Genomic DNA, 57,436 nt, shown 5'->3' with positions numbered 1-57,436 from the left:
AGCGGCTCGGCACCGGCGGTGGCCATCGGGCCGATCAGCACACGCAGCTCTTCGTGGGTGTAGCCGAAGGTCTGCTGGCGCAGCCGGACAGACTCCGAGGGGTGGCGCACATGGAGGCGCTCCGGGAGGTCGCCGAGCTTGACCAGGTTCTCCTGGACCCAGTCGGCCCAGGGTGCCGAGGAGGCGAGATCTGCCTTGATCTCCTCGTCCTCGATGATCCGGCCCTCGACGGTGTCCAGCAGCAGCATCATGCCCGGGGCGACGCGGCCCTTGCGCACGATCGAGGAGGGCTCCAGGTCCAGCACGCCGACCTCGGAGGACATCACGACCAGGCCGTCGTCGGTGACCCAGTAGCGGGCCGGGCGCAGTCCGTTGCGGTCCAGCATCGCTCCGACCTGCTGGCCGTCGGTGAACGCGATCGCGGCGGGGCCGTCCCAGGCCTCCATGAGCTGGGCGTGGTACTGGTAGAACGCCCGCAGATCGGGGTCCATGGTCTCGTGGTTCTCCCAGGCCTCAGGGATCATCATGCGCATCGACTGGGCCAGCGGACGGCCGGAGAGCATCAGCAGCTCGGCGGCCTCGTCGAAGCTGGTGGAGTCCGAGGCGCCGGGGGTGCAGATCGGGAACAGCGACTCCGGGTCCTCGCCGAACAGCTCGGAGGCCATGACCGACTGCCGGGCGCGCATCCAGTTGCGGTTGCCCTTGACCGTGTTGATCTCGCCGTTGTGCGCGATGTTGCGCAGCGGCTGGGCCAGCGGCCAGGAGGGGAAGGTGTTGGTGGAGAACCGCGAGTGCACGATGCCCAGGGTGGTCTTGTACCGCTCGTCCGAGAGGTCCGGGAAGAACGGCTCGAGCTGCGCGGTGGTGAGCATCCCCTTATAGGTGATGGTCTTCGAGGACAGCGAGGGGAAGTAGACGCCGAGCCGGTTCTGGCCGCGCTTGCGCAGGCGCCATCCGCGCTGGTCCAGCGTGCCCGAGGCGGACTCCTGGTAGGCGATGGAGTCCTCGGCCGCGAAGCCGAGGAAGACCTGCCGGAAGTACGGCATGGACTCCTTGGCGAGGCTGCCGATCATCGAGGCGTCCACCGGGACGTCGCGCCAGCCCAGCACGATCAGGCCCTGTTCCTCGGCGAGCTCGCCGAAGCTGGCGCACATCGTCTCGCGTTGGGCAGGTGACTGCGGCAGGAACGCGGTGCCGGCGAGGTACTGCCCCATCGGCGGGAGCTCGAACTCGGTGACCGCGCGGAAGAACTCGTCCGGGATCTGGGTGAGCAGTCCGGCGCCGTCGCCGGTGCCCACGTCGCCGCCCACGGCGCCGCGGTGTTCAAGGTTGCGCAGCGCCACCAGGGCGTGGTCCACGATGTCGTGGCCGGGGGTTCCGCGCAGCGTGGCCACGGCGGCCATGCCGCAGTTCTCGTGCTCATTGGCGGGGTCGTAGAGACCAGCCTTCTCAGGGAAAGCGGCAAAGCGCTGATAGGGACTCATGATCTGGGGCGAGTCTGCCGTGGCAGCTGCACCGGTTCCCGGTGATCCGAGACTAGACATGAAGCTCTTCCTTCCTCCGCATGCGGACGTTTCATGGGGAGGGGACATCATCGGCCCCTTCTATGGTGCACGTATCCCTTGTGCTCGGATCTCTGGTGCATGGAGACTGAGCTTATTCTCCCAGTTCTTCGAGACGGTGTGCGTCCCGGCCTGCGAGGAAGTCCTCAGGATCCGTCGGTCTTCAGTCCTGCATGACGCTGTCACCTGTGCGCTCTGCGGGGTGTGTCCCTGCGCTTGACCGTCACGGCGCGGGTTGGTCGGCGCGCCGCCGTCGTGGTCCTGGCTGACGCCAGTCGATGAGATTAATCTTGCAACCCTGACCTGCCGGTGGCAAGTCCGATCTCAGGATTTGGGACTGTCCGTCTCGGTCGGAGAGGCCGGTTCCTCGCCGGATTCGGGGTTCTCACCGGCGCTGGCAGGGCTCGGCTCACCGGTCTGCGCGGCGTCCTCGGAGGGGGTCTCCGACGCTCCGGCCGGGACCAGCGGGGCGTCTCCGGACTCGGACCGGGCCGCCATCGCGGCGTGGTCCTCGGATCCTCGGGGCCCCTGCCCGGGACGGTAGATCTCCAGCTCCTCGGCCAGCGCCGCTTCGGTGCGCGGGCGTCGGGTCCAGAGCCAGATCAGCATGCCCAGCGCGAGGAGGAACAGGAACACCGACATCCACATGTTCAGGCGCCATTCGAGGCCGAAGATGTTGATCCACTGGGTGGACTTGTTGATCTCATCGATGCGCAGCGACTCGATCCAGAACCGGCCCAGCGAGTAGTACGCCACGTAGGTCCAGGCGATCAGGCCCTGCTTCACGGCGAAGCGGCGGTAGAGCGCGATCAGCAGGAAGAACCCGATCAGGTTCCAGATGCTCTCGTAGAGGAAGGTCGGGTGGTACAGCGTGGACTCGCCGGCGCCCAGCGGCGGCGCCTGGTGGCGCTGGGTGGTGTCGATCGACAGGCCCCAGGGGAGGTTGGTGGGAGCCCCGTAGAGCTCCTGGTTGAAGTAGTTGCCCCAGCGTCCGATGGCCTGGGCCAGGATCACGCCGGGCACGATCACGTCGGCGAAGGCGCCGAACTTCATGCCGTAGCGCCGGCAGGCGAACCAGACGCCGACGGCGCCCAGCGCGACGGCACCGACGATGCCCAGACCGCCCAGCCACACCTGCGGGATCAGCGAGAGGTCGCCGTCCTCACCGAAGTAGGCGTCCGGGGAGGTGATCACGTGATAGAGCCGACCGCCCACGATGCCGAGCAGCACCGCCCAGATCAGCGCGTCGAAGACGTTTTCGGGGCTTCCGCCGCGGGACTTCCAGAGCCGGCTGGAGACGAAGTACGCCACCAGGATGCCCAGACCGATCGCCAGACCGTAGAACCCGATCCGCAGCGGGCCGACGAGATCGATCCCGTCCGTGGGCGGGGAGGGAAAGGCTGCGCTGATCTGCGCCGTCGCCGAGGCCGTGGCCTCAGCGGCGGCCTGCAGGGCGCCGACCGGAGTTGAAGTGTTGAACACGGGGTCCTCTCGCGGTGGGAGTCACCTCCCCCTGCTGAGCTGGGGGCGGGCTGAATTCGGGATCCGATGCAGTCTATGGCCTGAGCCTGCCTCCGTGCGACCAGCGCTCGGGCCGGCCTCGGCAACGAGGTCAGGAGCTGTCCGGGTGCCGCCTCAGGTGGGCGACGGCGGCCGCGAGGCCGCCCCATACCGTGGCCAGGGCCACGATCATCATGATCAGGGCATCGGTGTCCATCAGTCTCGGGCTCCCGTCCGGTGCTCGGAGCTCTCTGGCTCGGTCTCTTCCTCGAGCGCCTCAGCGTGCAGGGCAGATGCGTCGGGCCAGGGCAGCGTGGTCATCACGACGGCGGCCACCGCCACGAAGGCGAGGGCTCCCCAGCCGAAGGTCATCACGACCCAGGTGTCGAAGCCGCCGTAGCCCTCTGTGACCTTCGCGCGGATGTCCATCACCAGCAGCACGCCCAGCACGACCGGGATGACCACCCCGATCAGCGACTTCCAGATCCGTCCCAGCTGGATGGAACCGTAGGCGTTCATCCCGGCCGCGAGCACGTCGAGGCGCCGGAAGCCCCAGGTGACGGCGAGGACCGCGATGAAGGCAGCGGCGACGATGCCCACGTTGTTGGAGAACGCATCGATCACATCGAGCACCGTGAGTCCGGAGACCCCGCCGAGCAGCACCACGGAGATCAGTGCGCTGGACCCGCCGACGACACCGACGGTGACCGGGCGGGACCATCCCGTCTTGTCCTTGACCGAGGAGATCGCCACCTCGAGCACCGAGATCTGCGAGGTGATGCCGGCCAGTGTCAGCGAGCCGAAGAAGAGCACGCCGAGCAGCGCGGAGGCCGGCGCCTCGCTGATGATGGTGGGGAAGGCCACGAAGGCCAGGCCGAGCCCTGAGGAGGCCACCTCGTCCACGGCGGTGTTCGCCGCGACGGCGATGAAGCCCAGCGCGGAGAACACGCCGATTGCGGCCAGAAGCTCGAAGGAGGAGTTCGCGAACCCGACCACCAGCCCTGAGCCGGTGGCGTTGGACCGGCGCTTCAGATAGGAGGCGTAGGTGACCATGATTCCGAAGCCCACCGAGAGGCTGAAGAAGATCTGTCCGTAGGCCTGGATCCAGACGCCTCCGTCGGTCAGGGCGCTCCAGTCAGGGGTGAACAGGGCGTTGAGCCCGGTCAGCGCTCCGTCGAGGCTGAGCGAGTAGCCGACCAGGATCAGGAACATGACGAACAGCACCGGGATCCCGTAGATCGAGACCCGCGCGATCCCCCGCCGCACGCCGAGTCCCAGAGCGACGAGCAGCACCACCCAGACAGCGATCAGCGGCCATCCGACCTGTGCCACGAAGTCCATCGAGAGCCCCGTGCCCTCGGTGCCTGCCCCGTCGTACTGCAGATATTCGGTGAAGAAGAAGCTCTCGGCGTCCTCACCCCAGGCCTGGGTGAAGGAATACCAGGTGTACATGGCGGCCCAGGCGATGATGGCGGCGTAGTAGATGGAGATCAGGAAGCAGATTCCCACCTGGATCCAGCCGATCGGCTCCGCGTGCCGGTGCAGCCGTCTGAAGGCCAGGGGCGGGGATCCGCGGAACCGGTGCCCCAGGGCATAGTCGAAGAGCAGGATCGGCAGCCCGGCGGTGAGCAGCGCGACCAGATAGGGGATCAGGAAGGCCCCGCCGCCGTTCTCGTAGGTGACGTAGGGGAACCGCCAGATGTTCCCCAGGCCCACTGCGGACCCGACGGCCGCCAGGATGAACACGGTCCGGGAGTTGAAGCTCTCCCGGACCCGGGTTCGCGTCGGCGGCCGCGGAGTCATCGACCGGTCTCGGCTCCCGTGAGCTCGGCGGTCAGCGCCGCCACGGCGGAGGGCCCGCCGTCACGCAGCGCGGCGACCAGCGCGGTGCCCACGATGACCCCGTCGGCGTAGCGGCCGATCTCCTCCACGTGGGCTCGGGTGGAGACGCCGAGTCCCACGCAGACCCGTTCGGCGCCGGCGCTGCGGGCGGCGTTGACCACCCGTTCTGCGGCGTCGGAGACCTGGTCGCGGGCCCCGGTCACGCCCATCACCGAGACGCCGTAGACGAAGCCTCGGGAGGCCGAGACGATCTGCGCCACCCGTTCCGGTGAGGAGGTCGGGGCGGTGAGGAACACCCGGTCCAGTCCGTGGCGCTCGGTGGCGGCCATCCATGCCCCGGCCTCATCGGGGATCAGGTCCGGGGTGATCGCGCCGGCCCCGCCGGCCTCGGCGAGACGCCGGGCGAACTCCTCGGCGCCCATCCGGTCGATCAGGTTGTAGTAGGTCATCACCAGGACCGCGGCGTCGGTGGCCTCGACCACGGCCGCCACGATCTCGAAGACCTCGGGGAGCCGGAACCCGCGGGCCAGCACCTCGGTGGTGGCCTGCTGGATGACCGGGCCGTCCATCACCGGATCGGAGTAGGGCACGCCGATCTCGATCACGTCGGCCCCGTTGCGGGCCAGCTCGATGGCGGCCGCGATGGAGGTCTCCTTGTCCGGGTAGCCGGCCGGGAGGTAGCCGATGAAGGCGGCCCGGCCCTGGGCGCGGGCGGCCTCGATGGCCTCGGCGGTCTTGGAGCCGGTCTTCGGTGCCTGCGTGCTGGGCTCTGCCGGGGTGGCTTCGGTGCTCATGCCTGGACTCCCGTCTCGGGTGCCGGGGACGGGCTCTCGTCCCCGGTCTTGGCTGCGGTCTCGGTCTCGGCCACCGGGTCGTTCTCCTGGCCCGGAAGCATCCGGAACCATTCGGCGGCGGTCTCCACGTCCTTGTCGCCGCGGCCCGAGAGGTTGATGATGATGATCTTGCCCTCCCCCTCGGCGCCCCACTTGCGGGAGAGCCGCGCGGCACCGGCCAGGGCGTGGGCCGATTCGATGGCGGGGATGATGCCCTCGGTGCGGCAGAGCATCTCGAAGGAGGCCATGCACTCGGCGTCGGTCACCGGTTCGTAGGTCGCCCGACCGGTCTCGGCCAGGTAGGCGTGCTCCGGGCCGACCGAGGGGTAGTCCAGGCCGGCGGAGATCGAGTGGGAGTCCACGGTCTGGCCGTCCTCGTCCTGCATCAGGAAGGAGCGCGCGCCGTGCAGCACCCCGGAGCGGCCCAGCGTGATCGCCGAGGCATGCCGGCCGGTCTCGACGCCGTCGCCGCCGGCCTCGAAGCCGTAGAGCGCGACCTCGGGGTCATCCAGGAAGCCGTGGAAGAGGCCCATGGCGTTGGATCCGCCGCCCACGCATGCCGCCACGGCATCGGGGAGGCGTCCCTCCATGGCGAGGATCTGTTCCCGGGTCTCGTCGCCGATCACCTGGTGGAACCAGCGGACCATCTCGGGGAACGGGTGCGGTCCGGCCACGGTGCCCAGCAGGTAGTGGGTGTGCTCGACCGAGGCCACCCAGTCGCGCAGCGCCTCGTTGATCGCGTCCTTCAGCGTCTTCGCGCCGTGATCCACCGGGACCACCTCGGCCCCGAGCAGCCGCATCCGGGCGACGTTGAGCGCCTGTCGGCGGGTGTCCTCGGAGCCCATGTAGACCACGCAGTCCATGCCCATCAGGGCGGCCGCGGTGGCGGTGGCGACGCCGTGCTGGCCGGCGCCGGTCTCGGCGATCAGGCGGGTCTTGCCCATCCGCTTGGCGAGCAGCGCCTGACCCAGCACGTTGTTGATCTTGTGCGAGCCGGTGTGGTTGAGGTCCTCGCGCTTGAGGAAGATCCGGGCAGGCCCGGCCTCCGCGGCGAACCGCTTGACCTCGGTCAGCAGCGAGGGACGCCCGGTGTAGTCCCGGCCGAGACGGTGGACCTCGGCGAGGAACTCGGGGTCCTGCTTCGCCTCACGGAAGGTCTGCTCGACCTCATCGAGGGCGGCGACGAGCGATTCCGGCATCCAGCGTCCGCCGAAGCTCCCGAAGTAGGGCCCTTCGTGGTCGCGGTACTTCTGTGTCTCCTCAGCAGGAGCGCTCATGATCTCTCCTCGATGTTCTGCGCCGCTCTGGTCCTCCAGTGCGGCGCTTGTGGAATTCTGCGGCGCCCGAGGTGGGCGAAGGCTTCGGTGCAACGACGCTCGGGTCCCAGGACCGAGCTCCGGCGGTCTCAGACCAGGCTGGCGGAGCGGAAGCTGCGCAGCGCGGTCTCCGGCTCTCCGTCCTTGACCAGGGCCTCTCCGACCAGCACGGCGTCGGCTCCCTGGGCGGCGTAGTCGGCGACCACCTGTGCGGAGGTGACGCCGGATTCCGCGATCCGCACCACACCTGCGGGCAGGTGCTGGGCCATCGTGGAGTAGTGCGCGACGTCGACCTCCAGGGTCTTGAGGTTGCGCACGTTGACCCCGACGATCTTGGCTCCCAGGGCGACGGCGCGGGCGATCTCTTCCTCGGTGTGCGCCTCGACCAGGGCTTCCATACCCAGTTCGTGGGTCAGGGCCAGGAAGTCGCGCAGCTTCTCGTCCTCGAGCGCCGCCACGATCAGCAGCACCAGGTCAGCGCCGTGGGCGCGGGCCTCGTAGAACTGGTACTCCTCGACCATGAAGTCCTTGCGCAGCACCGGGATCTGTACTGCGGCGCGCACCGCGTCGAGGTCGGCCAGGCTCCCGTTGAACCGGCGGCCCTCGGTGAGCACGCTGATCACCGCGGCCCCGCCGTCCTGGTAGGACTTCGCGAGTCTGGCCGGATCGGGGATCTCGGCCAGGGCGCCCTTCGAGGGTGAGGATCGCTTGACCTCGGCGATGATCCGCACGCCGTGCGGGTCCTCGCGCCCAGCCAGCAGTGCGGCGTGGGCGTCGAGCGCCGGGGGCGCGGCGGCGGCTGCGGCCACCATCTGCTCATGCGGGATCAGCGCCTGGCGGGCCTGGAGGTCTTCGCGGACCCCGGTGATGATCGAGTCGAGGACGCTCACCATTCAGTGGGCGGCGGTCTCGGGCCGCCGCTTGTCCTTGCCGCCGCGGGTGTTGTCCGGGCTGGCCGGACCCTGGTGGGCGCGGGCGCTCTCACCGTTCTTGAGCACCGCGTTGGAGTCCATCTCCACTCCGTAGCCCTTGGCCTTGAGCACCAGGCCCAGGATGATCGCCAAGGGGAGGAACAGGATGGAGATCCAGACCAGCACCCAGACCTCGAGCACCATGCCGAGCCCGGCGATGATCGAGCCGACGATGATCGTGAGGCTCAGCGCCCAGGCTGCCGGCGTGGAGCCGTGGCCGATGTGATCGTGATGGATGTACTCGTCATCGATCTTCTCGCCGGGGGCTGGCTCGGTGTCGCGCAGAGCAGTGGTGTTGGCCATTCTGGTCCTCTCTGGAACGTGCGTCAGTGCTCATTCGATTCTGAGTCCCATTCTGCCACGTATGGCTGCGCCTCGTCTTCGGTGACGTCGCCGCGCGAAACCTGGCTCGGCGGGTCCGCCGCGGGTTTCGGCGGTGAGGTTTCAGCGCTGCGGTTCTGTGGGGTCCTGGCCCTCGGAGAGTCCGTCCCAGAGGTCGAACTCATCGGGACCGGTCTCTGGTCGGCCGGGCTGGTTCCCCGCTCCGGTTCGGTTCCCCGTGCCGGGGGCGCCGCCGGGCACCTGGGATCCGCCCGTCGCGGCGTCCTCGGCGGTGGCGACCTGGTATCTGCGCGACCTCCGGTCGGGCCAGCGGTGGGAGACCACCAGCAGCGCGATCGAGGCGATGAGCAGCAGCAGCGCCCCGGCGAAGCCGAGCCACACGGCCATGCTGAGCTCGTAGCGCGCGGCCTCGGCGGTGGTGCCGGTGATCTCCCCCAGCGCCGCGGAGGCGACGTTGGCCGGGTCTGCGATCACCGAGCGGATGGCGAGAAGCGCGATGCCGGCGGCGCCGAAGAGCACCGCGCCGATCACGATCCGGCCCAGCCGCTTCGCTATGGTGACCGCGATCCCGGCGGCCAGGCCGACCAGGCCCATGGCCGTGACGGTCTCGACCAGGTCGGCGCCGGTGATGGCCACTTCCTGGACTGCGGACGTCGAGCCCAGGCCGTAGGCCTGCACCCAGGTCATGGTGGAGGAGATCAGCAGCAGCGCGCCGCCGAGCAGGGACATCAGCACCACCCCGCGGCGGGCCAGGAGCCCGCGCAGGCGCGAGGGGCCTGAGCCGCGGCGCTGCTCGGGGCCGGGGTTCTCCGGGGCCGGGGTGGTCTCGCTCATGTGTGCTCCAGACGGTCGGCGGCCAGCACCGCGCGCAGTGGGGCGGCGGCCTTGTTCACGGTTTCCTCACGTTCGGCGTCGTCGTCGGAGTCCGCGACGATGCCTCCGCCGGCCTGGACGTAGGCCCGGCCGTCCTTGAGCAGCGCGGAGCGGATCGCGATGGCGGCGTCCATGCGCCCGGAGAGGTCGAAGTAGCCGACCACTCCCCCATAGATCCCGCGCCGGGTGGGCTCCCAGGCGTCGAGCAGTTGCAGCGCACGCGGCTTCGGCGCTCCGGAGAGCGTGCCGGCCGGGAAGGTCGCGGAGAGCACGTCGTAGGCGCTGTGCTCCGGGGCCAGTTCACCCTGGACGTGACTGGTCAGGTGCATCACGTGGCTGAACCGCTCCACCGCCATGAACCGGGTGACCTGGACCGAGCCGGGGACGCAGACCTTGGCCAGGTCGTTGCGCGCCAGATCCACCAGCATGATGTGCTCGGCGCGCTCCTTCTGATCCGCCAGCAGGTCCTCGGCGAGCTCGGCGTCCTGCTTCGGGGTCTCCCCGCGGGGTCGGGTGCCGGCGATCGGGTGGGTCACCACCGTGGTGTCCTCCACGGTGACCAGGGCCTCCGGGGAGGCTCCGACGAGCTGGTAGGGCTCCCCGGCGGGGGTCTCGAAGTGCATCAGGTACATGTACGGGCTCGGGTTCAGCAGCCGCAGCATCCGGTAGACGGCGAGGGCGTCGACCTCGGTCTCGACCTCGAATCGGCGGGAGACCACGATCTGGAAGACCTCGCCGTCGATGATCGCCTGCTTGGCCTTGCCCAGGGTGGCCAGGTACTCGTTCTGGTCCCAGGCGTGGATCACCCGGTCGGTGAGGTCCTGCTGGACCGCGGCGCCCCAGTTCGGCTGGGCGGTGGAGATCACCGGGGCCACCGGCTCGGCGAGCTTGGCGCTCATCTGGTGCAGCCGGGCGACGGCGTCGGCGTAGGCGCGTCCGGCGCCGGTGTCCTGGCCGTCGAAGTTGATCGCGTTGGCCACCAGGGTCACGGTGCCGTCGCGGTTGTCGTGTACCGCGAGGTCCGAGACCAGGTTCATCGCCATCTCGGGGATGTGCAGGTCATCGGTCGGCGGGTGGGGCAGCTTCTCCCAGTGCCGGATCACGTCCCAGCCGGCGTAGCCGACCAGTCCGGAGGTCAGGTGCGGCAGCTCCTCGATGAAGGGCCGGCCCGGCACGCTGCGGTCGGGCCGCGCTGCGTCAGCACCGAGGGCGCTAGAGCCGATGGTGGCGGGGCTGGCCAGGAACTCCAGGGTGTCGCGCAGCACCGCGGCGGTGGTGCCCTCACGCGGGGTCCCGACCGGGGGCTCGCCGATCCAGTGCGCCGCGCCGTCGCGTTCGCTGAGCGTGGCGGAGGTGCGCACACCGATGAAGGAGTGCCGGGACCAGGCCGCGCCGGGGGCGGCGGACTCCATCAGGTAGGTGCCGGGGCGGGCGGCGCCTGCGGCGTCGGTGGCCAGCGCCCGGTAGATGCTCAGCGGGGTGTGGGAGTCGGCGAGCAGCGTCATGGTCACCGGGATCACCCGGTGGTCGTGGGCCAGCTCGAGGAACTCCTCGGGTCCGGGAACCACGGTGCCGAGGTCATGCATCGGTGATCTCCCGTCCGGTGAAGCAGGTGGTGGTGCCGGTGTGGCAGGCGGGTCCGGACTGCTGCACCCGCATCAGCACGGTGTCGCCGTCGCAGTCCAGGGCCAGTGAGACCACCTGCTGCACGTTGCCGGAGGTGGCGCCCTTGCGCCAGAGCTCCTGGCGTGACCGGGAGAAGTACACCCCCTGGGCGGTGGCCAGGGTGATCCCCAGCGCCTCGGCGTTCATCCAGGCCAGCATCAGCACCTCGGAGGTCTCGGCGTCCTGGGTGATCACCGGCACCAGGCCATCGGCGTTGAAGCGCACGGCCTCGCGCACCGAGTCTGGAAGCACCGACGCTGGAAGCATCGACTCTGGAAGCATCGACTCTGGTGGCACCGGCGTCTCGGTGTCTTCGCTGCTGCTCATGCGGACCTCATCTCACCGGGTGTCCGGCGGATCGTATGGCGTCTTTGACCTGGGCGATCATGTCATCGGGACCGAAGTGGAACATCGAGGCGGCCAGGACCGCGTCGGCGCCGGCCGCGATGGCGGGCGGGAAGTGGGCGGGGACCCCGGCGCCGCCGGAGGCGATCAGCGGGACCCGGGTCACCGCGCGCACCGCGGAGATCATCTCGGTGTCGAAGCCGTCCCGAGTGCCGTCGGCGTCGATGGAGTTCAGCAGGATCTCCCCGACTCCGCGCTCGGCGGCCTCACGGCACCAGTTCAGCGCGTCGATCCCGGTGCCGGTGCGCCCGCCGTGGGTGGTGACCTCGAACCCGGAGTCGGTGGCGTCGCTGCGCCGGGCATCCAGGGAGAGCACCAGGACCTGGTTGCCGAAGCGGCCGACGATCTCGTTGATCACCTCGGGGCGGGAGACCGCGGCGGTGTTGATCGAGACCTTGTCGGCCCCGGTACGCAGCAGCCGGTCCACGTCCTGGGGTGAGCGGACGCCGCCGCCCACGGTGAGCGGGATGAAGACCTCTTCGGCGGTGCGGGTGACCACGTCGTAGGTGGTCTCCCGGTCGCCGGAGGAGGCGGTGACGTCGAGGAAGGTCAGCTCGTCGGCGCCGGCCCGGTTGTAGCGGTGGGCCAGCTCCACCGGGTCTCCGGCGTCGCGGAGGTTCTCGAAGTTGACCCCCTTGACCACCCGACCGGCGTCGACGTCGAGGCAGGGGATGACTCGGACTGCAAGTGTCATCGGCGGCCCCGCGATCAGATCCGGCAGGCGTGGATGGAGGAGACCAGGATCGCCCGGGCGCCGAGTTCGTAGAGCTCGTCCATCAGCTGGTTGGTCTTCTTCGCCGGCACCATGGAGCGCACCGCGACCCAGTTCTCATCGGCAAGCGGCGAGATGGTCGGTGACTCCAGGCCCGGGGTGATCGCGGAGGCCGCTGGGAGCAGGTCCCGGTGCACGTCGTAGTCCATCATCACGTACTGGGCGGCGACCAGAACGCCCTGCAGGCGGCGGATCAGCCGGTCCAGACCCTCGGGGTGCTGTCCGCGGCCGGAGATCAGAATCGCCTCGGATTCCATGATCGGCTCCCCGAAGGTCTCCATCCCGGCGGCCTTGAGCGTGTTGCCGGTCTCCACCACATCGGCGATGGCGTCGGCCACGCCGAGCCGCACGGAGGTCTCCACCGCGCCGTCGAGGTGCACCACCTCGACGTCGGGCACGCCCTGGTCCTGGAACCACTGGGCGAGCAGGCCGTCGTAGCTGGTGGCGACCCGGGTCCCGGCAAGGTCCGCGGCGCTGTGGAAGCGCCCGGCGGGCCCTGCCAGGCGGAAGGTGGACTTGCCGAATCCGAGGCCGAGCACCTCCTCGGCGCCGTGGTCGACCCGGGCGTCCTGGAAGAGGTCGCGTCCGGTGAGGCCGACGTCGAGCGTGCCGGCGCCGACGTAGACGGCGATGTCGCGGGGCCGCAGGTAGAAGAACTCCACCCCGTTCTGCTCATCGAGCATGACCAGTTCGCGCCGGTCGCGGCGCTGGACGTAGCCGGCCTCGGAGAGCATCTCCATGGCGGCCTCGGAGAGGGCGCCCTTGTTCGGAACAGCAATGCGCAGCATAGGGATCTCGTCTTTTCGTGTGCAGGTGATGGCGGTATCGGTGAACTCGACCGGGAGGTTCTAGAGGTACTTGTAGACGTCCTCGGGGGCAATGCCCTTGGCGATCATCATGACCTGCAGATGGTAGAGCAGCTGGGAGATCTCCTCGGCGGCCTCCGCATCCGACTGGTACTCGGCGGCCATCCAGACCTCGGCGGCCTCTTCGACGATCTTCTTGCCGATCTGATGGACGCCGGCATCGAGTGCGGCCACGGTGCCGGAGCCCTCCGGACGGGTCTCGGCCTTCTGGGCAAGTTCGGCGTAGAGCTGGTCGAAGGTTTTCACCGTTTCAGGGTATCTCACCGGCTCAGCGCGGCGATCTCCACGGCGGCGGCCACGGCGGCGTGGGCGGCCTCGAAACCCTTGTCCTCCTTGGAGCCCTGAAGGCCGGCGCGATCCAGCGCCTGCGCCTCGTCGTCGCAGGTCAGCAGTCCGAAGCCGACCGGGGTGCCGGTGCTCAGCGCCACCTGGCCGAGTCCCTCGGTGGCGGCGGTGCAGACGTAGTCGAAATGCGGTGTCCCGCCGCGGATCACCACGCCCAGGGCGACGACGACGTCGAAGTGCTTCGCGGCATGGGAGGCGATCACCGGGAGCTCGAAGGATCCCGGCGCCCGGACCACGGTGAGGTCCTCGAGTCCGATCTCCGCGCAGAACCGGCGCGAGCCGGCGATCAGCCCGTCCATGACCACCTGGTGCCAGCGTGAGGCGACGACGGCGACGCGCAGGTTCTGCTCGGCCGCGGCGGCGCGCAGCGCCTCGAGCTCGGCGGCCTCGATCTGGGGTGTTCCGGTGCCGCTCATGCGGTCTCCTCTGCTGTGCTGGTGGGTGTCATTCGGGGTGCTTCTGGGCGTGCTGGTGGGGATGCTGGTGGGGAGCCGATCAGGGAGTCACCGTGGGGCAGATCTCACTGCTCGTGGAGCTGCAGGTGGTCCAGGGTGTGGTTCATCCGGTCACGCTTGGTCTGAAGGTACCGGCGGTTGGTCTCGTGGACCACTCCGGTGGAGGGCACGAGCTCGACGTCGAGCCCGGCGCTGCGCAGGCTCTGCACCTTCAGCGGGTTGTTCGTCATCAGGCTCAGGCGGCGGATTCCGGCGGCGTAGAGGATCGCCGCGGCGCCGGAGAAGTCACGCAGCTCCGCTGCCAGGCCGAGCATCTCGTTGGCCTCCACCGTGTCCGCACCCTGCTCCTGGAGCTTATAGGCGCGCATCTTGTTCGCCAGCCCGATGCCGCGGCCTTCATGGCCGCGCAGGTACAGCAGGTGTCCGCCGTCGCGCTGGATGGACTCCAGCGCCGAGGCCAGCTGCGTGCCGCAGTCGCAGCGCCGGGAGCTCAGCACGTCTCCGGTGACGCATTCCGAGTGCATCCGGATCAGCGGCCGTTCGGTGGCGACCTTGCCCTCACCGGGGGCCTCCGAGCGTGCCGAGATGAGCATGTGCTCGTGTCCGGTGCGGTGCTCGGTCCAGACCTGGGCGGCGAAGACGCCGTGGTCGGTGGGCAGGGTGACCACGGGGCCCGGTGTCACCAGTTTGGAGATCTCGTCCCCGGGGGCCTCCCAGCTCGCGGCGACCGAATCCATCGCGGTGCCCGGCTTCGGGGTCCCGCCGCGGTAGACGATCAGATCGGCGATGGAGATCAGCGCGTACTGGTGCTGGTCGGCGAACTCGCGCAGCGCGGGCAGGCGCATCATCCGGCCGTCGTCGTGGGTCAGCTCGGCGATGACCCCGACCTCGGGGAGCCCGGCGAGCCGGCACAGGTCCACCGCGGCCTCGGTGTGCCCGTCACGGCCCAGGACGCCCTGCGGGTCGGCCACCAGCGGGAAGATGTGCCCGGGGCGGCTGAGATCTGCCGCGGTGCTCGCCGAGTCCGCCAGGACCTTCACGGTCAGGGCCCGGTCCGCGGCGCTGATCCCGGTGCTCACTCCGGTGGTCGCGTCACAGCTGATCGTGTACGCGGTGCCCTTGGGATCCTGGTTCTGCACCACCATCGGGGGCAGCCCCAGGTGCTCGGCGCGTTCGACCGTCATCGGGGTGCAGATCACCCCGGAGGTGTGACGGATGGTCAGCGCCATCAGCTCAGGCGTGGCCACCGCCGCGGGGAAGATGATGTCGCCTTCATTCTCCCGATCGGCGTCGTCGACGACGATCACCGGACGTCCGGCGGCGAGCTCGTTGAGCGCGACATCGATCCGGTCCAGCACCGGAGCCGGAGTCTCCGGCTGCAAGATGGCAGGCACCGACTCGGGCTGCTGCTCGGCCACGGCCGGCTGGGCGGCGGGCTCGGCGGCCGGGGCAGCGGCGGGGTCGGCGGCGAGGTGCCGGTCGAACTGGAGCATCCGACGGGCGTATTTCGCCAGCACGTCGACTTCGATGTTGACCTGCTCCCCGATTCCGGTGCTGCCCAGGGTGGTCTCGGCCAGCGTGGTGGGGATCAGTCCCACCTCGAACCAGGAGTCGGCGGAGCCGGGGGCGGAGACCGCGGTGATGGTGAGTGAGACCCCGTTGATCGCGATCGAGCCCTTCTCGGCGATGTAGGGCGCCAGCTCCGGGGTGATCAGGAAGCGGTGCCGACCGTCGGAGGGGTCCGCGTGGATCAGCTGCGCGAGCCCATCGACATGGCCCTGCACCACGTGCCCGTCCAGACGGGCACCGGAGGGCAGGCAGCGTTCAAGGTTCAGCGGGTCCCCCAGCTTCAGCGCACCCAGAGTGGTGCGCGAGAGGGTCTCCTGGATCAGCTCCACGCTGACCTGTTCACCTTCGATGGCGACGGCCGAGACGCAGACACCGTTGACCGCGATGGAGCCGCCCAGGGCGAGCCCCTCGGTGTGACCCGGGGCGGCGAAGCTCAGCCGCTCCGCGCCCTTGGCCGGATCGAACCGTCGCTGCAGGACCTCTCCCAAACCCGTCACGATTCCGGTGAACATGTGTCTCCTTTCGGCTGCAGGTGCACACAGACATCGGAGTCCATGATCTGCACCGGCCCGCTCTCCGCGGGGTCAAGAGCGAAGCGGGGCGCCTCGCTCAGCGTTCTCACACCTATGTCGCCGATGCTGTCGCGTCCGGTTCCCAGCAGCAGCGGCGCATGGTAAGCAAAGACCTCATCGACGAGGTCGGCGGCGAAGAAAGCCGAGAGCACGCTCTGACCGCCCTCGACCAGGACATGCTTGATCGGATAGCCGCCGTGGGTGGTCTGGGCGAGCTCCTGCAGGGCCTCGAGGGGATCCCGGGTGGGCAACTGAAGCCAGCCGTCGCCCTCGGGGCGGCCCTGGGTCAGCTTCATGCCCGGGCGCACCGGAGTCATCCCCATCACCACACGCAGCGGCTGACGCAGGGTGAGCTCACCGGTAGGGGTGCGTGCGGTGAGCCGGGGGTCATCGACCTCGACGGTGTTGGTCCCGACCAGGATCGCGTCGGCGCGGCTGCGCACCATATGAGTGTGGTCTCGTGCGGTCTTGGAGGTGATCCACTGGCTGGTGCCGTCTGCGGCGGCGATCCGGCCGTCCAGGCTCTGCGCCAGGTGCGCGGTGACGAAGGGGCGGGCCTGCCGAGCCGCGGCGACCCAGCGATGGTTCAGTGCCTCGCACTGCTGCGCCAGCACCCCTGAGATCACGTCGATGCCGGCACGGCGCATGACCTCGGCTCCCCCGCCGTTGCTCGAGGGGTCGGAGGCGCCATGGACCACACGGCCCACCCCGGCCTCAAGGATCAGCTGCGTGCAGGCAGGCTGGCGGCCCTGGTGCCGGCAGGGTTCCAGCGTGGAGTACAAGGTGGCGCCGCTGAGGTCAGCCGATGCGGGGTGCTTCCCGGCGAAGGCGTCCAGGGCGTCGCGCTCGGCGTGGAAGGTGCCGGCGCCGCGGTGGTGCCCGGTGCTGAGCACCTCGCCCTCGGCGGAGACCAGAATCGCTCCGACCAGCGGGTTGGCTCCCCGAACGCCGAGCAGAGCGGCCCTGAGGGCCTGCTGCATCACAGCTTCGTCTGGCACCGCATCGTCCTTCCCAGCGTGTCGACGCACTCCGGGGAGGCCGACGCCGCGGCGGCGTCGGTCGAGAACGAATGGCAGGCTCGCGGGGTCGCGGGGACAGCCACACGGACTCTCGTGCTTCTCCCATCCAGACTGTGACTGTCGGTGCCGGAATTCCACCGGTTCAACCAAGCCATGCACAGCGGGCTGCGCATGATTCGGGTCGCGGACTATGACCGCCGGTTCGGACTTTCACCGATCCCGGAGCACGAAATGTGTAGCACTAAGTGTGCCACATGCGCGCCACGCACGGGCTCGATGCCGCTGAGGGTGAAATGTCGGTTCATCTGAGCCGCGCCGACTTCCACGGCCGGCCCGGCGACGAAGGCGGGCACAGAAAGAAAGCGGGCCCGAGACCTGGTGGTCTCGAGCCCGCTTCTGCTGCCGCCTGCCGGGCGACCCATCTGAGCGGATGACGAGATTCGAACTCGCGACCCCCACCATGGCAAGGTGGTGCTCTAGCCAGCTGAGCTACATCCGCATGAGTCCAGAAGCCTTGGCCCTCCGTGAAGGACGACCGCTTCTGCTGGACTCAGTGCGCGATACTGGGATCGAACCAGTGACCTCTTCCGTGTCAGGGAAGCGCGCTACCGCTGCGCTAATCGCGCCGATGAAGGTGATGTCTCCACCACCCTGGCGTGTCCTGCTTATTCTGCTGTACTCGACGTTCTGTTGCTTCGCTGCTGCCTCAGTGCCACTCTGTCACAGCTGACCCTGAATCGCTGCTTCCGGCGAACCGGATGCACCTGCGAGGTGGGGACGGGAATCGAACCCGCGTTAACGGCTTTGCAGGCCGCTGCCTCGCCACTCGGCCACCCCACCGCAGTCGATCTCCGGCCTGTTCTGGCTTTCGGTCGACATTCAGTGGTAAGGCCTGATCAGGCCCTCACATCTTGAAAGGAGTTCGTCATGAATCCTCTCATACACACGTACTTGGTCCTACGAGCGGATGACGAGATTCGAACTCGCGACCCTCACCATGGCAAGGTGATGCTCTAGCCAGCTGAGCTACATCCGCAGTGCCGTCCCGACCGCGGTTTTCTGCGGCGTTTCAACGACTTGAAACGATAGCGCAGGTCTCGCCCGCTCGTCCAATCGGGCTCCGGAACCCCGTCCTCAGCCCGCTGGCCGGGCCTGCTCCCGGGAGTCCGCCGCGACCCCGCCGCGACCTCATCGAGGGCCCCGCCGCGACCTCATCGAGGGCTTCGCCCTCGGGCCGCGCCGCGAGCCGTGTCCGTGGGCAGTGGCAGACTGGAGCCGATGACACAGCCCAGCCTCGCGCACGCCACAGATCACGGCCGCATGTATTCACGTTCCATCGGCGGCTCCCCCGAGGTGCCCTCCATCACCACGGTGATCGGCCAGGAGCACAAGGACCTGACCGGCTGGGCCGGGCATATGGCCAGCGCGGAGCTCGCCGGAGATGTCCGGCTGGCCAGCGCCGTGGGCTCCCCCGCCGAGCTCAAGCGGCTGGCACGGCAGGCCTCCTCGGCCGCCGAGCGCTTCCGGGACGCCGCCGCCGCCCGGGGGGATCGAGTCCACCACTACGCCGAGCAGGTCGCGCTGGAGTCCCTGGGTCTGCGCCACGACGTCGGCGAGGCCCGCGCGGCGCTGGCCGAGCACCGTGAGATCGGCTTCGCCGATCGCTTCGACGAATGGTGGCGGCTCTACGGCGTGACCCCGCTCGCGGCGGAGGTGACCGTCTGGAACCACACGCTGGGCTATGCCGGCACGCTGGATCTCGTCGCGGACATCGGCGGACGCACCTGCATCATCGACTTCAAGACCAAGGGACTGACCCGTGACGGGCGGTCCAAGCCGCTGAGCGACTCGGTGGTGATGCAGCTGGTGGCCGGCATGCAGGCCGAGGAGATGCTGCTCGACGCCCGGTCCGGGGAGTGGAAGCCCTGGCCCTACGGCACCGACCCGGTCCTGCTGGCGGTGGCGGTCTCCGAGGCGGAGGTGGTGCCGAATCAGGCCAGTCCGGCAGTGTTGAAGGCTCACTGGCACAAGTTCTGGGCGCTGCGCCAGGTCTGGGAGCACAGCCGAGCCACCGAGTCTGCGGGGACCGCGCTGCGTCCGATCGCCCCGCCGCCGCTGCCCGCACCCGCCGGGGCTCAGGCTGAACAATGACAGAATGTCTCCCATGACTGTCCTGAGCATCCGCATGATCGGCGATCCCGTGCTGCGCACCCCGGCGGCACCCGTGACGGACCTGGACCTCCGCACGCAGGAGCTGATCGCCGACATGTTCGAGACCATGGACGCGGTCTCCGGCATCGGTCTGGCGGCTCCGCAGATCGGGGTGAGCCGCAGGATCTTCACCTTTGATGTGGCGGGAGACCGGGGTGCGGTGATCAACCCCGAGCTGACCCTGCTCGGTGAGCGCAGGCTCACCGCGCGCGAGCCGGAAAGCGGTGCGGCAGAGGGTGAGAACCTGCTCCGCGAGGGATGCCTCTCGGTGGCCGAGATCTACGCCCCGGTGCTGCGCCACCAAGAGGTGCTGCTCACCGGCACCGGAGCCGATGGCGCGCCGCTCCGACTCGAGGCCACCGGACTGCTCGCGGCGTGTTTCCAGCATGAGGTGGACCATCTCGACGGCCGGCTCTTCGTGGACCGGCTCACCGGCGAGGACAAGGCCGCCGCGGCACGCGCGCTGCGCTCCCGAGACTATGCCCAGGCCATCGATCAGACCCTCGGCTCCCGCAGAACCAGCCACAGCAGCTTCTTCGCCTCCTGAAAGGCCGATCCAGACTATGCAGCAGTTCACCGAAGACACGCTGGCCGCGGCGCGAGCCGAGACGCGCGGCACCGGTCCCGGCCCGGGACGGATCATCTTCGCCGGCACCCCGGAGATCGCCGCCACCGCGCTGCGGACGCTGCTGGGCTCCGGCGCCGAGGTGGCCGCAGTGCTCACCCGGCCCGATGCGCCGGTGGGACGACGGCGCAAGCTGACCCCCTCCCCGGTGGCGCAGGTCGCCGAGGAGGCCGGCATTCCAGTCATCAAGGCCGACCGGGTCGACGCCGAGGTCACCGCCGAGCTCACCGGCCTCGAGGCCACACTCGGCGTCGTCGTCGCCTACGGTGCGCTTCTGCCGACGCCCGCACTTGAAGCCCCCGCCCGCGGCTGGGTGAACCTGCACTACTCCCAGCTGCCGCTGCACCGCGGCGCCGCGCCGGTGCCACACACGATGCTCGCCGGAGCGACCGAGACCGCCGCCACGGTGTTCCAGCTCGAACGCGGGATGGACACCGGGCCGATCCATGGCACCTGCAGCTACCAGATCGCCGAGGCCAGCTCCGCCGGCACGGTCCTGGAGGAGCTCACGGCGCTGGGGGCCTCCCTGCTCGTGGTGCTGCTCCCGGACCTGCTCGCCGGTCGCTCCACCGCTCAGGAGCAGGTGGGGGACCCCAGCTACGCGCCGAAGCTCACCTCCGAGGACGCCTTCATCGATCCCCGCCATCCGGCCGCGGAGCTGGTCCACCGGATCAACGCGACCATCCCGGAGCCCGGCGCCTGGACGCTGAGCGGGGACCAGCGGATCAAGCTCGGCGTCGCACGGCTCTACCGCCCCGAGCCGCCGGCCGACTCGACCTCGGACCAGCTCCGGGCCAGCGATCCGGCCCTCCCCGAGACGCGCGTCGAGGTCGGAGCGGTGCGCCAGCTCGACCCCGAGCACCCCGGTGCCGGACCATTGATCGGGTTCCGCGCCGGCGACGGCGCCGATGTGGTGCTCACCAGCGTGCAGCCCTCCGGCAAGCAGATGCTCAACGCCGCCGACTGGTACCGCGGCCTGCAGGAGACCGTGCTCCTGGGCGGCCCGGAGCATCAACGACCTGAGCAGGTCCCTCACGAATCGACCCGGGCCCATCCCGCACCGACCGAGGCCGCCGCCCCCGCCGCCGCACCCGGCACCCCCAGCACTCCCCCGACCCCGATGGAAGACCGCACCCGATGAGCCCCAGCGCCCGAGACGCCAGCCAGCCGCCCAGCCGCCGCAACGAGAAGGGCCGGGAACGCAACCGGGGCGGAAAGAGCACCGCAGGTCCGGGCCAGCAGGGTCAGGGCCAGCCAGGTCAGGGGAAGTCGGGCAGCAATGCCTCGACACGCAGCTTCAGCGCCGCCGCTCCGGCGCAGCGCAAACGTCGTGCGGACCCGGCACGGCTCACCGCGTTCACCGTGCTGCGCGCGGTCAGCCGCGACGACGCCTACGCCAACCTGACCCTGCCGGCCGAGATCAGCCGGAAACGCCTGGACAAGCGCGACGCCGGCTTCGCCACCGAGCTCACCTACGGCACCCTGCGCGGCACCGGCACCTATGACGCGATCCTCGCCGCCTGCGTGGATCGTCCGCTGGGCGAGCTCGACGCCCCGGTCCTCGACGCGCTGCGCCTGGGAGCTCACCAGCTGTTGAACATGCGGGTGGAGACCCACGCCGCAGTGGACGAGACCGTGGCCCTGGTGCGCGCCGAGATCGGGGCCGGCCCCAGCGGACTGGTCAATGCCGTGCTGCGCAAGGTCAGCGCCAAGACCCTGACCGAGTGGACCGAGCAGCTCGCCCGCGATCGGAAGCTCAGCGCGGACGACGCGCTCGCGCTGACCCATGCCCATCCCGCCTGGGTGGTGCGCGCGCTGCGCCAGTCACTGCGCCTGCATGGCCGCGGCGACGAGCTGGAGGCGCTGCTGCGCGCCGACAACGCCGCCCCCGAGGTCCACCTGGTGGAGCTTCCCGGGACCAGCCCGGTCGAGGGCGCCCGGCTGCGCAGCGCCCAGGAGGCCGGTGCCGTGGCCTCCAGCGCGCTGACCGGAGCCGCGATCTTCCGCGGCGGCGACATCGCCCGTCTGCCCGGCACCCGCGAGGGTCAGCTGCGGGTCCAGGACATCGGCTCCCAGTGGGTCACCCGGGCGCTGGCCGCTGCGGAGCTCCCCGATCAGGGCGAGGCCGCAGAGCGCTGGCTCGACCTGTGCGCCGGACCGGGCGGCAAGGCCGCGCTGCTGGCCGCCCTGGCCGCCCAGCGCGGTGCCACGGTGCTCGCCAACGAGCCTGCGGCACACCGTGCCAAGCTGGTGACCCAGGCTCTGGAGCCCGTGGAGCACCAGGCCTGGACCGTGCGCACCGGCGATGGCCGCACCATCGCCGCGGAACCGGCCGGCACCGGCTTCCAGCGAATCCTGGTCGATGCCCCATGCACCGGCCTCGGCGCGCTGCGGCGCCGACCCGAGGCCCGCTGGCGGCGCACCCCCGGAGACCTCTCCGGTCTGACCGCGCTTCAGCAGGAGCTGCTCGACGCCGCCGTCGAGGCCCTGGCCCCGGGAGGGCTGCTGGCCTACGTCACCTGCTCCCCACATATGGCCGAGACCGTGATCCAGGTCGATGACCTGCTGCGCCGCCACCCGGAGCTGGAGCTGCGTGATGCCTACGAACCGATGCGCGCGGCCGCCCAGGACGCGGGCGCGCAGCTGCTGGGCGATGCGCCGAGAAGTGCTGTCAGCGAGACCGCCGCGCGCTGCGTGCAGCTCTGGCCGCATGTCCACGGCACCGACGCGATGTTCTTCGCCCTGCTCCAGCGCCCGGTGGGGGCGAAGCATGAATCGGTCTCGGCCGAGTCCGACGCCGTCGCGGAACCTCCCGCGGGTAGGATCGGCCTGTGATCAGCCCGCGCATCCACCCCAGCATCCTCAACGCCGACTTCGCGAACCTTGCCAGCGAACTGTCCCGGATCGATTCCGCCGATGCGGTGCATGTGGACGTCATGGACAACCATTTCGTGCCGAACCTGACCATCGGTCTGCCGGTGGTGAAATCGCTGCGCGCAGCCACCGGGCTGCCCATGGACATCCATCTGATGATCGAGGACCCAGACACCTGGGCGCCGCAGTACGCCGAGCTCGGCTGCGAGTCGGTGACCTTCCACGCGGAGGCGGCGCAGGCACCGATCCGGCTCGCCCGCGAGCTGCGCTCCCAAGGCTCCCGTTCGGCGATGGCGCTGAAGCCGGCCACCGGGATCGAACCGTATCTGGACATGCTCGGGGAGCTCGACATGCTGCTGCTGATGACGGTGGAACCAGGCTTCGGCGGCCAGAGCTTCCTGGACCTGATCCTGCCGAAGATCCGGCGCGCCCGCCAGGCCGTGGACGACCTGGGTGGGACCGTGGCGCTGCAGGTCGACGGCGGCATCAGCACCGAGACGATCCAGCGCGCCGCGGAGGCGGGCGCGGACACCTTCGTCGCCGGTTCAGCGGTCTACTCGGCCGAGGATGCCGCCGCCGCGATCGCGCAGCTGCGCCGACTCGCCAGCTGACCCGGCGGGTGACGGCCCGCGAGCTCAGCTGCCGATGATTCCTCGGAGCTCGCGACGCGAGTGGATCTCCAGCTTCGTCATCGCATTGGCGACGTGGTATTCGACCGTGCGCACCGAGAGCACCAGCTGCCCCGCGATCTCGCGGTTCGTCAGGCCCTCCGAGGCCAGCAGCGAGACCTGCCGCTCGCGTCGGGAGAGACCGTGCAGCGCCTGTTCGGCGCGCAGGCTCAGCGCCGGCTCCGAGGGCGCCACCGGACCTGCGGCGGCCCGCGCGACTCGCCGGGCCTCGGCGCCCCGCGGCCCGACCGGGGGCACGGCGCCGGACGCTCCCCCACCCGAGGCCGTCGTGGCAGGCCAGGCCGAGGCCGCCGCTGACCCTGCGAGGCCGGACCTGCCGGCAGGATCCGGTGTCGGTGGCCCCTGCGACCTGGTGTGCCCGGATCCCGCCGCAGCGGGTCCTGGGCCGCCGGCTGCGGCGGCTCCGGAGCTGCGCGGCGGCTCGGCGAGGAGCCGCGGACGCAGCGTCTCCATCAGCTGATTGGCACGCTCCAGCTGCGCCTCCGCGCCGCAGGACTGCAGCACCGAGGCCGCCCACACGGCCAGTTCCAGGGCCGTGGCCCGATGCCGGGTCAGCTCCTGCGGGTAGGCCGTGGTCAGGGTCGCGATGTCGATGCTGAGCATGGCCCGGAAGATCCTGAAACCGCCACCCTCCCCGGGAGGCTGGGTGGGTCGGATGGCCTCCGCCGCGTCGTAGCCGCGCAGGACCTCCAGGAAGCTGTTCATCGCCTCCACCGGGGCGCCCGCGCCCCACCGTTCAAAGGCCCGCAGGAACGGGGTGGTCAGATGGTGTTGGAAGTCCACGATGCCCGACTCACCCTCGGCGCTGCGCAGCAGGGCGGGCAGCATCGCGGACCACCCGCTCACGTGCAGCGCCCGGGCCAGCATGCTCACCGCCTGCGGCTCCATCGCCCACCATGCGGTGCCGTCGTTGCGCATGCTCAACAGGTTCCGTGCGACTCCGCGGAAATCGCCCTGAGAGGCCGCCAGGGAGGCCTCCACCCAGTCGATGGTGCCGGTGGCCAGCGGCCCCTTCGCAAACTGGCTCTCATGGAGCACGTTCAGCCGCTGCCGGACCTTCTCGATCTCCCCGCGTGCGGCGGGGACCACGGCCGAGACGGCGCAGGCCACATGGGAGACGGCGTTCTCGCCGCGCGCCAGGCCCTCCCCGGCCGCGCGATCGGCCATCTGCTGCGCCTCCTCCCAGTACGCCGAGCTGAACAGCAGCAGCGCCAGCTGGGACCGGGCATACATCACGTAGCTGCTGGTGCCGTCCTGCGCGGCGGCGACGCTGAGGTCCCGATACGCGCGGTCCATCCGGCCGACCTGCCGGTGCAGCCCGCCGCGCACCGCGTGCATCGCCCCTTCGAAACGCTCGACGCCGGCCCGGCCGCGCAGCTGCCCCAGCGCCGCCGAGACGTGGTCGATCATCGCGGCGGCGTCCGCGGGATCCTCCGCCGAGAGCCCCATCCAGAGCTGGTTCAGCGCCTCCATGCCCTGCAGCTGGCCCAGGTCCCAGATGTCCCCGACCAGGTCCAGGCCATCGGTTCGACTCAGGATCTCGCCGAGCGCCGTGGAGACCCGTGTTGCCAGCGCGGCGACCCGTTGGCGGCGCGCGGCAGCGTAGAGCCGGGCATTGACCTCGATGACGGCCTCGGCGTAGACCGGCAGTCCCCGGTCCGGAGACGCGGTGACCGATTCGAGCTCCTGAAGTGCGGCGTCGACATCGGAATGTTCCAACATGATCAGCGCCAGGATCCCGGAGCGGCAGGTCGACTCGGGCATCGCGCGCATCACGGGTTCCAGCGCCAGCAGGGCCGAGACCCGGTTGGTCCGCACGGCCAGCCCGGCGAGCAGGTCCAGGGACTCCACGTCCTCGAGGGCCATCGAGACGGCGGCCATGACGTGATCGAAGGCCTCATGGAAGTCCTGGCGCCTGGCGGCCTGCCGGGCGTAGCCGTGCAGCGCATCGATGACCTCTTCCCGGCCCCCCAGCGACGGGTCCCGTCGCAGGGCCTCGGCGCGATGACGCACCGACTCCTCCCCCTCCAGCACTCCGGCCAGAGCCAGCAGCAGCTGGGCCTGCTCGACCTCTGTGGTGCCGCTGAGCACGGCTCGGCTCAGCGAACGGCGCGGCACCGCGTAGCGGCCCGTGAGCTCCTCCCAGCTGAGCAGCGCGGTGCCCAACAGTGCGGCCGGGTCCACGGCTGCCCCCAGCGCGGATTCAAGCTGCGGACGACTCAACGAGGTGTCGGCGGCGGCCAGCAGTGCGACGGCGCGACGGTCGACCTCGCTGAGCCCGCTCATCTGGGTCACCACGTCGCGGTGCATCCCGCTGTAGTCCGAGGACCGCACCGTGGCGGCCAGCGCCTGGTCGATGCTGCGGGTGCCGGCGGGGACCCGCCGGAGCCAGCGCCCCACCTGCTCCACCAGGCCCGGGTAGCCGTCGGTCTCACGCAGCACCTGGGCCGCCACCGAGGTGGCGATCGGCAGCTCGGCGTAGGCCTCGAGCAGCTCACCGACCTCTCGCAGCGGCAGCGGCTGCAGGCTGATGTAGGTCCCGCGCGGACTGGCCTGAGCGAGCCTGATGAGCCGCTGCACCTCAGGTCGCACCGAACCCTGGGTGCTGAGCACCACCAGCACCGGTCCGTTCTGGAAGATGCTCAGTCCGCGCCAGAGCGCCTCGGCGGAGACCTCGTCGATGAGATGAAGGTTCTTCACGCTCACCAGGTAGGGCCGCTGCAGGTTCTGCGCGGCGTCGAAGCCGCTGGACAGGAGGTCCTCCAACTCGGTGGGCCCGGTGAAGCCGGTGCCCAGGAGATGCCGGATCCCCGATTTCGCGCGGTGGCTGAAGGATTCATCCAGCAGGATCGTGCGCTCGTTCCACTCCGAATAGGGCTCCATCGCCTGGTGCACCAGACGGGTCTTCCCGGAGCCGGTGAAGCCCTCGATGACCACGAACTGCGCCTTGCCCATCTGCGCGCGATCAGCCGCCCGGCGGATCAGTTCGATCTCCTCGCGTCTGCCCACGAAAGGGTCACTGGGGTGCACCGTGAGCTCCTTAGCTGCTGGACCAGATTCTCGGAACTCTACCGGCCCGTATCTTCTACTGGGTTTCCCAGGTCAGACTACGTGGTTTTATGACATCTGCGCGGTGCGGTCTCGCAGGGAGCGTGTAATGGAAGGGCCTCCTCGGAGGCACAGGTGGTCCGGAGAGAAAGTTCAGGGGGTTCTCTCCGGACCATCAGTGCGTCCGGGGCCGTTGCCTGAGCTCTCCCGCGAGGGGAGCCCCTCCGTGAGGGCCGTGCGTCTTGCACCGCACGGCCCTCACGGACCGGCGCGGGCTGAACCAGCCCTGCAGACGAGAAGACCGGTGGCGCTCTCAACCTTCCCCAGAAGAGAGCACCACCGGTACAGCCCTCAGTCTAGCGGAATCCGAATCTGGGCTGCACCACGGTTGCACCTGAACTTGAAGGTCCGTGGAGCTCCTCCCGGCGCAGCTCCGCGATCGCGTTCTCGAAGTCCTGCAGCGAGTCGAAGCCGCGATACACCGAGGCGAAGCGCATATAGGCGACCACGTCCAGGCGACGCAGCGGTCCGAGGATGGCAAGCCCGACGTCGTTGGCGTCAACCTCGGCGTTGCCGGCTGCGCGGATGTTCTCCTCGACCTCCTGGGCCAGCACGGCGAGGTCGTCGTTGGAGACCGGCCTTCCCTGACAGGCCTTGCGGACCCCGTTGATCACCTTGGACCGGTCGAAGGGCTCGGCGGCGCCGGAGCGTTTGATCACGTTCAGGCTTGTGGTCTCCATCGTGGTGAACCGCTTGGAGCACTGCGGACACTGCCGACGTCGGCGGATCCCGGAGCCGTCGTCGAGCATGCGGGAGTCGACGACCCGCGAGGAGTCATGGCGGCAGTAGGGGCAGTACATGCTTCAAGTCTACCCACCACATATAGTGCGCTTCAAATCTTGAACCACAAGATGTTGTGACTCCCGGGCTTTCGGCGTGGAGCGTGGACCAGGTATGGCCCCGAACTCAGAGCTCCAGGCAGCCGGGGCCGAGCAGCACCTTGAGATCTCCGAAGAGCGCCGGCGAGGGGCTGACCTGGTACTCGTGGCCCAGCCGAAGCAGTTCGATCTTGTCTCCGGAGAGCAGCCGCACATGCACGTCGGAGTTTCCCCGGTGCGCCCGCAGGGCCCGTCCCAGCTCCAGCACCAGGTGTTCCGAGGCTCGCTGGGCGGAGACCGAGACGACCACGGGGCCGGCGTTGCCGTCCTCGTTGATCTCCGGGACGGTCACGTCCATGGCCTTGAGCGTGACGCTGCCGTCCTCGCGCCGATCGATCTGGCCCTTCACCGAGACCACCAGGTCCTCGGCCAGGATCATCGAGACCGCCTGATAGGTCTTGCCGAAGAACATCACCTCGATGGTCCCGGCCATGTCTTCGATCTCGGCCCGCGCGTAGGGGTTCCCGGAGGACTTCGCCACTCGGCGCTGCAGCGAGGTGATCATGCCGGCGATGGTGATCCCGGCGCCGTCGGCCGGGCCGTCCTCGCCCATCACCGAGGAGATCGAGCGATCCGCGTGGTGCGCCAGGATCCGCTCCAGGCCTTGGAGCGGGTGGTCGGAGACGTAGAGGCCGAGCATCTCGCGCTCGAAGGAGAGCTTGTCCATCTTCTCCCACTCGGGCAGGTCCGGGACGCTGACCGAGAGCGAGTCGCCGAGCTCCATGTCGGCGCTGCCGAAGAGGTCGGTCTCATAGGCCTGGGAGCCCTTCTTCTCCGAGATCGCCTGGTCGATGGCCTGTTCGTGGATGGTCACCAGCGCCCGCCGGGTGTGCCCGAGCTCGTCGAACCCGCCCGCCTTGATCAGCGATTCGATGGTGCGTTTATTGCAGACCTGCATCGGGACCTTCTTGAGGAAGTCCGCGAAGGTCTCATAGCGGCCCTTCTCCTCGCGTGCCGAGACCATGCCGGCGACCACGTTGGAGCCGACGTTGCGCACCGCGCCCATGCCGAAGCGGATGGTGTCGTCGCCGACCGGGGTGAAGGTCAGCGCGGACTCGTTGATGCTCGGGGAGGTCACGGTGACCCCCATCCGGCGGCACTCGGAGAGGTAGAGCGCGAGCTTGTCGCGGTTCTCCCCCACCGAGGTGAGCAGGGCGGCAAGGTATTCGGCCTGGTAGTTCGCCTTGAGGTAGGCGGTCCAATACGCGATCAGCCCGTAGGCGGCGGTGTGGGCCTTGTTGAAGGCGTAGTCGGAGAACGGCAGCAGGACATCCCACAGGGCCTTGATCGCAGCGGCGGAGTATCCGTGAGCCTCCATGCCGCCGGAGAAGTTCACGTACTGCTTGTCCAGCTCGGACTTCTTCTTCTTGCCCATGGCGCGGCGCAGGATGTCGGCCTGGCCCAGGGAGTAGCCGGCGACCTTCTGCGCGATGGCCATGACCTGCTCCTGATACACGATCAGCCCGTGGGTGGTGCCCAGGATCTCGCTCAGCGGCTCCTCCAGCTCCGGGTGGATCGGGCTGACCTCCTGGTGCCCGTTCTTGCGCAGCGCGTAGTTGGTGTGCGAGTTCGCGCCCATGGGCCCCGGACGGTAGAGCGCCAGGGCGGCGGAGATGTCTTCGAAGTTGTCCGGGCGCATCAGGCGCAGCAGGGAGCGCATGCCGCCGCCGTCGAGCTGGAAGACCCCGAGCGTGTCGCCGCGGGCCAGCAGGTCGTAGGCGGCCCGGTCGGTGAGCTCGAGGTTCTCGAGGTCGATCGTGATCCCCTTGTTGAGCGCGATGTTCTCCAGGCAGTCGGAGATGATCGTGAGGTTGCGCAGACCCAGGAAGTCCATCTTGATCAGACCCAGGTTTTCGCAGATCGGGTAGTCGAACTGCGTGATGATCGCGCCATCCTGCTCGCGCTTCATGATCGGGATGATGTCGATCAGCGGGTCGCTGGACATGATCACGCCCGCCGCGTGCACGCCCCACTGCCGCTTGAGCCCCTCCAGGCCCGAGGCCAGGTTGAAGATCTCGGTCATCCGCGGGTCCGCATCGACGTACTCGCGCATCTCAGCGGCCTCGGAGTACCGCGAGGACTTGGGGTCGTAGATGTCACCCAGCGGCATCGGCTTGCCCATGGCGTCGGGCGGCATCTTCTTGCTCAGCTGGTCGCCGATGGCGAAGGGCTCACCCATGACCCGGGCGGAGTCCTTCAGCGCCTGCTTGGACTTGATCGTGCCGTAGGTGACGATCATGGCCACGCGCTCGTCGCCATACTTGTTGACCACGTACTGGATGACCTCGGAGCGGCGCCGATCATCGAAGTCGACGTCGAAGTCGGGCATGGAGACGCGGTCCGGGTTCAGGAAGCGCTCGAAGATCAGCCCGTGCTGCAGCGGGTTGAGGTCGGTGATGCGCATCGCGAAGGCGACCATCGAGCCGGGACCGGAGCCGCGGCCGGGTCCCACTCGGATGCCCTGCTCCTTGGCCCAGGTGATGAAGTCGGCCACGACCAGGAAGTAGCCGGGGAAGCCCATCTGGGTGATGACGCCGATCTCGTACTCGGCCTGCTTGCGGACCTCGTCCGGGATGCCGTTTGGGAACCGGTAGTGCAGCCCCTTCTCCACCTCCTGGATGAACCAGGATTCCTCGGACTCGCCGTCGGGCACCGGGAATCGGGGCATATAGGAGGCGGACTCGTTGAACTCGACCTGGCAGCGCTCGGCGATGGCCAGCGTGTTGTCGCAGGCGTCGGGGAAGTCGCGGAAGAGGTCGCGCATCTCTGCGGCGGACTTCAGGTAGAACTCCTCGGAGCCGAACTTGAACCGGTTCGGATCATCGAGGGTGGAGTTCGACTGCACGCACAGCAGCGCCCCGTGGGCCTTGTGGTCATGCTGGTGGGTGTAGTGCAGGTCGTTCGTGGCGACCATCGGCATGTTCAGCTCGCGGGCGAGCTTGATCAGGTCCGCCTTGACCTTGCGCTCGATGTCGAGGCCGTGGTCCATCAGCTCGCAGTAGAAGTTCTCCCTCCCGAAGAGGTCCTGGTACTCCCCTGCGGCCTTCTTCGCCTCCTCGTACTGGCCCAGGTGCAGCCGGGTCTGGATCTCTCCGGAGGGGCAGCCGGTGGTGGCGATGATGCCCTTGCCGTAGGTCTGCAGCAGCTCCCGGTCCATGCGCGGCTTGTAGAAGTAGCCCTCCAGCGAGGCCAGCGAGCCCATCCGGAACAGGTTGTGCATCCCGGTGGTGTTCTCCGCCCACATGGTCATATGCGTGTAGGCGCCGCCGCCGGAGACGTCCTTCTCCCCGATGACGCCGTCGCCCCACTTCACTCGGGTGCGGTCGGAGCGGTGCGTGCCGGGAGACAGGTAGGCCTCGAGCCCGATGATCGGCTTCACGTCGTAGTTCTGGGCGGTCTTCCAGAACTCGTAGGCGCCGAAGAGGAAGCCGTGGTCGGTGGTGGCCACGGCGGGCATGCCGAGCTTCTGGGTCTGCTCGAAGAGCTCGCCGATCTTCGCGGCGCCGTCGAGCATCGAGTACTCGGTGTGGTTGTGCAGGTGGACGAAATCGCCGGTGGTCGCCATGCTCAGCCGTTCTCCAGGATCTCGAGGGCCTGGGCCAGGTCCGCGGGGTAGTCGGTGCGGTAGCTCACCCAGTCGCCGCTGCCGGGATGGTGGAAGCCCAGCTCCACCGCGTGCAGCCACTGCCGGGTGAGGCCGAGGTCGGCGGCCAGCTGCGGATCGGCTCCATAGGTGAGGTCCCCCGCGCAGGGGTGACCCAGTGCGGAGAAGTGGACTCGGATCTGGTGGGTTCGTCCGGTCTCCAGGGTGACGTCCATCAGGCTGGCCCGGCCATAGGCCTGCTTCAGCCGATAGTGGGTGCGCGAGTCGCGGCCGCCGTCGAGCACCGCGAAGCGCCAGTCGTGTCCGGGGTGCCGGCCGATCGGGGCGTCGATGGTGCCGTCCACCGGATCGGGCAGCCCCTGGATCAGGGCGTGATAGCTCTTATGCGTGGTGCGCTCCCGGAACGCGTCCTTGAGCACCGAATAGGCATTCTCGGTCTTGGCCACCACCATCACTCCGGAGGTGCCCACGTCGAGGCGGTGCACGATCCCGCGGCGCTCCTGTGCCCCGGAGGTGGAGATCTCCACCCCGGCGGCAAGCAGTCCCCCGATCACGGTGGGTCCGGTCCAGCCGGGCGAGGGATGCGCGGCGACGCCCACCGGCTTGTCCACCACGACGATCTCGGTGTCCTGGTGCAGCAGGGTCATGTCTTCCACGGCTTCGATCCTCACCTCAAGGGGGTCCAGCTTCTCGGGCACGACGACGGCGAGCTCGGTCCCGGCGGCAAGCCGGTCTGACTTCTTCACCTTCTGCCCGGCGGAGCGGCCCTGGGTGCGGTCCTGCGCCCAGGTGACCAGCCCCTCCTGGAGCCACTGGACACTCTCCCCTCGGGAGATCTCAAAGAGGGTGGCCAGCACGGCGTCGGCCCGCCCGCCGTCGAGCTCGCTGGGCACCGCGATCTGGTGAGGGGTCATACGTCGGTCTCCGCAGCGTCGGGGGTGGAGGTGGCAGGTCGCTTCGACGCGGGCTTCGCCGTGTCGGGCTTCGCTGTGTCGTGCTCCGCGGCGTCGGGCTTCGCGGTGTCGTGCTCCCGGGTGCCGTCGAGGTTGAGTCCGAAGATCATCATGGTGCAGATGGCGATGATCGAGCACACGATGAAGGAGTCTGCGATGTTGAAGATCGCGAAGTTCGGCACCGCGATGAAGTCCACCACGTGGCCCTGTCCGAAGCTGTTGAAGCCCTCCTCGGTCAGCGACGGGGCACGGAAGATCCGGTCGGTGAGGTTCCCTGCGACACCGCCGGCGAGGCCGCCCAGGCCCAGGGTCCAGAGCCAGGAGCCCCCGAGGTCGCGGCTCTTGAACGCCACATAGCCGAGCACCCCGATCATGATCAGGGTGAAGACCCAGGTGTAGTCGGTGCCCATCGAGAACGCGGCCCCGGGGTTCAGGTGGTAGCGCCAGTAGAGCACCGGCGGCAGCACCTCGGTCTGCTCCCCCAGGGTCATGGTGGATTCGACCCAGATCTTCGTCAACTGATCAGCGGCCCAGGCGAACACCGCCAGGGCCGCTGCCACGATGAGCGCAGTTCGGCGGGACGGGGTTCGCATGGACCGCTGAGGGTCTGCTGAGAGCTGTTTCGACACCGTTGGATTCTACAGGCCAGGCGTCCTCCCGACGCCTCGGCGTCGGCCAGCGGGATCAGCTGACGGTGGCTTCCTTCTCGATCGAGCCGCGGCTGTTGAGCTCGCCGAGCTGACCTTCGATGTAGTCCCGGAGTCGGGCCCGGTAGTCCCGCTCGAAGCTGGTCAGCTCGCCGACCTTGGACTCCAGGTCCGCCTTCTTGCGCTCCAGAGCGTTCAGCGTGCGGGTGGAGGTCAGCTCCGCCTCTTCGATCGTGTTCTCGGCGCGGGTCTCGGCCTCGGTGACGATCTCGTTGCGGCGACGCTCGGCCTCGGCCAGGAGCTGGGCATGGGTGGCCTCCGCGGTGCTGACCAGCTCGTCGCGGCGGGTCTCGCCCTCCAGGACATAGGCGTCCCGAGTCTGCTCACCCTCGGCGATGTAGGCATCGCGGGTCTGCTCACCCTCGGTGATGTACTCGGTGCGCTTGGCCTCGCCCTCGGCGATGTAGGCCGCGCGGGTCTGCTCACCCTCGGAGACGTACTGGTCATGCAGCTTCTGCGCCATCGCGAGCACACCGGTGGCCGAGGTGGCCTGGTCGCTTGCGGCCGCGCCTTCGGCGGCGGGACGCTCCTGCGCGGGACGGGTGCCCAGCGCAAATTCGGGATGGGCGGTGGCCGAGGCATCGGAGCCGAGCTCGTGATCCTCGGAGGTCGACTCCAGCGAGCCGGCCATCGTCGAGGTGGTCCCGGCGTAGCCGGAGAGACCCGCGTCCTTGAGCTCATCGGGCTCCAGGTTCGCCGGGTTCTCCTCGATCTGCTCCTCAAGGGCCGCGATCTTGGCGGTGAGGTCCTGGTTCTCCTGAGCCAGGCGCCGCCATTCGACGACCACCTCGTCAAGGAAGTCATCGACCTCGTCCTTGTCGTAACCGGGACGGAACTTGGTCTCGGGGAATTCCTTGTTCAGGAGGTCATCGGGGGTCAGGGCCATGCGGTGTCACCTCATCGAGTGGCTGGGAAAGCTGAGAAGCTGGTCTTCGGATCAACGTCCAGGATACCCGTGGCGATTCGGTGCCCTCGACGTCAACCTTCAAGTGCGGGTTTCACGCAGCCCCAGGGCGGCCGACGGTCCCGGCGCGGCGCGGTGCCGGTGCCCTCAAGCGCCGTGGGTCAGGCGCCGTGGGTCAGGCGAATCCGCGCAGGACCATCTTGGCGATCACCACGACCAGGAACACCAGCAGGAAGCCCATGTCCAGGGATACGCCGCCCAGGTTCAGCGGCGGGACCTTGCGCTGGATCCACCGGATCGGCGGGTCGGTGATGGTGTAGACCCCGACGGCGATCATCAGCGGCAGGCCCTTGGGACGCCAGCTTCGGGCGTACTGCTGGGTGAGGTCGAAGACGATGCGGACCACCAGCGCGAACTGGTAGATGGTCAGCAGCAGGTACAGGGGTGCGGTTAAGAGGTCCACAGCTGCAAAGCGTACTTGGTTCAGCTCTGGTTGAAGAACTGGGCCGAGGACGGGGTCTCCGCCGCGGCGCGCTCTTCAGCCAGCACCTCGATGTTCTTCGGGGTCAACAGGAAGACCTTGTTGGTGACCCGCTCGATGGAGCCGCCCATGCCGAAGACCAGCCCGGCGGAGAAGTCCACCAGTCGCTTGGCCTCAGCCTCGCCCATGTCGGTGACGTTCATGATCACCGGGATGTTGTCTCGGAAGGACTCGCCGATGACCTTCGCGTCGTTGTAGGAGCGCGGGTGCACGGTGGTGATTTTTCGCATCGGTGAACTTTCATCCCGGGATGAGGGAGCTCGCTTGATCGGGGTGACCGGAGCACGATAGTCCGGGGCCACTGCCAAGTTGGAGCTGTTGTACTGGCCTGTGTGTGAGGGGTCCTCGGCGTGATCGATCCCGAGGGAGACGACCTCGCTACTGCGAGCGGAGGAGGTGGCGCTGGTCGGCGCCGGAGTCTCGCGGATCGAACCGGTCGTCGAGGAGCTGCGGCTCACCGAGCTGGGCTCGGAGACTGAGCCCTGGGTGTTGCGGGTCGTGGAGGAGGGCTCCTTGGAGAAGCTGTCCTCGCTGTAGTCGTCTCCGTCGGCGAGGCCGAGGTAGATCATGGTCTTCTTGAAGGCACCGGCCATGAGGGTTCTCCTGGGGAAGTTTGAATTGTCACTGCGCGGTCTCGAGACTATCGCTGAAGCGGACGCTCACCCAGGACATCTCGACCGACTCGCAGGTGTGTCGCACCGTGGGCCACGGCTTCCTCCAGGTCACCGCTCATTCCGGCGGAGATCATCCGGGCCTCGGGGTGGGCCAGACGCAGCTGCGCGGAGAGTTCCGCAAGTCGGCGGAAGGCCGGGGCGGGGTCCTGATGAAGCGGGGCCACCGCCATGAGACCGCCGAGCTGAAGCCCGGGGGCCTCGGCGATGCGCTCCGCCAGCTCGGGGATCTGCGCGGGGTCGGCCCCTCCCCTGCCGTCGGTGGGCACCGGGTCACGCAGATCCACCTGGATGAGACAGGTCAGCGGCAGCCCGTCCCGCGCCGGCGCGGCCTTGACCAGCGCCTTGAGCAGGGAGGCCCGGTCCACGGAGTGCAGATGATCGGCATAGTCGATGACAGAGCGGGCCTTATTGGACTGCAGCTGGCCGATGAAGTGCCAGTGCAACCCGTCCTGGGCAGGGGCCGAACCGCGGCCTGTGGCCGCGACAGAGTCCCCCGCAGCAGAGTCAACGGCAGTGGATGCGCCGGCGTCTCCGAGAAGCAGCTGCGCGACCTCCGCAGCCTTGGCGGCGGCCTCCTGGTCCCGGTTCTCCCCCACGTCGCGCACGCCGAGCCGATACAGCCGGAGCACGTCGGCGGCAGGAAAGAACTTGGTGACCACGATCAGCTCCGGCCGGTCCTGGCGCCCGACCGCGGCCATGGCCCGGTCGATCCGGGCGTGGACCGCGTCGAGGTTCGCGGCGAGCTCCTGGCTGCGCGCGTCCCGGGCGGCAGGCCCTGGGCTCCCGGACTCGGGGCTCGAAGACTCGGGGCTCGAAGGCTCGGGGCCAGCGGGCCCGGGGCCGGCTGGTTCTGGACTGGTCTGCACAGGGACAGCCTATCGAGCCGCAGGCTCGGTCGGGAGCGCCGCTGCGGAGGCGGTCTGCGGCCTCCAGATCACCCCGGCGAAGCGTCCGCGATCGGGGTCGCGGCGGTGGGAGAACAGCGAGTCGTCCTCGATGGTGCAGCCGACGAGCTCCTCGACGGTGACGCCACGCTGGGCGAGCACGGCCTGGGCCTCGGCGCGCAGGTTCAGCGCGCTGGTGCCCCAGCTCGTGGTCGAGGCGATGGCGGGCCGGCCCGGCGAGATCTCGGCGACCATCTGGTCCGGAATCTCGTAACACGCCCCGCAGGCGCCGGGACCGATCCAGGCGGTGATCCGTACGGCTCCGCGGTCCTGCATCGCGGCCACCGTGTTCTCCAGAATCCCTGCCAGCAGCCCTGGGCGCCCGGCGTGGGCGGCCGCGGTCACCGGGACCCGATGCTGAGGGTCCTCGGCGGCGCGCTGCCCGTAGAAGAGCACCGGCAGGCAGTCGGCGACCATGATGGTCAGCGGCACCGACCCATCGGCGCAGACCCAGGCGTCCCCGGTGGGCACCGCGCTCGGGTCGAGTTCGGTCTGCCCGGCGGGCTGCTCAAGGGCGGAACTCGCGGCGTCGAGCACCTCGGCCGAGTGGACCTGGTTCAGGAAGCGCAGGGATCCCTTCGGCACGCCCATGGCGGCCTCGAGCCTTCGACGATCCTGGGGCACCTGGGACTGGGGGCCCGCGTGGACCGCCAGATTTCCGGCCTCCACGGAGGTGAAGCCCAGCTCCACGGAGTCCCCGGCCCGGCCCCGCCACCAGAACGGTGACGGGGATCCGGCCGTGCCGGCCCCCATGCTGGTGGGGGCCGGGATCACTTCAGGAAGTCAGGCACATCGAGGTCGTCGTTGCGGCCTCCGGTGTAGTCCGACTCGACGATGTCCGGGATGTCCTGCTGCTCGTCGTTCTCGTGACGACGCCGCGACTGCTCGAACCGCTGCTGCGGGGCCGTGTCCTGGGACCCGGCGTTGCGTGCCGCGCCTGCGCCCATCGGAATCGTGCCGGGCACGGTCCCTGGCACAGGAGGAGCGGTGCGTGCGGCCGGTGATGCGGAGCCGACGCTGCGTGCCGGCGCCTGGTTCTGCAGCGGCTGCGCGGGCCGGGAGGTGGCGTCGACCTGGTCGAAGCCGGCGGCGATCACGGTGACCCGTGCCTCATCACCGAGGGCGTCGTCGATGACGGCGCCGAAGATGATGTTGGCCTCCGGGTGGGCGACCTCCTGGACCAGGCGAGCGGCCTCGTTGATCTCGAAGAGTCCGAGATCCGAGCCGCCCTGGATGGAGAGCAGCACGCCGTGGGCGCCGTCGATGGAGGCTTCCAGCAGCGGCGAGGCGATGGCCAGCTCGGCGGCCTTGACCGCCCGGTCCTCGCCGTTGGCCGAACCGATGCCCATCAGGGCCGAACCGGCACCCTGCATGACGGACTTCACGTCGGCGAAGTCGAGGTTGATCAGGCCCGGTGTGGTGATCAGGTCGGTGATGCCCTGCACGCCGGAGAGCAGCACCTGGTCCGCGGAGCGGAAGGCGTCCAGGACCGAGACGTTCTTGTCCGAGATCGAGAGCAGCCGATCGTTGGGGATCACGATGAGCGTGTCGACCTCGTCGCGGAGCTGTTCGATGCCCTCTTCGGCCGAGCCGGCGCGCCGGCGGCCCTCGAAGGTGAACGGGCGGGTGACCACGCCGATGGTCAGCGCGCCGAGCGACCGGGCGATCCGGGCGACCACGGGGGCGCCACCGGTTCCGGTGCCGCCGCCTTCGCCTGCGGTCACGAACACCATGTCCGCGCCGCGGATGACCTCTTCGATCTCCTCGGAGTGGTCCTCGGCAGCCTGTCGGCCGACCTCGGGGTTCGCACCGGCGCCCAGTCCACGGGTCAGCTCACGGCCGACGTCGAGCTTGACGTCGGCGTCGCTCATCAGCAGCGCCTGTGCGTCGGTGTTGATGGCGATGAATTCCACGCCACGGAGACCGACGTCGATCATGCGGTTGACGGCGTTGACGCCGCCGCCACCGATGCCGACGACCTTGATCACGGCCAGGTAGTTGTTCGGTGATGCCACGTTGTGTGTCCCTTGCTCGTCTCTGGTCTCAAATGCACGGAGACCCCCGTCGCTTCCGAAGCCGCAACGCGACTCCTCACTGTCTTCACCCGTCTCGGGCCACCTGATCGTGCCGATGTCATTCGCGGGTACATCGGTTCGATCATGGGCGGCAGCCCGTGACGTCGCAGCGGCTCTTCAGCGGACGGGAGCCTCCATACCTGAGACATTCTTCTGTTGCCTGCGAACCAACAGCAAGGTTCAAGCTTTACTTGAACCTGAGAGGATCCTCAAGAGGCGTCCCCTATCTGATGTTCTTTTCGGTCATAAGCCTACGCGCCACAGAGGCTCACCGCGTCACCGGCGCGCTCGGAGTCGAGATGTCGAGCACCTCGACGCCGTCGAACTCCTCCGACGGGGAGCCCAGGATCGCCTCCAGGACCGCGGCCTTCTCGTCTCCGCGCTCGTCGTTGCCCCAGACCACGGTGCGCCCGTCCTGCAGCTCGAGCTGCACCGAGTCTCGGGACTCCGCCGTGGCGGAGTCCAGGGACTCACGGGCGCCCTCGGGCAGCTGGCCCAGCACCGAGACGATGGTCTTGAAGACCGATTCATTCTCCAGCGCGGCCTCCGCGGAGATCACCGGAGTGGCGTAGCCCTGCGCATCCTCGCGCTGGTCCTCGTCGAAGGTCCTGATCAGCTCGCCTTCCTGGCTGTAGAAGAGGATCTCCTGCTCCACGTGGACCTCGGCCACCGGGGGATGCTCGATCACCACGATGTCCAGACCCTCGGGCAGCCGGGCGGCGACGATGACCTCATCCACCGCGCGCTCCCCCTCGAGCAGCCCCTCCACGTCGCCCTGGCTGATCTGGGCCAGGGGTGTGCCGTGCAGCGGAGCGAGCAGCTCCTGGGCGCGCTGATCGGTGAGCAGGTCGTTGTCCTGCATCGCGATGGCGCGCACCACCAGCAGCGGGGAGAAATAGAGCGTGGCCACCACGCCGAGCAGCACCGCCAGCGCGATCAGAGCGGTGAGGATCCGACGACGACGGCGGCGTCTGTCCGTGACCGCGGCAGGCTCAGGAAAGTCCAGCAGCGACTCCTGGGCAGACCGGTCGGTCTCCGCCTCCGAGAGCGTGGCGCCGCCTGTTGCACTGTCGCCGGCGCGGTCGCCAGCGCGGTCCCTGGCGCGGCGAGGATGCCGCAGCCTCATCGCCGCGCCGTGAGCGCGTCGAGGATGTCTGCGCCCAGGGCGGTGACGTCACCGGCCCCGAGGGTCATGATCAGGTCCCCGGGGCGGGCGGCCGAGGCCACCTCTGCCACGGCCTCTGCGGCGCCGCGCACCGGGTGTCCCAGCAGGGCGGCGGTGACGCCCTCGATGGGCTCCTCCCGGGCCGGGTAGATCTCCAGGACGGCCACGGTGTCGGCGGCGGTCAGCGCCGTGCCGAAGTCCTCGGCGAAGGCTGCGGTGCGGCTGAACAGATGCGGCTGGAAGATCACGTGGACCTGCCCCTGATCGGCGCTCAGCGAGGCGCGGGCCGCCTGCAGCACCGCCGCGACCTCGGTGGGGTGGTGGGCGTAGTCGTCATAGACGCGCACCCCAGAGACCTCGCCACGCAGCTCGAAGCGGCGGGAGGTGCCCTGGAAGTGCGAGATCGCCTCGACGCTGGTGGCCAGCGAGAGGCCGGCCTGACGGCCCACGGCGATCGCCGCCAGCGCGTTGAGCTGGTTGTGCACCCCGGGCACGGCGAGCCGCAGCTGAGCCTCCTCGACGCCTTCACGCACCGTGCCGCCCTCGCGGGTGACGCTGCTCAGACGCAGGTCCGCGTCCTGCCCGGTGCCGTAGCTGGTGATGCTGACCCCGCGGGAGGCCAGCGGCTCGGCGACCTTCGCCAGCAGCGCACGGGCTCCGGCGTCGTCGGTGCAGATGATCAGCGACCCGCCGTCGGTGATGCGCTCGATGAAGTCCACGAAGACCTGTTCCACCGCCTCGGCGGTGCCGTAGTGGTCCAGATGGTCGGCTTCGACGTTGGTGACCACCCCGACCTCGGGGGCGTAGTTGAGCAGCGAGCCGTCAGACTCATCGGCTTCGGCGATGAACCACTCCCCCGTGCCAGTGGCCGCGTTGACGCCGAGTCCGGCGACGTTGGCGCCCACGGCGAAGGTCGGGGAGAGTCCGGCCTGCTCCAGCAGCACCGTCGCCATGGACGAGGTGGTGGTCTTGCCGTGGGTGCCCGCGACCGCCACCGCCCGGCGGGTGCGCATCAGCGCGGCCAGGCCCTGCGAGCGGTGCAGCACCGGCAGTCCGCGGCGCACGGCTTCGTCGTACTCGGGGTTTCCTTCGGCGGCGATGGAGGAGGCGATCACCGCGGTGATCGGGTGGCCCAGCTGCGCCTCGGCGGCGGCCAGGTTCTGCGCCCGGTAACCCACGTGCACGGCGGCTCCGCCGCGGCGGAACTCCTCGAGCACCGGAAGCTCCTTGGCGTCGGTTCCCGAGATCGGCACCCCGTCGGCGGCCATCAGGCGGGCCACCGCGGAGACGCCGACGCCGGCGAGCCCCAGGAAGTGGACATGCCCGAGCCCGGCGTCGGTGTCCTGCGCTCCGGTGTCCTGCGCGCCGGTGTCCTGCGCGCCGGTGTTCTGCGCGCCGGTGTCAGGCGCCGCGCTGGCATCAGGGGTCCCGGTGGTGGCGTGGTTCATGGCGGGAACCCTCACTTCTCGGTCTCGGAGGTGCTGATCGGATGACCGGCGGCGGCGAGGGTGGCGCGGGCCATCCGGTCGTCGGCGTCGGTGATCCCGCGGGCGGCGGACTGCTGCTCCATGTTGGCCAGCAGCCGCGGGTCCTCGAGCAGCGGCACCATGTTGCGCCGGATCCAGGACCTGTTGAAGTGCTCGTCCTTGACCAGCAGCGCGCCGCCGGCGGCGACCAGCTCCCGGGCGTTGAGCTCCTGCTCGCCGTTGCCCACCGGCAGCGGGACGAAGATGGCGGGCAGTCCCACGGCGGCGATCTCGCTGACCGTGGCCGCGCCGGCGCGGGCGATGATCAGGTCCGCCGCGGCATAGGCGAGCTCCATGCCGTCGAGGTATTCCCGCTGGTGGTAGCCGGGGTGTTCCAGCAGTGCGCCGTGCTCACCGGTGAGCGCCTTGTCCCGGCCGGTCAGGTGCAGCACCTGGGCTCCGGTGCCGAGCAGCTCGGTCAGCGCCGCCTTGATCGAGAGGTTCAGCGAGAGCGCCCCGGAGGACCCGCCGGTGACGACCAGGGTGACCTTCTCCGGGTCCAGGCCCAGGGCTTCGCGGGCCGGTCCTCGCTGTTTCGCGCGGTCGAGCTGGGAGATCTCGCGGGACATCGGCATGCCCACCCATTCGGAGCCCTTCAGCGGGGTGTTCTCGAAGGCGACGCCGGTGAATGCGGCGAATCGGTGGCCCAGTTTGTTCGCCAGGCCCGGCCGCGCGTTGGCCTCATGGATCACCACCGGGATGCCCAGCCGGCGGGCCGCGACGAACACCGGGGTGCACACGTATCCGCCGACGCCCATCACGACGTCGGCCTGCTCGGCGCGCAGGATCCCGGCGGCGTCGCGCACGGCCTGCCCGAACCGGGAGGGAAAGCGCAGCATGTTGCGGGAGGGCCGGCGCGGCATGGGGACCTTCTCGATGGTCTCCAGGCGGTAGCCGGCCTCGGGCACCAGCCGGGTCTCGAGTCCGGCGGCGGTGCCGATCACGGTCTGGCGGACCTCGGGGGCGAGCCGGTCGAGGGCGCGGGCGACGGCCAGCATCGGGCTGACGTGGCCGGCGGTGCCGCCGCCGGCGAGAACAATGGAGAGCTCATTCATGGGTTTTCCTTCGGCCGCCATCAGGCGGATATCGGTGTGCGGTGTGCGGTCGCGGCGGCCTTCGAGGGCGCGGTTCGCCCGCGGCGGGGCGGACCCTGCTGCCGCTGGCGGCGGGCGAAGTTCAGCACCACCCCGACGGCGATCAGGGTCACGGTCATCGCCGAGCCGCCGGAGGAGATGAACGGCAGCGGCACGCCCACCACCGGGAGCACCCCGGTGACCATCCCGATGTTGATGAAGGCCTGGCCGTTGATCCAGGCGACGACCCCGAGGCAGACCAGCCGGGTGAACTGATCCTCGGTGTTGTAGGCCACGCGGAACATGCCCACGGCGAGCACGGCGAAGAGGCCCAGCACCGTGAAGGTGCCCAGCAGCCCCAGCTCCTCACCGATGATGGTGAAGATGAAGTCGTTGTGGACCTCGGGGATGTAGTCCCATTTCTGCCGCGACTGGCCCAGGCCGACGCCCCAGAAGCCGCCCGAGGCCAGGGCGTAATAGCCCTGCTGCATCTGGTGGCAGGGGTCGGTGGGGTGGTCGCAGTTGACCCCGAGCCAGGCCCAGACGCGCATCATGCGGTAGGGGGTCAGGAGCATCAGCAGTGCGACCATCACCGCGGCGAGGCTGGCCGCGATCACGAAGTAGCGCATGGCGACACCGGCGGCGAAGAGCAGCGTGCCGACGATCAGGAGGATGATCAGGCTGGTGCCCAGATCACCGCCGGCCAGCACCAGGACCAGCACGGCGAGCGCGCCGGGGGCCACGAACGGAGTGACCCAGTGCGCGAACTGAGAGAGCAGCGGACCCTTCCTGGCCAGCACGGCCGCGCCCCACATCACCAGTCCCAGCTTGGCGACCTCGGAGGGCTGCCCCTGGACCGGTCCGATCCGGAGCCAGTTCGTGGAGCCGCCGCTGGTGTGGCCCAGCGGGGTGAACGCCACCAGGGCGAGCATGACCATGGAGGCCAGCATCAGGAACCAGCCGATGGCTCGCAGCCAGCTGGTGGGCAGGATCATCATGACGAACATGCCGAGGAGCCCGATGACGGCCCAGGTGGCCTGCCGGGAGACCGTGGTGAAGGCACCCCCGGTGGGGTCCACCGAGGTCGAGGACAGCACGAAGGTCAACCCGATGACGGCGAGGGCGAGAGTGGAGCCGAGCACCAGCCAGAAGGTGGTGTAGGGGTTCCCGATCTCCAGGAAGCTCCAGAAGCGCTGCACCCGGTTCTGCCGGGAGCTGGTCCGCTCCGCCTTCCAGCGACGACCTGCGGCGCCGTCGGAGTCCTCAGCCTCCTGGGCCGGACGCTCCTGGGAGGCACGCTGCGCCGGTCGCGGCTGCGCCGGGGCGGTCGAATCCTCTACGGCACGCAGCTGAGACCTGCGCTGTTCGGGGGAGGCTGGGACTCGAGGTCTCCGCTTGTCCATCAAGTCCTCCTCCTGGTGGGCTCCCCTGCGGGGCCACCTCTATGATCAATCGGTCATCAGCTCGGTGACTGCTTCGATGAATGCTTCCCCGCGGGCTGCGTAGGAGGCGAACTGATCCATCGAGGCGGCGGCGGGAGCCATCAGCACCGTGTGGTGCGGGGCGAGCGCCTTGGCGGCTTCGGCCACGGCGGCCCGCATGGCGCGCGCCCCGTCCTCGTCCGCCAGCGAGGCGTCCACCGCACTGCGGCTCTCATCCTCCCGCAGGCGTCCACCGATCACCGGGACTCCCGGCGCGTGTCGCTCGAGGCTGGACCTCAGCTGGGAGGAGTCTGTGCCGATGAGGATCACCCGGCGCAGCCGGGGCGCCACCTCGGCGATGAGCTCGTCGTAGAGCACCCCCTTGGGCAGTCCCCCGGCGATCCAGATGACGTCGGTGAAGCTGCGCAGCGAGGCCGCCGCGGCATGCGGGTTGGTGGCCTTGGAGTCGTTGATCCAGAGCACGTCATCGGCCTTGGCCACCGGCTGGATCCGGTGGTCCCCGGCCTCATAGCCCTGCACCGCGGCACGGATCGCCTCCGGCGCGGCACCGGCGGCGCGGGCCAGGGCCGCGGCGGCCAGCGCGTTGGCGATCAGGTGCTGCGGGGCGAGCGGCCCGAAGTCCTCGAGCCCTGCGAGCTCCAGCGCCTGGTGCGCCCGGTCCTCGAGGAACGCGCGGTCCACCAGCAGGTCCTCGACCACCCCGAGCATCGAGAGCCCGGGCGACCCGGTGGTGAAGCCAATCGCGCGGCAGCCCTCCTGGACGTCGGCCTCGGCGACCATGTCCTCGGTGATCTGCTGGTCGGCGTTATAGACGCAGGCCAGTTCGGTGTTCTCGTAGATCTTCGCCTTGGCAGCACGGTAGCCCTCGAAGCTGCCGTGCCAGTCCACGTGGTCCTCGGCGATGTTGAGCACTGCCGAAGCCACCGGAGAGAGCAGCTCGGTGTACTCGAGCTGGAAGCTGGAGAGCTCCACGGCCAGCGCGTCATAGCCCTGCGGGTCACGGATCGCGTCGAGCACGGGCACGCCGATGTTGCCGCAGGCGATGGCACGCTGCCCATCGGCGATCAGCATGGACTCCAGCAGGGTCACGGTGGTGGTCTTGCCGTTGGTGCCGGTGACCACGAGCCACTTGGGCTCCCGGGCGCCCGGGCGGGCGCCGAGCCGCCAGGCCAGCTCCACCTCGGAGAGGACCGGGATCCGGGCGGCGCGGGCAGCTCGGATCAGCGCGGAGTCGGGCCGCCACCCCGGAGAGGTGACCAGGATCTCGGGCAGCTCGCCGTCGAGAAGCGGCAGCCCGGAGAGGTGCTCGGGACCCAGCAGGATCTGCTGCACACCGACCAGGCGCAGCGTCTCGGCGTCGCGCTGGGTCTTGGCCGTATCGGTGCCATCGACGACGACGACGCGCGCGCCGAGCTCCGCAAGGGTGTCGGCGGCGGCGAATCCGGAGACGCCCAGCCCGGTGACCAGCGCGCGCAGTCCCTTCCAGGGACCGTCCCAGCCGCGCAGCTCGGGACGGGTCTGCAGCTGCCGAGACATCTGCGGCTGGCCAGCATCCTGGGCGGTCACTGGGTGATCACCCATTCCCCGTAGAAGAGCGCCAGACCGATGCCGACGGCGAGGGCGCCGATGATCCAGAATCTCACCACCACGGTGACCTCGGCCCAGCCCTTGAGCTCGAAGTGGTGCTGCAGCGGGGCCATCAGGAAGATCCGCTTGCCGCCGGAGAGCTTGAAGTAGCCGACCTGGATGATCACGGAGAGGGTGATCAGCACGAAGAGGCCGCCGAGGATCACGAAGAGCAGCTGCGTGTGGGTCAGGATCGCGAAGCCGGCCAGAGCGCCGCCCAGCGCGAGGGAGCCGGTGTCGCCCATGAAGATCTTCGCCGGTGAGGTGTTCCACCAGAGGAAGCCGATCAGCGCGCCGGTGATGATCGCGGCGATCATGGCCATGTCCATCGGGTCACGCACCTGGTAGCAGACGCTCTCCACGGCACTGCCGCTGCCACAGGCCTGGTTGAACTGCCAGATGGAGATGATCGTGTAGGCGGCGGTGACCATGCCGGTGGCCGCGGTGGCGAGCCCATCCAGGCCGTCGGTGAGGTTGACCCCGTTGGTGGTCGCGGTCACGATCAGGTTCGCCCAGATCACGAACAGGATCATGCCGATCACCGGTCCGGCGAAGGCCAGGTCCAGCACGGTCTCGCGGACGAAGGAGATGTTCGTGGAGGCGGGGGTCAGTCCGTCGGCATCGGGGAAGTTCAGCGCCAGCACGGCGAAGAGCACCCCTACGATGACCAGCCCGGCGATCTTGCGCCAGGGAGTCAGGCCCAGCGACTGCTTCTTGCTGATCTTCGCGAAGTCGTCGGCGAAGCCGACCAGTCCCATACCGATCATCAGCAGCAGCAGCAGCAGTCCCGAGGCCGTGGGACCGGAGCCGTCACCGGTGAGCAGCATCAGCCCGTGGGTCAACAGATACGCGGCGACCACGGCGATCATGATGACCGCACCGCCCATCGTGGGGGTGCCGCGCTTCACGTGATGCGTAGTGGGGCCGTCGTCACGGATGAACTGGCCGTATCCGCGCTTCACCAGGAAGCGGATGAACAACGGTGTCCCGACGAGGGTGAGTCCCAGGCCGAAGACGGCACCGATGACTACAGCGATCACAGGGCCCCTTCCTTTGCGGCGATCTTGTCACCCAGGAGTCTAAGCCCTGCGCTGTTGGAGGATTTGAAGAGCACGATGTCCCCGGGAGCGAGCTCCTGATCCAGGTAGGCCTCGGCCTCCTCGACCGTGGCGACCCAGTGCACCTCGGACCCCCAGCTGCCCTCGGCGATGGCTCCGCGGTAGAGCGGGTAGGCCAGATCCCCGACGACCAGCGTCTTGTCGATGTTCAGTCTCACCACGGTCTCGCCCAGCTGGGTGTGCTTGGGGATGGAGACCTCGCCGAGCTCGAGCATCGCGCCGAGCACGGCCACCGAGCGGCGTGCCGGGCGGCCCTGGCCGGGCCGGGTGAGCATCGCCAGGGTGCGCAGCGCCTCCCGCATGGACTCGGGATTGGCGTTGTAGGCGTCGTTGATCAGGGTGACGCCGTCGGCGCGTTCGGTGCGCTCCATCCGCCAGCGGCTTGCCGGGCCGAGCCCGTTCAGGCGCTGGGCGATGGCCGCCGGAGCGACGCCGGCGCGCAGCGCGCAGGCCGCCGCGGCCAGCAGGTTGGAGACATGGTGGGCCCCGGTGAGTCCGGAGACCACCGGGAACTCCTCGCCAGACTCGGTGAATCGCAGCTGGAACCGCGGGTGACCCGCCTCGTCGAGGCTCAGGTCCAGCGCGCGCACCTGATCTGGGACGGCCTGGTCGAGGCCGGCGCCCGGGGCGGTCTCGTTCTCCGAGGCCTGACCGGTGGTTTCGCTGAACCAGGTGATCGGGGCCGTGGCGGAGGGTGCCATGGAGGCGACCTGGGGATCGTCGCGGTTGAGCACCACGGTGCCGGCGGCGCCGATCTCCTCGACCAGCTCGGCCTTGACGGCGGCGATCTTGTCCGCGCCGCCGAACTTGCCGGCATGGGCGGAGCCGACCATCAGCACCGCCCCGATGTCGGGGCGGACCATCTGCGCGAGATCACGGATGTTGCCGGGGGCGTCGGCGCCCATCTCCACGACGAGGAACCGGGTCTGAAGCTCGGCGGTGAAGATGGTCAGCGGCACGCCGACCTCACCGTTATAGGAGCCCTGCGGCGCGACGGTGGGGCCCTCGGGCTCCAGGATCGACTTCAGCAGGTCCTTGGTGGTGGTCTTGCCGGCGGATCCGGTGATGCCGATGACGGTGGTGACCGAGTGGGCGCGCACCCGGTCCAGGATCGCCGCGGCGATCTGGCCCATGGCGCTGACCACGTCGGGCACGACCACGCTGGGGTGCGCGGCACCATCCGGGGCCTGGGTCGCGCGCTGGGCCAGCACGAGTGTGGCCCCGGCGGCGAGGGCCGCGTCGATGAAGTGGTGACCGTCGGTGGTCTCCCCCGGCTTGGCGATGAACATCGAGTCCGCGGCCATGCTGCGGGAGTCGGTGTCTGCGTGTCGCACGCGCAGGTCCGAGGGGTTCGGGACTCCGTGCAGGGTCCCTGCGGTGATCTCGGCGATCTCTGCGGCTGAAAGCTCGATCATGCCTGGTCGCCTCCTTCTGCGGTGGAAGTTCTGTGGGTCTGCCTGGTGTCCGGATCGGGGCCCGTCGAAGGAGCGTCGTCGGCGGTGGGGAAACCCCGCCGGCGCAGCGCCCGGGCCAGTTCCACCCGGTCATCGATCGGGTGCTTCGTCCCGGCGAAGTCCTGGTGGACCTCGTGTCCGCGGCCCGCCAGGATGATCGTGTCCTCGGGCGCTGCGACCTCGACGGCGCGGACGATCGCATCGATCCGGGGCGAGATCTCTTCCAGCGTGGTGTCCAGGTCCTCGGTGGCCAGGGCCTCGCGGGCGCCCTCCAGGAGCCCGGCCCGGATCTGGGCTGGGTCCTCGCCGTGGGGGTCGTCGTCGCTGATGATCACGTGATCCGCCATGCGCACCGCGATCGCGCCCATCAACGGGCGTTTGGCGCTGTCGCGCTCCCCCGCGGCGCCGATCACCAGGATGGTCTTGCCCTCTGAGGTGCTCGCGGCGGCCTCAAGGGTGCGGATCATGGCGTCGGGGTTGTGCGCGAAGTCCACGATGGCGGCGGGGGCGGTGCCGATCACCTGCATCCGGCCGGGAACGCTGATCGTGAAGGGGTCGGCCTGTTCCAGCGCTGCGATGATCTCCTCCCGGCTGACGCCCAGGGCGGTGGACTCGTCGGCGGTGAGCACCATCACGGCGGCCAGGGCCGCGTTGGCCACATTGAACCGGCCCGGCAGACCGGTGCGGGAGCGGATGTTCTCCCCGGTGTGCCGATTGTGCAGCGTGAAGGCGCTGCCGAGCAGGTGCGGGGAGACCTGGGTGACGCTCCAGTCCGCGGCCGGGTCGGGGGTCTCCTCGGTGGCCAGGGTCACGACGTGGCCGGTGGCGGTCTGGGCCATCCGCCATCCCCAGGGGTCATCCACGATGACCACGCTGCTGCGCGTCCGACGGCGGGCGAACAGCGCCGCCTTCGCGGCGAAGTACTCCTCCATCGAGCCATGCAGATCCAGGTGGTCCTGGGTCAGGTTGGTGAAACCGGCCACGGCGTAGAAGAGTCCCGAGACGCGGTCGTAAGAGATCGCGTGGGAGGACACCTCCATCGCGGCGGCCGCCACGTCGGCCTCGCGGAAGAGCGCCATCAGGCTGTGCAGCTGCACGGCCTCCGGGGTGGTCATCTTCGAGGGGATCCTCGCCTCCCCGGAGGCGATCTCGATGGTCCCGATCAGGCCGGTGGCGCGCTCGTGCGGCGCCAGCAGAGTGTCCAGCAGGGAACGCAGGAAGTAGGTGGTGGTGGTCTTGCCGTTGGTGCCGGTGACCCCGAACAGCGCCGGCCCCGAGGTCGCGGTGTTGCCATAGATCAGCGCCGCCGAGGGGCCCGCGGCCTCGCGCACGCGACGCACCTCGATGACCGGGATGCGGTAGCCCACGCGCTCACGGACCTTCTCGGCCCCGGCGACGTCGGTGAGGATCGCTGCGGCGCCGCACTCCAGCGCGGTCATCACGAAGTCCGCCCCGTGGGCGCGCGAGCCGGAGACGGCGACGAAGAGGTCACCAGGGCCCACGGCCTTGGGGTCCATGGCGGCACCGGTGAGCCGAACCTCGCTCGCGGCACGACCCACGGGAGTCACCAGCGGGTCATAGCCGGTGCCGGCGAGCTCGGCGACGAGCTGCTCCACACTGGTGCCGGCCACGGTGTGTGGCCGGAACACCCGGTCCTGAGCCGCAACGCTGAGTCCTGTTGCTGCCGCGCTCACCAGGGCTGATCCTGGTTCTCGCCTTCGAAGCCGTCGTAGGCCTCGCTCTTCGCCCCGCTGGGCGCTTCGTCATAACTGCTAAGCACGTACGACATGATCTCACGGAACGTGTCGGTGACCTCCCAGTCGCGCCAATAGCCCTGCGGGCGGTGCACGGTCACGGAGACCAGGTACTGCGGGTCGTCCAAGGGAGCCATGCCGATGAAGGACTGGGTGTGACCGTCGAATCCTCCGCCTGCACCGGCGGCCTCCGCGATGCCAGACTTGCCGCCCACGCGGTACCCGGAGACGGCGGCCTCGGAGCCGGTGCCGTAGTCCACCACGCCTTCGAACATGCGCAGCATCTCCTCGGAGGTCTCCTCGGAGAACACCCGCTCGCCCGGTTCGGTCTCGACCGGGTGCTCGGTGCCGTCGGCGTCGACATAGGCGTCGATCAGGCGCAGCGGCACGTCGACTCCGCCGTTGGTCATGGTCTGGAAGGCCTGCAGACTGTGCAGCACCGAGGTGGTGTAGCCCTGGCCGAACTGGGTGGTCAGGTGCTGGCGGGCATCCCATTCCTCGGGTGGACGCAGCACCGAGTTCGCCTCGGTGCCGAGTCCGATGTCCAGGGGTTCGCCGAGGCCGACCCGGCGCATGTAGTCATAGCGGGTCTCCTCCGGGATCTCGCCACCGATCATCACCGTGCCGGTGTTGTAGGAGCGGGCGAAGATGCCTGCGGCCGTCATGTCCAGGGTGGGGTGACGGGTGGCGTCGCTGATGGTCTGTCCGTCGACCTCGTAGCGGTTGTCCACGGTGAAGCCGTCGGTGGGGTTCAGCGTGCCCTCCTCCAGCGCCATCGCGAAGGTGATGGCCTTGCCGGTGGAGCCGGGCTCGAAGTCCTGGGTCAGCGCGAGCGGCCGACGGAAGAGCTCCTCGGTCTCCCCCGGCTCGGCCGGATCGACCGTCTCGGAATCGGCCATGGCCAGGATCTCCCCGGTGGTGAGGTCCAGGACGGTGGCGTTGCCCCAGGCGGCGTTGTACTGGTTGGACTTCTTTGCGATCGACTCCTGGGCGAACCACTGCAGGTCCTGATCGATGGTCAGGCGCACATCCTGGCCGTCCTCGGCCGGGAGCTCCTCGTAGGTGGCCACGGGGATCCGCACGCCGTCGCCGCCGACCTCGTAGATCCGTTCCCCGTCGACCCCGCTGAGCGCCTCATCCTGGGCGGCTTCGATCCCTTCCAGCGGGCCGTCGGCACCCATGAAGCCGATGATCGAGCCTGCCACCGCTCCGGAGGGGTAGCTGCGCTGGGACACCGGCTCGGCGTAGAGGCCAGGCAGGCCGATGTCCACGGCCTGCTCGCTCTGCTCGGGGGTCAGGGACCGAGCCACCACTGAGTAGCGGCTCTCGCCCACGATGCTCTCGGTGAGCTCTTCGGTGCTGCGGTCCAACACCTCGGCGAGCTCGGCGATGCCGGTGCGCACCGTGACCTCCTCGCGCAGCCCGGTGGCCTCGTCGCTGCGCTCGAAGTCCTCCACCACCGCCTGGTCCACGACCAGGTCATAGCGGTTCACCGAGGTGGCGAGCACCCGGCCTTGGGAGTCGAGGATGTCCCCGCGGTGGGCGGGCAGCGGGACGCTGCGCAGCCGTTCGGAGACGGCCGCCTCGGCGTTTCCTGCCGGATCGAGGCCCTGCACGTGGAACAGGCGTCCTCCGAGCAGGAGCAGCATCACCAGGATCAGGGTGAGTCCGATGCGCATCCGGAACGAGAGGACCCGTTCTGCGCGTTGCTTCTGAGCGGCTGCCATGGCGTCAGCGTTCTCCCAACGGGTCGATCAGTCGAATGAGGGCGCCGGTATGGTCCCGCCGTTGAGCTCAGTGGGGCTGAACTGGTCTTGCGTCCCTGCGGATGTCTCCTGCCCATTCTGCCCGCTGGGGGTCTCGATGAGCGTGTTCAACGCGCCTGCGCCGAGAATGCCTGAAGGCGCACCGGTCACCGACTCGGAGACGTTCAGCGGCGCGGCGGCGTCGCCTCCGGGCACCGCGGGGGCGGCGACGAAGCTGGAGGGGCGGTCGCCGCTGTCGGCCGCCTCGGCGGTGCCGACGACCTCCCCGTCGCTGAGCTCGAGCGCGGCCGCCTCGGCGGGCATGACCATGCCGAGTCCGACCGCGGCGTTGGAGAGCGACTGCGGGGACTGCAGGTGCTGGACCTCTTCGGTCAGCGCCTGGTTCGACTGGACCAGGGCGAGATGCTGGTTCTGCAGCTCCACGACGGTGTACTGCGAGTTGGCCATATGGATGTTCACCGCGAGCACGACCGTCAGGGCCAGCGCCAGCAGGGCGATGATCCCGCCGATGAGACCCTTCTGCCGCTGCCGGAGCTTGGGCAGGGCCCGCAGCATCGGCGAGGTCCGTGCCGAGCCGGCGTCGTCGCCTTCGGGAAGAACGCGGCTCCGGGCCAGGGGTCCCCGAGGTGCGGGGGCGAGGGGCTGGGCTTCTGCGCTCATACGGCGGTTCTCCTGGACTCGGTCAGCTTCTCGACTGCACGCAGCTTCGCTGACGCGGCGCGGGGGTTCTCGGCGATCTCTGCCTCATCGGGCAGCTCGGCCCCCCGGGTGAGGGATCTGAAGGTCGGTTTATGCTCTTCGAGCTCCACCGGCAGGCCCGCAGGCGCCGAGGACTTGGTGCGTCGCGCGAAGGCCTGCTTGACGATGCGGTCCTCCAGCGAGTGGTAGCTCATCGCCACGATCACCCCGCCCGGCGCCACGGCGTCCAGGGCATTCGGGATCGTGCGCTGCAGGACCTCGAGCTCGGCGTTGACCGCGATGCGCAGCGCCTGGAAGGTGCGTTTTGCCGGGTGTCCCCCGGTGCGCTTCGACACCGCCGGGACCGCCTTGTCCACCACGGAGGCGAGGTCCGCCGTCGTGGTGAAGGGCCGGTCCTCGCGACGGGCGACGATGGAGCTGGCGATGCGCCCGGCGAAGCGCTCTTCGCCGTATTCGCGCAGGATCCGCTTCAGCTCGCCGACCTCGATGCGGGCGAGCAGCTCCGCCACCGATTCATCGGGGGAATCCTCCGAGGCGTCCATGCGCATGTCCAGCGGGGCGTCATAGGAGTAGGCGAAGCCGCGGGAGGCCTCGTCCAGCTGCAGCGAGGACACGCCGAGGTCCAGCAGGACGCCGGCCACTCGCTGATCCTCGGCCAGCTCCTCGGCGGCGACCTCGTCCACCCGGTCATAGACCGTGTGGATGCCGCGAAAGCGGTCGCCGTAGGAGCTCAGGCGCTGTGCGGCGAGGGCATGCGCCTCAGGGTCCCGGTCAAAGCCCAGCACGAGGACCTCGGCGTCGGCTGCGAGCATGGCTTCGGCGTGGCCGCCCATGCCCAGGGTGGCGTCGATGACCACGGGCCGGTGGCCTGCGGCTCGGATGTTCTCGACTCCGAGGGACAGCAGCCTGATGCAGCGATCTCGCATCACCGGCACGTGCCGGTCTGCTGTCTCTCGTTGCGCCATACTGCCTCCGTCATGGGAAAGGATCCTTGGACCAGCTCCTCCTCCGCTCCGACCTGCTGCCTGACATCGGGGAAGATAAGTCAGGAATGCGGCGGGGCGGCGGAAGAACTCACCCAAGGATCCCCTTGAAGTGTTCGAACCGTCTTCACTTGTCGTACTTTTTCGTTCGGCGTGTCGTGCCAACCGGCTTCGGTGCTCAGAAGAGGCCGGGAATGGCTTCCCCATCGGTGGATGAGAACTCCGACTCCTTCGCCTCCAGGTACTCGTTCCAGGCCGTGGTGTCCCAGATCTCGGCGCGGTCTCCCGCTCCGATGACCGTGACATCGCGGTCCAGCCCGGCGTACTCCCGAAGCGCGGCAGGAACCGTGATCCTGCCCTGCTTGTCCGGAATCTCGTCGGAGGCCCCGGAGAGGAATACGCGGATGTAGTCGCGTGCCTGGCGTGAGGTCAGAGGAGCCTGCCGCATCTGGTGGTGCACGTTCTTGAACTCTTCCGTGCTGAACACGTAGATGCAGCGTTCCTGCCCGCGAGTGAGGACCAGGCCGTTGGCCAGTTCCTCGCGGTACTTCGCGGGAAGGATCAGGCGAGCCTTCTCATCCATGCGAGGCGTGTATGTGCCCAGGAACAAAGGACACTCACCACCTCACTTGTTGAGGAGAATCATTCCTTCTCCCTCTACCGAGCTCCACTTTACCCCACTTCCCCCCACTTGCAACCAGATTCTGCCGTGCCGCGGCCGGAATCTGTTGCGTGGCGCCGCCGTCGACCGTCTGACCTGGAGGGATGACGCTGAGGTGCAGGTGGAGGGCGGTGGAGGGGCTTGACCGAACCGGGCGCTGCCGAGTGCATCAAGCGTGAGACGGAGACCTGGGCAGGATGCTCGGCTCGAGACCGAAAATCCCCGGAATTCCGGGGCTGCGGCGTCGGTGGCCTTCGGGCGTGGTGACCGGCGACGCTGCCCGGGGAGGAGTGTGGGGCGCTCGGGTGGTGGGAAGTGGGGCGCCCTGCGGTGGTGGGCAGTGGGGCGCCCTGCGGCGGTGCGGGCCGGGGCGTTGGCCGGACATGAAAAAGGCCCCTCCGGAGAGGGGCCTTTCGAAGCTCTGTGGTGCGTGGCGGGTCAGTCCTGCCGGCGTCGTTCTTCCCAGCGCTGCTCGAGTCCGGTCATGAAGTTCCCGGACGGGCTCGGAGCGGAGCTGCGGGGTCCACCGCCGCCTCCCCCTCCACCGTTGCCGCCGTTGCCGCCTCCACCGTTGCCGCGGGAGTTCCCCGAAGCACCTCCGGTGGTGGCGTAGTAGACACCTGCGCCCATGATCAGGAAGCCGATCACACCCACGGGTATCCACTGGTTGTAGATGCTCAGCAGCAGCACGACGATTCCGAGAACGGCGACCAGAGCGCCCAGCACGATGTTGCGCACGTTGAGCGACCCGCTCGGGGAGTCCTGCATGGAGCTGGCGAAGCTCGGATCCTCCGACTGCAGCTGTTCTTCGAGCTGCTTGAGCATGCGCTGTTCACGCTCCGACAGTGGCATCGTGAAGCTCCTTGCGGTCGTCGTGTGGCGTGATGGAAGATACGGATACGCCTGGGTGTATAGTCTAGCGGTTTCGGCACCCCAGACCTAGCCCGACCTCAGGCCTGGGGTGATCTCTGGGCTGACATTCAGGAACTCTCCAGTCCTGGATCCTCGCGGCGGGGTCGCAGCAGCGCGGCCGGAGCCGTCTGGATCTGTGGAAACTTCTTCGCAATGGCGTCGAGCGCGGTCTCGGCGTCGAGCCAGTTGGTCTCGGTGCGGTCGAAGCTCAGCTGCAGCGAGCCGCCCTCGTCCACCAGCCGCTCAGCTCGGATTCCCACCAGCCGCACCGGCTGGGCCCGCTGCCCCAGTCGCTCCAGCAGCCCGAGCACCCGGGAGTAGATGGCCAGCGCCGAATGCGTCGGATGCGAGAGCGTGGAGGACCGGGTCAGCGTCTCGAAGTCGCTGTAGCGAAGCTTCAGGCTGATGCCCTCCGCGGAGACCCCCGACTCGCGCAGGCGTGCGGCGACCCGATGGCTGAGCCGCAGCAGCTCGGCTCGCAGCGTCGCCTCGTCCTCCACGTCCACCGCGAAGGTCTCCTCGGCGCCGATGGACTTCTCGATCCGGTGTGATTGGACCTCACGGGCGTCCTCTCCCCAGGCCAGTCGGTGCAGCGCCGTGCCGGTGACCCCGAATCGCCGGCGCAGTGCGGGCTCCGGGGTCTGCGCGAGCTGCAGCACCGTGGTGATCCCGAAGGCCTTCAGGGACTCGGCGGTCTTTCCCCCGACGCCCCACATCGCGGTGACCGGCAGGCCGTGCAGGAACTCCAGCCGCCGATGCGGCGGGACCAGCAGAAGCCCGTCCGGCTTCGCCCGGGTGGAGGCGATCTTGGCGATGAACTTGCGATCAGCGATCCCCACCGTGGCCGGCAGCGAGAACTCTTCGCGGATCTCGCGTCGGATCTTCTCTCCGATCTGCTCGGGTCCGCCGAGCCGTCGGCGAGACCCGGTGAGATCCAGGAAGGCTTCGTCCACGCTGAGCTGCTCCACCGAGTCGGTGATCGTGTCGAAGTAGGCCATGATGCGCCGGGAGAACTCGCGGTAGCGCTCCATGCTGGGCGAGATCACGACGGCGTCGGGGCTGGCCTGCCGCGCCCGGGACAGCGGCATCGCCGAGCGCACTCCGTCGGCCCGGGCCTCGTAGGAGGCCGAGAGCACCACGGAGCGTCCCGAGTCCTGCGCCACGATGATCTTGCGCCCACGCAGCTCGGGCCGGGTGAGCAGCTCGACCTCCACGTAGTAGGCATCCATGTCCACATGCGCGAGGACGCGTGAATCAGCCGGTCGGGACGGTGCCATACCGATAGGCTATCCGCCATGAAGCGCGAAGAATTCATCAGCGAGGTCAACACCAGGTGCGCCGGCTTCCTCCAGGCCCGTCACGCAGAGGTCCAGGCAGTCTCCGAGCACGCGGTGCCCCTTGTGACCGCGCTGATGACACTGACCCGGGGTGGCAAGAAGATGCGCCCCGCGCTGGCCCGGCTGGGCTGGCAGGCAGCCGCCGGGCGCGGCGAGGCCGTCGTCGAGCTGGGTGTGGCGCTGGAGCTCTTCCAGGCGGCCGCCCTGGTCCACGACGACGTCATCGACCGGTCCGCGACCCGGCGCGGCCGGCCCAGCGCGCACATCGGGTTCGAACAGCTGCATCGGGAGTCGGGCTTCGCCGGGGACTGTGGCCATTTCGGCACCACCGGCGCGATCCTCTCCGGGGACCTCTCGCTGGCCTGGGCCTCGGAGGCGTTCTTCCTCGCCCAGAGCACCGCAGCCCAGGACGGGCTGATCAGCAACATGCTCGCAGCGCGGACCTTCCACCGGATGCATACCGAGGTCATCACCGGGCAGTACCTCGATGTGCTCGAAGAGGTGCGCACTCCGGCCGAGACCGAGGCCGAGGCGGTGGCCCGCGCCCGCGGCGTGCTGCGCTATAAGGCGGCAAAATACTCCACCGAGTACCCGGTGGTGCTCGGCGCTGCGCTGGCCGGCGGCTCGGACCAGCTGTGCCATGCCTTCGCCGCGGCGGCGCTGCCGGTCGGCGAGGCCTTCCAGCTGCGCGATGATCTGCTCGGGGTCTTCGGAGATCCGGAGACCACCGGCAAGCCGGTCGGCGATGACCTGCGCGAGGGCAAGCGCACCGAGCTCATCGCCTATGGGCTGTTCCGCTCCGGCGCGGCCGGGGCCCAGGAGCTGACCCAGATGCTGGGAGACCCGTCGCTCAGTGAGGCGCAGGTGGACCGGGCGCGCGCCATCCTGCTGGAGTCCGGAGCCGTGGACGAGGTGGAGCACAGCATCGAGGAGCTCACCGGCGACAGCGTCGCCCGGACCCAGGATCTGGTCGAGCTCGGCGTCTCCGCGGAGGTCCTCGGGGAGTTCGACCAGCTGCGCGGGAACCTGGTGCTGCGCACGGTCTAGGGTCCACGGTCCGGGTTCACCCCCGCTGCACGCTCGACCCGGGCATCGACCCTGAGCGACGCGCGCCGCAGCGACCGGAGTTGGGCGGGTTCGATACCCTTGGGGCTGTGAGCTCCGAACAGACTGACCCGTGGATTGGTTCCAGGATCGATGACCGCTATGTGATCGATGAGCGCATCGCGCGTGGCGGCATGTCCACGGTCTACCGCGCACAGGATCAGCGGCTCGGCCGCGAGGTCGCGCTGAAGGTGCTGTTCCCGCATATGGCTGAGGATCGCAAGGTCGTGGACCGCTTCGAGCAGGAGGCGCGGAACTCCGCGCTGATCGCGCATCCCAATGTGGTCCAGGTCCTGGATCAGGGCCAGGCTCGGGAGACCGCCTATCTGGTGATGGAGTACGTTCCCGGTGCGACGCTGCGCACGCTGCTCAAGCAGGGGGCGATGACCCCTCGGCTGGCGCTGACCTACATGGATTCGATCCTGCAGGGCCTGGCCGCGGCGCACCGCGCCGGCCTGGTCCACCGGGACATCAAGCCGGAGAACGTGCTGGTCTCCCATGACGGGCGGATCAAGCTCGCTGACCTGGGGCTGGCCCGCGCCGCGACGCATCACTCCGGAACTTCCACCCTGATGGGCACCGTGGCCTATATCTCTCCGGAGCTGCTCTCCGGGGAGAGCGCCGACGAGCGCGCTGACATCTACGCGATCGGCATCCTGCTCTACGAGATGCTCACCGGGGTGCAGCCCTTCACCGGGGACTCCCCCGTGCGGGTGGCCTACCAGCACGTGAACTCCACCGTACCGGTGCCTTCCGCGCAGGTCAGCGGTCTCGCGCGCGAGCTCGACGACCTGGTCAGCATCGCCACCCGCCCCGAGGTGGCGCTGCGGCCCAAGAACGCCGACGAGCTGCTGAAGATGCTGCGTGAGACCCGCGGCCTGCTCGGAGACGCCGAGCTCGACTTCGACGGCGCGCTCACCGCGACACGGGCGATCCCTGCCATGGGCGCCTCGGGACGGGAAGCGCTGCGTGAGTCCGGGACGCCGGGCCAGCGGTCCACCACCATGCTTCCCGGGGACTCCAGCGAGACATTCCTGGAGACCGCGGCCGCGCCGGCACCGGCACCGGCACCGGCACCGGCACCGGCACATGGTTCCACAGCGGAGCAGCACGAGGGCCAGG

General features: G+C 69.3%; 49 protein-coding genes, 4 tRNA genes and 1 riboswitch (2 of these 54 running past the window's edge). Of the genes, 7 read left to right on the top strand and 46 right to left on the bottom strand.

Annotated features, from left to right (window positions below; all coding sequences use genetic code 11):
• From I2487_RS05705 to I2487_RS05605, 21 genes are all read right to left on the bottom strand, one after another.
• Positions 1-1,544: part of a glutamate synthase central domain-containing protein coding region (locus I2487_RS05705; RefSeq protein ID WP_275955640.1), annotated on the bottom strand (this coding region is incomplete at its 3' end). Its footprint begins 936 nt before the window's first position; the window shows 1,544 of its 2,480 annotated nt.
• A gap of 342 nt (positions 1,545-1,886) precedes the next feature.
• On the bottom strand, positions 1,887-3,044 hold the full coding sequence (gene lgt, locus I2487_RS05700; protein ID WP_207171005.1) for a prolipoprotein diacylglyceryl transferase: 1,158 nt from the start codon (positions 3,042-3,044) through the stop codon (positions 1,887-1,889).
• Positions 3,045-3,174: 130 nt separating this feature from the next.
• Positions 3,175-3,279 (bottom strand): methionine/alanine import family NSS transporter small subunit, encoded by a 105-nt coding sequence (locus I2487_RS05695; RefSeq protein ID WP_207171004.1) that lies wholly within the window; start codon positions 3,277-3,279, stop codon positions 3,175-3,177.
• On the bottom strand, positions 3,279-4,865 hold the full coding sequence (locus I2487_RS05690; protein WP_207171003.1) for a sodium-dependent transporter: 1,587 nt from the start codon (positions 4,863-4,865) through the stop codon (positions 3,279-3,281). The genes I2487_RS05695 and I2487_RS05690 overlap by 1 nt, the downstream gene beginning before the upstream one ends.
• Positions 4,862-5,698, bottom strand: coding sequence for a tryptophan synthase subunit alpha (trpA, locus tag I2487_RS05685; protein WP_207171002.1), 837 nt, complete (start codon positions 5,696-5,698; stop codon positions 4,862-4,864). The genes I2487_RS05690 and trpA overlap by 4 nt, the downstream gene beginning before the upstream one ends.
• Complete coding sequence (gene trpB, locus I2487_RS05680) at positions 5,695-7,014, bottom strand: tryptophan synthase subunit beta (protein ID WP_207171001.1); 1,320 nt, start codon at positions 7,012-7,014, stop codon at positions 5,695-5,697. The genes trpA and trpB overlap by 4 nt, the downstream gene beginning before the upstream one ends.
• Before the next feature lie 128 nt (positions 7,015-7,142).
• Positions 7,143-7,946 (bottom strand): indole-3-glycerol phosphate synthase TrpC, encoded by an 804-nt coding sequence (gene trpC / locus I2487_RS05675; RefSeq protein WP_207171000.1) that lies wholly within the window; start codon positions 7,944-7,946, stop codon positions 7,143-7,145.
• The gene (locus I2487_RS05670; protein WP_207170999.1) at positions 7,947-8,327 is read right to left on the bottom strand and encodes an HGxxPAAW family protein; all 381 of its coding nucleotides are present in this window, start codon (positions 8,325-8,327) and stop codon (positions 7,947-7,949) included.
• Positions 8,328-8,468: 141 nt separating this feature from the next.
• Positions 8,469-9,200, bottom strand: a complete 732-nt coding sequence (locus I2487_RS05665) for a Trp biosynthesis-associated membrane protein (RefSeq protein ID WP_207170998.1) — start codon at positions 9,198-9,200, stop codon at positions 8,469-8,471.
• Entirely contained in the window at positions 9,197-10,825 is a 1,629-nt protein-coding gene (gene trpE, locus I2487_RS05660; protein WP_207170997.1) for an anthranilate synthase component I, read from the bottom strand. The genes I2487_RS05665 and trpE overlap by 4 nt, the downstream gene beginning before the upstream one ends.
• Positions 10,818-11,171 carry a phosphoribosyl-AMP cyclohydrolase gene (gene hisI, locus I2487_RS05655; protein WP_207171007.1) on the bottom strand — a complete coding sequence of 118 codons (354 nt, stop codon included), beginning with the start codon at positions 11,169-11,171 and terminating at the stop codon, positions 10,818-10,820. The genes trpE and hisI overlap by 8 nt, the downstream gene beginning before the upstream one ends.
• A 67-nt stretch (positions 11,172-11,238) precedes the next feature.
• Positions 11,239-12,003, bottom strand: coding sequence for an imidazole glycerol phosphate synthase subunit HisF (hisF, locus tag I2487_RS05650; RefSeq protein WP_207170996.1), 765 nt, complete (start codon positions 12,001-12,003; stop codon positions 11,239-11,241).
• Positions 12,004-12,017: 14 nt separating this feature from the next.
• Positions 12,018-12,869, bottom strand: coding sequence for an ATP phosphoribosyltransferase (gene hisG, locus I2487_RS05645; RefSeq protein WP_207170995.1), 852 nt, complete (start codon positions 12,867-12,869; stop codon positions 12,018-12,020).
• Between the two features lie 60 nt (positions 12,870-12,929).
• Positions 12,930-13,193, bottom strand: coding sequence for a phosphoribosyl-ATP diphosphatase (locus tag I2487_RS05640; RefSeq protein WP_207170994.1), 264 nt, complete (start codon positions 13,191-13,193; stop codon positions 12,930-12,932).
• Positions 13,194-13,207: 14 nt separating this feature from the next.
• A complete protein-coding gene (ribH, locus tag I2487_RS05635; protein WP_207170993.1) occupies positions 13,208-13,708 on the bottom strand; it encodes a 6,7-dimethyl-8-ribityllumazine synthase in 501 nt (166 codons plus the stop codon).
• Positions 13,709-13,812: 104 nt separating this feature from the next.
• Entirely contained in the window at positions 13,813-15,828 is a 2,016-nt protein-coding gene (ribB, locus tag I2487_RS05630) for a 3,4-dihydroxy-2-butanone-4-phosphate synthase (protein WP_207170992.1), read from the bottom strand.
• Positions 15,810-16,886: a bifunctional diaminohydroxyphosphoribosylaminopyrimidine deaminase/5-amino-6-(5-phosphoribosylamino)uracil reductase RibD gene (gene ribD, locus I2487_RS05625; RefSeq protein ID WP_345941340.1), complete on the bottom strand. Its 1,077-nt coding sequence runs from the start codon at positions 16,884-16,886 to the stop codon at positions 15,810-15,812. Before ribD ends, ribB begins: the two co-directional genes overlap by 19 nt.
• 110 nt (positions 16,887-16,996) lie before the next feature.
• Positions 16,997-17,139, bottom strand: a riboswitch (FMN riboswitch).
• Between the two features lie 193 nt (positions 17,140-17,332).
• Positions 17,333-17,406: transfer RNA gene (locus tag I2487_RS05620), tRNA-Gly, on the bottom strand.
• A 55-nt stretch (positions 17,407-17,461) separates the two neighbouring features.
• Positions 17,462-17,533: transfer RNA gene (locus I2487_RS05615), tRNA-Val, on the bottom strand.
• Between the two features lie 143 nt (positions 17,534-17,676).
• Positions 17,677-17,747, bottom strand: a tRNA-Cys gene (locus I2487_RS05610).
• 122 nt (positions 17,748-17,869) lie between these two features.
• Positions 17,870-17,943, bottom strand: a tRNA-Gly gene (locus I2487_RS05605).
• A gap of 242 nt (positions 17,944-18,185) precedes the next feature.
• On the opposite strand from I2487_RS05605, the gene I2487_RS05600 reads away from it, so the two are divergent.
• From I2487_RS05600 to rpe, 5 genes are read left to right on the top strand one after another with little or no spacing between them, the layout of a single operon-like run.
• Positions 18,186-19,058, top strand: a complete 873-nt coding sequence (locus I2487_RS05600) for a PD-(D/E)XK nuclease family protein (RefSeq protein ID WP_207170991.1) — start codon at positions 18,186-18,188, stop codon at positions 19,056-19,058.
• 13 nt (positions 19,059-19,071) lie between these two features.
• Entirely contained in the window at positions 19,072-19,665 is a 594-nt protein-coding gene (def, locus tag I2487_RS05595) for a peptide deformylase (protein WP_207170990.1), read from the top strand.
• A 16-nt stretch (positions 19,666-19,681) separates the two neighbouring features.
• Positions 19,682-20,884: a methionyl-tRNA formyltransferase gene (locus I2487_RS05590; RefSeq protein ID WP_207170989.1), complete on the top strand. Its 1,203-nt coding sequence runs from the start codon at positions 19,682-19,684 to the stop codon at positions 20,882-20,884.
• Positions 20,881-22,578 carry an RsmB/NOP family class I SAM-dependent RNA methyltransferase gene (locus tag I2487_RS05585; protein WP_207170988.1) on the top strand — a complete coding sequence of 566 codons (1,698 nt, stop codon included), beginning with the start codon at positions 20,881-20,883 and terminating at the stop codon, positions 22,576-22,578. The genes I2487_RS05590 and I2487_RS05585 overlap by 4 nt, the downstream gene beginning before the upstream one ends.
• Positions 22,575-23,228 (top strand): ribulose-phosphate 3-epimerase, encoded by a 654-nt coding sequence (gene rpe, locus I2487_RS05580; protein ID WP_207170987.1) that lies wholly within the window; start codon positions 22,575-22,577, stop codon positions 23,226-23,228. Before I2487_RS05585 ends, rpe begins: the two co-directional genes overlap by 4 nt.
• Positions 23,229-23,252: 24 nt before the next feature.
• Here the strand turns inward: rpe and I2487_RS15710 are convergent, their stop codons facing one another.
• From I2487_RS15710 to dinB, 25 genes are all read right to left on the bottom strand, one after another.
• The gene (locus tag I2487_RS15710; RefSeq protein ID WP_207173015.1) at positions 23,253-26,336 is read right to left on the bottom strand and encodes a LuxR C-terminal-related transcriptional regulator; all 3,084 of its coding nucleotides are present in this window, start codon (positions 26,334-26,336) and stop codon (positions 23,253-23,255) included.
• Positions 26,337-26,710: 374 nt separating this feature from the next.
• Positions 26,711-27,214 carry a transcriptional regulator NrdR gene (gene nrdR / locus I2487_RS05570; RefSeq protein ID WP_036474922.1) on the bottom strand — a complete coding sequence of 168 codons (504 nt, stop codon included), beginning with the start codon at positions 27,212-27,214 and terminating at the stop codon, positions 26,711-26,713.
• Positions 27,215-27,320: 106 nt separating this feature from the next.
• Positions 27,321-30,857: a DNA polymerase III subunit alpha gene (gene dnaE, locus I2487_RS05565; RefSeq protein WP_207170961.1), complete on the bottom strand. Its 3,537-nt coding sequence runs from the start codon at positions 30,855-30,857 to the stop codon at positions 27,321-27,323.
• A gap of 2 nt (positions 30,858-30,859) precedes the next feature.
• Positions 30,860-31,810 (bottom strand): RluA family pseudouridine synthase, encoded by a 951-nt coding sequence (locus tag I2487_RS05560; RefSeq protein WP_207170960.1) that lies wholly within the window; start codon positions 31,808-31,810, stop codon positions 30,860-30,862.
• Complete coding sequence (locus I2487_RS05555; protein WP_207170985.1) at positions 31,807-32,442, bottom strand: signal peptidase II; 636 nt, start codon at positions 32,440-32,442, stop codon at positions 31,807-31,809. The genes I2487_RS05560 and I2487_RS05555 overlap by 4 nt, the downstream gene beginning before the upstream one ends.
• 91 nt (positions 32,443-32,533) lie before the next feature.
• The gene (locus I2487_RS05550) at positions 32,534-33,442 is read right to left on the bottom strand and encodes a DivIVA domain-containing protein (protein ID WP_207170959.1); all 909 of its coding nucleotides are present in this window, start codon (positions 33,440-33,442) and stop codon (positions 32,534-32,536) included.
• Between the two features lie 193 nt (positions 33,443-33,635).
• The gene (locus I2487_RS05545) at positions 33,636-33,923 is read right to left on the bottom strand and encodes a YggT family protein (RefSeq protein ID WP_207170958.1); all 288 of its coding nucleotides are present in this window, start codon (positions 33,921-33,923) and stop codon (positions 33,636-33,638) included.
• A 20-nt stretch (positions 33,924-33,943) separates the two neighbouring features.
• Positions 33,944-34,594 (bottom strand): cell division protein SepF, encoded by a 651-nt coding sequence (locus tag I2487_RS05540; RefSeq protein WP_207170957.1) that lies wholly within the window; start codon positions 34,592-34,594, stop codon positions 33,944-33,946.
• A gap of 47 nt (positions 34,595-34,641) precedes the next feature.
• Positions 34,642-35,541, bottom strand: a complete 900-nt coding sequence (locus I2487_RS05535; protein WP_207170956.1) for an alanine racemase — start codon at positions 35,539-35,541, stop codon at positions 34,642-34,644.
• A 9-nt stretch (positions 35,542-35,550) separates the two neighbouring features.
• On the bottom strand, positions 35,551-36,393 hold the full coding sequence (locus I2487_RS05530; protein WP_345941339.1) for a purine nucleoside phosphorylase YfiH/LACC1 family protein: 843 nt from the start codon (positions 36,391-36,393) through the stop codon (positions 35,551-35,553).
• A complete protein-coding gene (gene ftsZ, locus I2487_RS05525) occupies positions 36,390-37,634 on the bottom strand; it encodes a cell division protein FtsZ (RefSeq protein WP_207170955.1) in 1,245 nt (414 codons plus the stop codon). Before ftsZ ends, I2487_RS05530 begins: the two co-directional genes overlap by 4 nt.
• 328 nt (positions 37,635-37,962) lie before the next feature.
• Positions 37,963-38,820, bottom strand: coding sequence for a cell division protein FtsQ/DivIB (locus tag I2487_RS05520; RefSeq protein WP_207170954.1), 858 nt, complete (start codon positions 38,818-38,820; stop codon positions 37,963-37,965).
• A complete protein-coding gene (gene murC / locus I2487_RS05515) occupies positions 38,817-40,307 on the bottom strand; it encodes a UDP-N-acetylmuramate--L-alanine ligase (protein ID WP_207170953.1) in 1,491 nt (496 codons plus the stop codon). The genes I2487_RS05520 and murC overlap by 4 nt, the downstream gene beginning before the upstream one ends.
• A gap of 11 nt (positions 40,308-40,318) precedes the next feature.
• Entirely contained in the window at positions 40,319-41,440 is a 1,122-nt protein-coding gene (murG, locus tag I2487_RS05510; protein ID WP_207170952.1) for an undecaprenyldiphospho-muramoylpentapeptide beta-N-acetylglucosaminyltransferase, read from the bottom strand.
• Positions 41,441-41,460: 20 nt separating this feature from the next.
• Complete coding sequence (gene ftsW, locus I2487_RS05505; protein WP_207170951.1) at positions 41,461-42,861, bottom strand: putative lipid II flippase FtsW; 1,401 nt, start codon at positions 42,859-42,861, stop codon at positions 41,461-41,463.
• Between the two features lie 45 nt (positions 42,862-42,906).
• Positions 42,907-44,436: a UDP-N-acetylmuramoyl-L-alanine--D-glutamate ligase gene (murD, locus tag I2487_RS05500; RefSeq protein WP_207170983.1), complete on the bottom strand. Its 1,530-nt coding sequence runs from the start codon at positions 44,434-44,436 to the stop codon at positions 42,907-42,909.
• Positions 44,437-44,462: 26 nt separating this feature from the next.
• A complete protein-coding gene (gene mraY, locus I2487_RS05495) occupies positions 44,463-45,566 on the bottom strand; it encodes a phospho-N-acetylmuramoyl-pentapeptide-transferase (RefSeq protein ID WP_207170950.1) in 1,104 nt (367 codons plus the stop codon).
• The gene (locus tag I2487_RS05490) at positions 45,563-47,059 is read right to left on the bottom strand and encodes a UDP-N-acetylmuramoyl-tripeptide--D-alanyl-D-alanine ligase (RefSeq protein ID WP_207170949.1); all 1,497 of its coding nucleotides are present in this window, start codon (positions 47,057-47,059) and stop codon (positions 45,563-45,565) included. The genes mraY and I2487_RS05490 overlap by 4 nt, the downstream gene beginning before the upstream one ends.
• Positions 47,056-48,792 (bottom strand): UDP-N-acetylmuramyl-tripeptide synthetase, encoded by a 1,737-nt coding sequence (locus I2487_RS05485; protein ID WP_207170948.1) that lies wholly within the window; start codon positions 48,790-48,792, stop codon positions 47,056-47,058. The genes I2487_RS05490 and I2487_RS05485 overlap by 4 nt, the downstream gene beginning before the upstream one ends.
• Positions 48,789-50,579, bottom strand: a complete 1,791-nt coding sequence (locus I2487_RS05480; protein ID WP_207170947.1) for a peptidoglycan D,D-transpeptidase FtsI family protein — start codon at positions 50,577-50,579, stop codon at positions 48,789-48,791. Before I2487_RS05480 ends, I2487_RS05485 begins: the two co-directional genes overlap by 4 nt.
• 27 nt (positions 50,580-50,606) lie before the next feature.
• The gene (gene ftsL, locus I2487_RS05475; protein ID WP_207170946.1) at positions 50,607-51,278 is read right to left on the bottom strand and encodes a cell division protein FtsL; all 672 of its coding nucleotides are present in this window, start codon (positions 51,276-51,278) and stop codon (positions 50,607-50,609) included.
• The gene (gene rsmH / locus I2487_RS05470; RefSeq protein WP_207170945.1) at positions 51,275-52,282 is read right to left on the bottom strand and encodes a 16S rRNA (cytosine(1402)-N(4))-methyltransferase RsmH; all 1,008 of its coding nucleotides are present in this window, start codon (positions 52,280-52,282) and stop codon (positions 51,275-51,277) included. The genes ftsL and rsmH overlap by 4 nt, the downstream gene beginning before the upstream one ends.
• A 196-nt stretch (positions 52,283-52,478) precedes the next feature.
• Entirely contained in the window at positions 52,479-52,910 is a 432-nt protein-coding gene (gene mraZ / locus I2487_RS05465; RefSeq protein ID WP_036474948.1) for a division/cell wall cluster transcriptional repressor MraZ, read from the bottom strand.
• A gap of 489 nt (positions 52,911-53,399) precedes the next feature.
• Positions 53,400-53,813 carry an SCO2097 family morphological protein gene (locus tag I2487_RS05460; protein WP_207170944.1) on the bottom strand — a complete coding sequence of 138 codons (414 nt, stop codon included), beginning with the start codon at positions 53,811-53,813 and terminating at the stop codon, positions 53,400-53,402.
• Between the two features lie 128 nt (positions 53,814-53,941).
• Complete coding sequence (dinB, locus tag I2487_RS05455; RefSeq protein ID WP_207170943.1) at positions 53,942-55,150, bottom strand: DNA polymerase IV; 1,209 nt, start codon at positions 55,148-55,150, stop codon at positions 53,942-53,944.
• Between the two features lie 18 nt (positions 55,151-55,168).
• Here dinB and I2487_RS05450 point away from each other — a divergent pair, with 18 nt between their 5' ends.
• Both I2487_RS05450 and I2487_RS05445 read left to right on the top strand, forming a co-directional pair.
• A complete protein-coding gene (locus I2487_RS05450) occupies positions 55,169-56,257 on the top strand; it encodes a polyprenyl synthetase family protein (protein WP_207170942.1) in 1,089 nt (362 codons plus the stop codon).
• A 107-nt stretch (positions 56,258-56,364) separates the two neighbouring features.
• Positions 56,365-57,436 carry the 5' portion of a protein kinase domain-containing protein gene (locus I2487_RS05445; RefSeq protein ID WP_345941338.1) on the top strand. 413 nt of this gene lie beyond the right edge of the window, so the window shows 1,072 of its 1,485 coding nt (coding positions 1-1,072); it begins with the start codon at positions 56,365-56,367; its stop codon lies off the right edge, out of view.

The organism is Nesterenkonia sp. E16_10, assembly GCF_017347085.1.
Lineage (GTDB): Bacteria > Actinomycetota > Actinomycetes > Actinomycetales > Micrococcaceae > Nesterenkonia.
Note: the sequence above shows the minus strand (reverse complement) of the source record. Positions and strands in the feature narration are given on the sequence as shown.

Excerpts from the sequence above, each read along its gene's own strand:
- I2487_RS05600 (WP_207170991.1), top strand. The coding sequence starts at position 18,186 with ATGACACAGCCCAGCCTCGCGCACGCCACAGATCACGGCCGCATGTAT.
- I2487_RS05540 (WP_207170957.1), bottom strand. The coding sequence starts at position 34,594 with ATGGCCGGTGCCTTCAAGAAGACCATGATCTACCTCGGCCTCGCCGAC.
- def (WP_207170990.1), top strand. The coding sequence starts at position 19,072 with ATGACTGTCCTGAGCATCCGCATGATCGGCGATCCCGTGCTGCGCACC.
- I2487_RS05480 (WP_207170947.1), bottom strand. The coding sequence starts at position 50,579 with ATGGCAGCCGCTCAGAAGCAACGCGCAGAACGGGTCCTCTCGTTCCGG.
- I2487_RS05520 (WP_207170954.1), bottom strand. The coding sequence starts at position 38,820 with ATGAGGCTGCGGCATCCTCGCCGCGCCAGGGACCGCGCTGGCGACCGC.
- I2487_RS05695 (WP_207171004.1), bottom strand. The coding sequence starts at position 3,279 with ATGGACACCGATGCCCTGATCATGATGATCGTGGCCCTGGCCACGGTA.
- I2487_RS05555 (WP_207170985.1), bottom strand. The coding sequence starts at position 32,442 with ATGCGAACCCCGTCCCGCCGAACTGCGCTCATCGTGGCAGCGGCCCTG.
- I2487_RS05550 (WP_207170959.1), bottom strand. The coding sequence starts at position 33,442 with ATGGCCCTGACCCCCGATGACCTCCTGAACAAGGAATTCCCCGAGACC.
- murD (WP_207170983.1), bottom strand. The coding sequence starts at position 44,436 with ATGTCTCGGCAGCTGCAGACCCGTCCCGAGCTGCGCGGCTGGGACGGT.
- trpB (WP_207171001.1), bottom strand. The coding sequence starts at position 7,014 with ATGAGCGCTCCTGCTGAGGAGACACAGAAGTACCGCGACCACGAAGGG.
- murC (WP_207170953.1), bottom strand. The coding sequence starts at position 40,307 with ATGAACCACGCCACCACCGGGACCCCTGATGCCAGCGCGGCGCCTGAC.
- I2487_RS05590 (WP_207170989.1), top strand. The coding sequence starts at position 19,682 with ATGCAGCAGTTCACCGAAGACACGCTGGCCGCGGCGCGAGCCGAGACG.
- I2487_RS05450 (WP_207170942.1), top strand. The coding sequence starts at position 55,169 with ATGAAGCGCGAAGAATTCATCAGCGAGGTCAACACCAGGTGCGCCGGC.
- trpC (WP_207171000.1), bottom strand. The coding sequence starts at position 7,946 with ATGGTGAGCGTCCTCGACTCGATCATCACCGGGGTCCGCGAAGACCTC.
- hisI (WP_207171007.1), bottom strand. The coding sequence starts at position 11,171 with ATGCTTCCAGCGTCGGTGCTTCCAGACTCGGTGCGCGAGGCCGTGCGC.
- ribB (WP_207170992.1), bottom strand. The coding sequence starts at position 15,828 with ATGTTCACCGGAATCGTGACGGGTTTGGGAGAGGTCCTGCAGCGACGG.
- rsmH (WP_207170945.1), bottom strand. The coding sequence starts at position 52,282 with ATGGCGCAACGAGAGACAGCAGACCGGCACGTGCCGGTGATGCGAGAT.
- trpA (WP_207171002.1), bottom strand. The coding sequence starts at position 5,698 with ATGAGCACCGAAGCCACCCCGGCAGAGCCCAGCACGCAGGCACCGAAG.
- trpE (WP_207170997.1), bottom strand. The coding sequence starts at position 10,825 with ATGCATGACCTCGGCACCGTGGTTCCCGGACCCGAGGAGTTCCTCGAG.
- ftsL (WP_207170946.1), bottom strand. The coding sequence starts at position 51,278 with ATGAGCGCAGAAGCCCAGCCCCTCGCCCCCGCACCTCGGGGACCCCTG.
- nrdR (WP_036474922.1), bottom strand. The coding sequence starts at position 27,214 with ATGTACTGCCCCTACTGCCGCCATGACTCCTCGCGGGTCGTCGACTCC.
- I2487_RS05460 (WP_207170944.1), bottom strand. The coding sequence starts at position 53,813 with ATGCCACTGTCGGAGCGTGAACAGCGCATGCTCAAGCAGCTCGAAGAA.
- I2487_RS05690 (WP_207171003.1), bottom strand. The coding sequence starts at position 4,865 with ATGACTCCGCGGCCGCCGACGCGAACCCGGGTCCGGGAGAGCTTCAAC.
- I2487_RS05670 (WP_207170999.1), bottom strand. The coding sequence starts at position 8,327 with ATGGCCAACACCACTGCTCTGCGCGACACCGAGCCAGCCCCCGGCGAG.
- I2487_RS05585 (WP_207170988.1), top strand. The coding sequence starts at position 20,881 with ATGAGCCCCAGCGCCCGAGACGCCAGCCAGCCGCCCAGCCGCCGCAAC.
- ftsW (WP_207170951.1), bottom strand. The coding sequence starts at position 42,861 with ATGGACAAGCGGAGACCTCGAGTCCCAGCCTCCCCCGAACAGCGCAGG.
- hisG (WP_207170995.1), bottom strand. The coding sequence starts at position 12,869 with ATGCTGCGCATTGCTGTTCCGAACAAGGGCGCCCTCTCCGAGGCCGCC.
- hisF (WP_207170996.1), bottom strand. The coding sequence starts at position 12,003 with ATGACACTTGCAGTCCGAGTCATCCCCTGCCTCGACGTCGACGCCGGT.
- dinB (WP_207170943.1), bottom strand. The coding sequence starts at position 55,150 with ATGGCACCGTCCCGACCGGCTGATTCACGCGTCCTCGCGCATGTGGAC.
- murG (WP_207170952.1), bottom strand. The coding sequence starts at position 41,440 with ATGAATGAGCTCTCCATTGTTCTCGCCGGCGGCGGCACCGCCGGCCAC.
- I2487_RS05490 (WP_207170949.1), bottom strand. The coding sequence starts at position 47,059 with ATGATCGAGCTTTCAGCCGCAGAGATCGCCGAGATCACCGCAGGGACC.
- ribH (WP_207170993.1), bottom strand. The coding sequence starts at position 13,708 with ATGAGCGGCACCGGAACACCCCAGATCGAGGCCGCCGAGCTCGAGGCG.
- I2487_RS05665 (WP_207170998.1), bottom strand. The coding sequence starts at position 9,200 with ATGAGCGAGACCACCCCGGCCCCGGAGAACCCCGGCCCCGAGCAGCGC.
- I2487_RS05560 (WP_207170960.1), bottom strand. The coding sequence starts at position 31,810 with ATGACCCCTCACCAGATCGCGGTGCCCAGCGAGCTCGACGGCGGGCGG.
- dnaE (WP_207170961.1), bottom strand. The coding sequence starts at position 30,857 with ATGGCGACCACCGGCGATTTCGTCCACCTGCACAACCACACCGAGTAC.